This window comes from Fodinibius salinus (assembly GCF_008124865.1).
GTDB lineage: Bacteria > Bacteroidota > Rhodothermia > Balneolales > Balneolaceae > Fodinibius > Fodinibius salinus.
This window is the reverse complement of sequence record NZ_VNHY01000002.1, coordinates 519,043-576,713: the sequence shown is the minus strand read 5'-3', so window position 1 is coordinate 576,713 and position 57,671 is coordinate 519,043. Positions and strand designations below refer to the sequence as shown.

Here is a 57,671-nt window from a genome sequence, read left to right as displayed (position 1 = left end):
GCATCCGTTAACTGGCAGCAAAAAACGGATAGGCCGTTAAAAGACCGGGATTACCACTCCTATCGCTGGTTATTTGAAGCATATCTGGAAGTTGAGGACTTTAAAAAAGCCTGCAATATCATCAAAAACATGCAACACATTAAAAAACAAGCGAAAGAAAACGGAGAAGAGCTAGGAAGAATACCGGGGGCATTAAAGGACTTTCAAAACCAATATAATGATAAGGGAAAAGCCCCTACTTGTTCTTCCAGCTAATGATTTAAGAGCTGGGCCGGTCCACAATTTCATTTTTCTCGTTAATAAAACCTTCATAACGGGCCAATTGTATGAGCGTGGTAGAAATAAGTTGATCTAAATTCATAGAAGATGAACGCAACCACTTATGCGTAGCTTTGTCTTCGGGGTATTTTTCAATGCATTGCTCAGAGTACTCAGTAAAATCACGAACCTTTTCAAGTATCTCCATAAGCCGTGCAGGACATTCACATTCGATCATATCAGCGTGCTTCTTCAACTCCTCTATAGCCTCTTCACTAATTTGACTGCCATCCTCTACGGTAATCTGCATAACAACTGTTTGAAATTAAAAAGTACAATTAATCATCTAGATCATTCATAGGAAGCAACCAATACGTTGCAATTTCGTTTTCCTTTCCCTGAATTCGTTGTGGCGCCATTTCCTTAAACTGAAAATCTTTTTCTACTCGTTTATAACTTTCGTAAGAAAGTAGAATATCCACCGAAAAATATTTAGTCAATCGTTCAATACGGGCAGTAGTATTAACAACATCTCCCAGTACCGTCGTTTGCTTAATCTGTTTCGTCGATATTTCACCATGTGCTACGGTACCGGTATGTATCCCAATGCCTGCCGATACAACCTGCTGCACATCTAAATAACGGGCAGTGTTAATATGTTGAAGCGTACTACGCATTTTTAATGCAGTTTTACAAGCATCTTCCACATGGTTAGTACTACCATTTATAATACCAAAATGAGCCATAAATCCATCCCCGGTAAACCGATCTACTTTCCCACCCTTCTTTTCTACCTCTTCTCCCAACTCTGCCAACACGGAGTTAGCAAATTGTACCGCTTCCAGGGGATCCTCCTCATCAAACAGCTTGGTAAAGTTTCGTATATCACAAAATAAGATGGTTGCCTCCCATTTTTCAGCTTGGAAATCGTTAGTCATAAGATATATGTTTTAAAAACCTCTTATCTTTACCAAGAACAGATTTTACCCCTCTACCATTATTGTAGAGAGCTCCTCACGCAATCTTTTGTCCACTTACATAAGAGGTCACGCAATTTGCTCCCTTATAATGATACATCCAAAAATTAGGATCGGGCGCATCAATAACTGCAAAATCTGCTGATTTACCCGGTTCAATAGAACCGATTTTATGATTGCGCTTTATTGCTTTGGCAGCATACACCGTTGCCCCCTTCAAAGCCTCTGCAGGTGTTAATCGCCCTTGATTACAAGTTAACATCATTGCCAGCGGCAAATCGTAGGTGGGAGCTGAACCCGGATTAAAATCAGTGGCTACCGCTACATCCACGCCACCATCAACTAGCTTACGACAGTTTAACGGTTCTTCCTGAGTATAAAGCGACGCCAAGGGCAAGGTTACACCCACGACACCGGCTTTGGCCATATCCTTAATTCCTTGTTCAGATACCTTTTCCAGGTGATCAGCACTGGCTGCTTCTACCTCGGCCGCCAGCTCTGCGCCCCCACAAGAGGTAAGCTGATCGGCATGAAGCTTAGGAATCAATCCCGCCACTTTAGCTGCCAGTAATATTTTGCGCGACTCTTCTATATTAAAGGCCGATTCTTCAGTAAAGATATCACAAAAGTCCGCCAACTCACTTTCGGCAACGGCCGGAATCATCTCATCTATTAATAACTCAATGTAGGCTTCACGATTTTCTTTGTACTCAGGTGGAATGGTATGCGCACCCAAAAAAGTAGGAGCGATATGCAACGGACTTTCTTCCTCAAGACGTTTATATACTCGTAAAGTCTTTAGCTCATGTTTTAGAGATAACCCATATCCACTTTTACACTCTACGGCAGTTACTCCCTGTTTGGCAATCTCCTCAAGAAAACCGGATGCTTTTTCAAAAAGTTCATTTTCTGTAGCCTCTCGCGTAGCTTTCACTGTGGATAAAATTCCACCACCGGCTTGGGCAATATCCAGATAACTTTCTCCCCGTACCCGCATCTCGAATTCATCCGGTCGCCAGCCGCCAAAAGCTAAATGGGTGTGACAATCAACTAAGCCGGGTATAACCATTTTACCATTGGCATCATATATTTTTCCCCGAACATACTGATCCGGTATGCTCGCTTCTTCCCCAACCCATTTAATGGTATCTCCTTCCCAAGCGATAGCGGCCTGGCCAATCGTATGGATATCATCCTGTTCGCCTTTATCCTTACACGTTGCCAGATAACCAATGTTCTTTAATACAGGCATTCAACTAGATTATTAACCTTAAAAACTTAACGTTACGCTCTGATACTATATCAAATCTACCAGCTCTTTTTCAACTTCTCTAACCATGCTCCGATTCTGCAATAATTCTACTGCTGTATTAATGTCATCTTTAAAATAGTGATCTTTCTTAGCATGTGGTATTGCGTCACGCACATAGTTATGGGCTATTTCAACGCCGCGCCCTGGACGTAATGGCTTTCTAAAATCCAATGCCTGAGCAGCGGTAAACAACTCAATAGCCAGTACATGCTCCACATTTTGATACACTTCCAGTAGTTTTAATGCGCTGATGCTTCCCATACTAACGTGATCTTCCTGTCCCAAGCTAGTAGGAATAGAATCCACCGACGAAGGATGACATAACACTTTATTTTCAGATACAAGTGAGGCCGAGGTGTATTGTGGAATCATAAATCCAGAATTAATGCCTGTCTCTTCCATCAGCAATTCGGGCAGTCCATCATGTCCCTCCAACAACAAATAGGTTCGCCGCTCAGAGATACTGGCAAACTCAGCCAGCGCAATTTTAGCGTGATCCAGTGCCAGCGCCAGCGGCTGACCGTGAAAATTACCGCCGCTAATAATATCTCCATTCCCAAATACCAATGGGTTATCAGTTACCGAGTTCAATTCGGTTTCAATTGTTTCGCAGCTATACCGCAGTCCATCACGGCTGGCCCCGTGTACTTGTGGAACACATCGCAGGCAATACGGATCCTGCACTTTCCCACAATTTCGGTGCGATTCCAGTATTTCACTTTTTACTAACAGTTCACGCACATTTGTAGCCACTTTTTGCTGTCCCTTATGGGGACGAATTTCGTGGATGCGCTCATCAAACGGCTTGATGCTCCCCTGCAAAGCTTCCAGGCTCATGGCGGCAATCAGGTCAGCTGCTTTCATCAGGCTGAGTGATTTTTCGAGCACATAAGCACCGTAGGCACTCATCAGCTGCGTGCCGTTAATGAGGGAAAGCCCATCTTTGGGTTGCAGGTCAATGGGATCGAGGTCATGATCGTTGAGTACCTTTTCGGCGGGGATAGTATCAGTACCTTCCTCATTCCAAAACAATCCGTAGCCCAGCAACGGCAGCGACATATGTGCCAGTGGAGCTAAATCACCCGAGGCACCTACGCTTCCCTTTTCGGGCATGGCAGGGATCAAATCATGATCAGAAAAATAGATAAGCCGATTAAAAGTTTCTTCAGATATTCCAGAATTACCCAACCCCAACGAATGGATTTTGATCTGCAGCATCAGTCGTGAAATCTCTTTGGGAATAAGATCGCCAACCCCAACCGAATGGGAAAGAATTAGATTTCGCTGCAACTGCTTGAGCTCCTCTTGACCCACGCGCTTATTAGCCAGCGCGCCAAAACCGGTATTTATCCCGTACATCGGCTCGTCACGATCAAGGGCTTCTTCTACGACTTGACGAGACTGCTGTACCGTAGAGGGGTCATCTTTCAGGCTTTCAATACTATCTGCAAGGTCGGAATACAACTGTTCTAATCTAATCATTGTACGTATAAACAATTTTTTCTTTTTCTGAAGATAGGACAATAGCAACAGTTGCCCAACTCGTTATTAACTCGCTAAATGAACATTTTGATGTTCCCTCTCTAGAGTGTGCAAATCTACTTGGCAGGTAAATAAATTAATTTCCCACTAATTGAAAAAGGGATCAGCGAGTTTACCGCTAATCCCCCTCAGTATAATTACTCAAATATTACTATTTAAGCTGGCTCAACATTTTTTTGGCAACTAATTCTGATGATGCTGGATTCTGCCCTGTAATTAAATTTCCATCTTCCAAGGCATAACTCTCCCAAGAATCAGCTTTACTATATATACCGCCATTTTCGGTGAGCATATCTTCCACTTTAAAGGGGACAACCTCGGTAAGGCCGACAGCTTCTTCCTCTTCGTTTGAAAAGCCGGTAACCTTTCTCCCTTTCACCAGGGGCTCCTCATCCGTTCCGTTAACCTTCTTTAAAGCTGCGGGGGCGTGGCAAACAAAACCAACCGGTTTATTTGCTTTGTTGAACGATTCAATCAGGTTGATGGAATCATCATCTTCTGCCAAATCCCAAAGTGGTCCGTGCCCACCGGGATAAAATACCGCATCAAAATCCGCCTCATTGACGTTCGACAGCTTTTGGGTCTCCGCCAGCTTTTGCTGGAGTTCTTTATCATTTTTAAACCGCTTTGTTGCTTCTGTTTGAGCATCTGCGGTATCACTGCTGGGATCTATAGGCGGCTGACCTCCTTGTGGAGATGCAAGTGTAATATCCGCTCCTTCATCCTCAAAAACATAATAGGGACTGGCAAATTCTTCGATCCAGAAACCCGTTTTCTTTCCTGTATTTCCCAATTCGTCGTGCGATGTTAATACAAATAAGATCTTCATAATGATACTCTTAATTAGCAATTTGAATTATGTATATCTACAACTGATTTTAAACTTTGACGATCATCTTTCCTTTGTTCTTCCCTTCAAATAAATCCAAAAAGGCCTGGGGTATATTTTCAAATCCTTCTACGACCGTCTCTGAGTATTCTAATTGTCCCTCTCCGAGCCATTTCCCTAACTGTTTTACAGCTTCCGTAAACTTATCTTGGTGATCGCCAACAATGAAGCCCTGCATGGAAACACGCTTTTTAATAAGCATCGGTTCTACTCGGGGACCGGTGGGCATTTCGGTTGCATTGTACAGCGCGATAGCTCCACAATTAACGATCCGACCAAAATCAGCCATATTTTGATACACCCCATCTGAGATTCGGCCAGCCACATTATCAAAATAAACATCCACCCCATCAGGAGATGCTTGAGCAATAGCTTCGCCCATGGCTTCTGTTTTTTTATAGTTAATCCCTTCATCAAATCCGAATTTAGATTTCAAGAGCTCTATCTTCTCATCGGAGCCTGCAATACCTACTACATGACAACCCTTAATCTTACCAATCTGCCCAACAACACTTCCCACGGCACCAGCAGCACCAGAAACAACTAATGTTTCGCCTTCTTTCAGCTGTCCTATTTCTGTCAGGCCGATGTAGGCAGTTATTCCGGTCATCCCCAAAATTCCAAGATTTGCAGAAAGCGGGGCTGCATTGGGATCTATCTTTCTTACATTTTTACCATCCGATAGCTGATATTCTTTCCAATCTAGTTCAGCTGTTATATAATCACCTTCATCAAACCTCTTATTCTTGCTTGATACTACCTTTGCTACTATAGCTGAGCTGATCGGCTTGTCCAATTCGAATGGTTCTACATAAGAATCAGCATCACTCATTCGTCCTCGCAGATACGGATCCACTGAAACATATTCGGTCTTCAGTAGAATCTCACCATCTGAGGCGGTTGGTTTTTCAGTTTCTTCAAAGTTAAAGTCTGAGAGGGTAGGCTCACCTACCGGTCTGCTTCTAAGTTCTATTACCTTATTCATCTGTTATTTTTTTAAAGTTTAAATATTTGTTCAATTACGTTGATGAAATGGCACTCCAAACCATCTCAAAGGAGTGTTCTTGCATTTCTTGGGTTAAATGAAATTCATCGCGTTTTTCAACTGCCACAAAAAAGGACAGAGGATAAACGGCATATGCATATAACAAGTAGGGAGAAACGTCCCTGATATACCCTTCTTCTTGACCGCGCTTCCAAAGCTCTAGCAATGGTTGTAAATGTTGTAGTCCCCTTTCGCGCACTCCCTCTGATATAATCTGAGAGTTCTCACACTGTGACAAAAAATTTGCCTGCTTTTGATTCGACATTTTATATTCAATCATATTAAACCAAATAATCTGCATCCCTTCTTTAACAGCCATTTTTTGATCGTAATCCCGAAATGCTGCACTGGTAAACTGTTCTTTAACGTACAGATAAAGACTATCAACAAGATCCTGCTTATTACTGAAGTAATTGTAGATAGTCCCGGCCGATACATCAGCGATTTGGGCAATTTTAGCCATCGGGGCATTATGAAATCCACGATTACTTACAAGGTTCAAAGTAGCTAATAACAAATCAGTGCGTTTGTCGGTATTTTTATCTGTCATTGTTCTATTTTTTGCTTGATTTCAATTGGTACAACAAAAATGAATGAACGTTCATTCATTTAAATACAAATAAATTGGCAGCAGGTAGAACGTCAAGTTCAGCTTCCTAAATTTTATAGCAAGAAAGAAGCTGTAATTTGTATCTTTCACAAAAAGCATCGATTCAACTTAACAATATGTCCGTAACGATCTGCACCTTATGTGGCAATACTGATGTTCATCTTTTTTATCGAGATACTACTGAACACTATAACAGTGATTACTACCAGTGCCAGAACTGCAGATTAATCTTTGCCCCGCCTAAAGATCAACCTTCTGCGCAAGAGGAACTTGCCCGGTATGAAACCCATGAAAATGATCCCGAGGATGAAGATTATCGCAATTTTCTGAGCCAACTTTTTGATCCGCTAAACAACTTGCTTGAACCGAAGAGCAAAGGACTCGACTTCGGCTCAGGCCCGGGACCAACACTTAATATTATATTTGAAGAGCACGGACATGAGGTTAATATCTACGATCCCTTTTATGCAGATGATGAATCGGTATTCAATACGAGATATGATTTTATAACTGCTACTGAAGTAGTTGAACATCTCTTTTATCCAGGTAAAGAATTCAAAAGACTTTGGGATTGCTTAAGGCCCGGGGGGTATTTAGGAATCATGACAAAAATTGCTAAAGATGATAAATCTTTCTTTGCAGATTGGCACTACCGGATGGATGAAACGCATGTCACCTTTTATACCAAACAAACATTCCAGTGGATAGCTGATAAATGGGGAGCTTCAGTAACATGTCCGGGAGATCGGGTTATCATTTTCCAAAAACAAGAGTAGCTATTGCCCCCATGAAAAGCTCTTACAAATTCATAAAAAAGTAGTATCCCATCATTCCGCTTGCTATAAGTTTCAATACGGTACTGACCATAAATCCTAAAAATGACCCTACTGCCGAACGCATGGCTTGGTACGAAGTTTTTCCACCAATGAGTTCACCGGAAAACGCACCAACTAAGGGACCCACAACTAATCCTATAGGTGAAAAGAAAATACCAATAACCATTCCTATTACACATCCCCAGATACCATAGGCCGAACCGCCAAACTTTTTAGTGCCATAAGCAGGAATCACATTATCCAAAATCATTAACGTAGCGACAATGAGGCCCCAAATAATAAAAAATTGCAAACTGAACGGATGAGCAGACGTTAACTGTAAAACAAGTAATCCCAAATAGCTTATAGGCGGACCTGGCACAACGGGTAACAAAGCTCCTATAAATCCTGCAACAATGAGCAGTGCGGCTAAAATGATAAGAATAGTTTCCATCTGAATCGGTTTTATTCATCAGTTTATCTATAGTGCACGATTAAGTCACCGCTTTAGTTTCATCCCTTTTCCCAGACACTCCGTATTGCATAATCGAAATTGCTCCCAATAACGGCCCTATTGCCATAACCAAAAATACAAAAGGACTCTGCCAACTGATCCACATCAAGTTTACCAACTGGATGCTCACGATTGTAATAGCAAAGCCAATACTATTGACGATAGTCAAGCCTGTTGCTACATAATCACGATCGGCTGACTGGGCTACAAGCGTTGAAAATTGGGGAGAATCCGAAACGACAAAAAGCCCCCAACCCAGTAAGAATCCCATAAAAAGATAGAACGGAAGCTCGAACATCACAGGCACCAACAAGCAGCAAAACCCCGAGCCAATCAATGAAGCTAATGCTACTTTCTTACTACTCGATCTGATCGCCCAGTATCCACCTATTGCACAACTTATACCTCCTATCCCAATAATGACAAAGGACCAGAGGGGGATACTCCCAAAAAATTCGGTGTTTATTTCCTTATAAAATCCCACCATTATCGGTACAAAGGCCCAAAAGGTGTACAGTTCCCACATATGTCCAAAGTAACCAAATGCCGCAGACCTGAAGTTAGGATTTTTAAATAACTGAAATATCACCGTCGGTCTAAACTCTCCCTTTTTACCTTGATGCGGGCCATCCGGTACAGCTACATAAAGCAAGATACCCCCAAAACCAGAAAATGCTGATGTCGCAAATAAAATAATCTTCCACGGCAAATCAGCACTAAAATATTTTATCAAGTGAGGAAAAGCTGTTCCTAAAACAAGTGCGCCCACCAGATAGCCCAATGCTTTTCCAAGTCCCTCTTTGTGCCAGTCCGAGGCGATCTTCATGCCCACCGGGTAAATACCGGCTAAAAAGAATCCCGTCCCAAATCGACTGACCATTAATAACAAAAAAGTATCACTATAAACGGTGGCTACATTGCAGGCGGCGCCTGTAATCGCACATCCCAGGAAAACTTTACTTGGAGAAATACGATCGGCCACACTTAAAAATGCAAAAAGCAAGGTGCCGGCAATAAATCCAACTTGTACCGCTGAGGTGATATAACCTATGGCCATGTCGGTAAGTTGAAGCTCTTGTACCAGATCCGGTATTACTGCATTACCAGCAAACCAGAGCGAAGTTCCGGCAAACTGGGCCAACACAATAACAGGGAGAATACGTTTGGGGATAGAATTAGACATAGATTACCGGATTTTTGCTTATCTAACAAAGTGATTACGAAACTCTACTCCACCATAGGTAGATCCACGCCGCGCTCTTTGGCGGTTTTAATGGCTTCGTCGTATCCGGCATCCGCATGACGCATAACGCCACTACCCGGATCATTGGTCAACACACGCTCCAATCGTTCGTCGGCCATTTCTGTTCCGTCAGCCACACACACCATCCCAGCATGAATGGAGTAGCCAATTCCCACGCCACCACCGTGATGCAACGATACCCAACTGGCTCCACTAGCAGTATTGAGCATGGCATTAAGCAGCGGCCAGTCGGCAATTGCATCGGAACCATCTTTCATACCTTCGGTTTCTCTGTTAGGAGAAGCGACTGATCCGGTATCCAGATGATCACGGCCGATTACCAACGGAGCATCTACTTTTCCTTTCTTCACCAACCAGTTGAATTTTACACCCATCTCCGCACGTTCACCATACTCCAGCCAGCAAATACGAGATGGCAGTCCTTGGAACTGCACTTGGTCTTGGGCTTTGTGGATCCAACGGTTGAGTGATTCCTTTTCTGGAAAAGCTTCCAATACCGCTTGATCTGTTGTATAGATGTCTTCAGGATTGCCGGATAGCGCAGCCCAACGGAACGGGCCTGATCCGCGGCAGAACAGCGGACGGATAAAGGCCGGTACAAAGCCAGGAAAGTTAAAAGCTTCTTCCATTCCCCGATGATCAGCGACCTGTCCGCGAAGATTGTTGCCGTAATCAAAAGTAATTGCCCCTTCATCCTGCATTTTTAACATTGTTGATACATGGGTCTCCATCGAATCCAGTACATCGGATTGATAACCTTCGGGATCGGATTCTCTTTTCTCTTCTGCCTCATCCAGCGTATAGCCAACCGGTATATATCCCAGTTTTAAGTCATGCGCCGAAGTTTGATCAGTTAACACGTCGGGAATCACACCTTTATCCACCATTTTTGGCAACACTTCAGCCACATTACCCAATAAACCAATAGAGAGTGCTTCGCCTTTTTCCTTGGCATCCAGTGCTTTCTCAATGGCTTCATCCAGATTGGTACATTTGATGTCACAGTAGCCCGTTTCCACACGGCGATCGATGCGATGTTCATCCACCTCAATACCAATAAAAGCGGCCCCGTTCATCGTAGCGGCAAGGGGCTGCGCGCCGCCCATACCGCCAAGTCCGGCTGTTACTACCAGCTGTCCCTGCAATGTGCCATCAAATTTCTGTCGGGCGCACTCAGCAAAAGTCTCGTAGGTGCCCTGCAAAATGCCCTGTGTGCCAATATAGATCCATGATCCGGCAGTCATTTGTCCATACATGGTAAGCCCCATCTTGTCGAGGCGGCGAAACTCATCCCAGTTGGCCCAGTTAGGTACTAAATGAGCGTTGGCAATAAGCACACGTGGTGCTTCTTCGTGGGTTTGAAAAACGCCTACCGGCTTACCACTCTGCACCAGCATAGTCTCATCATCTTCAAGGCGCTTCAGGGTCTCAGTAATTTTGTGATATGATTCCCAATTTCGTGCAGCTTTTCCGCCCCCGCCATACACAATCAGGTCATCGGGCTTTTCGGCCACCTCAGGGTCAAGGTTATTCATTAGCATACGTAAGGCAGCTTCCTGGTGCCATCCCTTACACTGCAAATCGGTTCCGGTTGGTGCTTTAATATTTTTAACGACGCCTGAATTAGTACTCATTGCCACTATTTATTTACTTTCGATTTGGTAGAAATGTAACAAATATAAAAGGCATTGCGTACCTGAAGCTTATATCTAACATTAAACATCCGTTAAAACACCCATTATAAAATACGAAACACTAAAAAGTTGCTTCACTATGGCGGTTTAATTATCATGCACGGCTTAATTATGAGTATTGTATAAATTGTATATTGAACTAAAGTAAAAAAGTATCAATGGCAAATGAGGAAGCAGACACGGTAAACCCCAGTAAAAAGAATGACTTTTTCGGCCATCCTCGAGGGTTATCTACATTATTTTTTACAGAATTTTGGGAACGCTTCAGTTACTATGGGATGCGTGCCTTACTCGTTCTTTTTATGGCAGCGGCTGTAACAGGAGACAATCCCGGTCTCGGATTTAGTGATGGGAGAGCTACTGCTATATACGGACTTTATACCTTCTTTGTGTACGTGCTGGCTTTACCCGGGGGCTGGGTAGCCGATAAGTTATGGGGGCAAAAGAAAAGTGTTTTTGTTGGTGGCTGCATCATTGCCTTAGGTCACTTTACGATGGCTGGTCCATTGATAGGGCTTCCTGGTGAGCCTTCCTTTTACCTGGGACTTATTTTCATTGTAGTTGGAACAGGACTTTTGAAACCAAATGTAAGCTCCATGGTTGGAGAGCTCTATCCGGAAGGAGGTGCCCGACGGGATGCCGGCTTCTCCATCTTTTATATGGGAATTAACTTCGGTGCTATTTTAGGTCCCACACTTTGCGGTATTCTCGGTGAAGGCTACAACTGGCACTGGGGATTTTCATTAGCAGGTTTCGGAATGTTGCTCGGACTCATCTCCTATAAAATTGGAGAGAAAAATCTGGGAGAAGCTGGAACACTCAAGGTGGATGACAGCCAGGAAACACTCTCCCGGCGGAGCCGCAATTTTTGGATAACTACTGGTGTCTGTACAGCACTTATTGTTTTATTTAGCATCTTGATGAATACAGGTGTAATTGGAATATCCCTGCAGCAACTGGCTCAAACACTCGGTACTAGCGTGGCCCTTATCGCCGTCGTATTCTTTGCTTATTTAATAAATGATGCAAAATCTATTGGGGCTGTATTACTTGTAGCTGCCGCAGGATTCTATGTGGCATCATTTTATTGGGGATATACATTATTTTCGTACCAAATCGGTATTGGCATAACTGTTATAGGGTTTCTCATTTTCAATACGGTTCGGATGTTTATGCCAAATCTTGATGTATCCCTCGAAAACAAACGGTTATTCGTCATATTTTGGCTTTTTATTCTGGCAGCTCTTTTCTGGAGTGGTTTTGAGCAGGCTGGGTCTTCCCTTAACCTATTTGCAGAAAGAGAAACAAATCGCACTTTTGGACCATATGGCTTAATTAGCCAAATTGGTGTATTTTTACCAGCACTTATCTTGGCACTACCTCTCGGATATATCAGCTGGCGGATATTCAAACGTACGAATCTTTGGTGGGTTGGCAAGGCAGGGGTATCCGGTCTCTCTTTACTCGCAGTTGGCTTTACCTATTATATTTCTACCCAACTTACCACCAGTTGGGAAATGCCGGCAAGTATGCTTCAAAATATCAACCCCCTCTTTATTGTAATACTTGCTCCTGTTTTTGGGTGGCTATGGACATGGCTGGCTAACCGTAACGCAAATCCTTCAATCCCTGTAAAGTTTGGATTAGGACTATTAGGCTTAGCTGCAGGCTTTTTCGTAATTTCATGGGGAGCTGCTAATGCTACAGGACCTAATTCAGTTGCTCCTGCATGGCTTATTGTCACTTACTTCCTTCATACTTGTGGCGAACTCTGCCTGTCTCCTGTCGGACTTTCTTCAATGACCAAACTTGCTCCTAAACGCCTTGTAAGTCAGATGATGGGTGTCTGGTTTGTAGCGGCCGCGCTCGGCAACTTATTTGCCGGACTCATGGCAGGTCAGCTTGAAACCTTAGAGCCAACCGGTCTGTTTTGGAGCGTTGCTCTACTTGTTGGCGGCGGTGGCATCATAGCACTGCTAGCAGCGCCTCCGGTTAAAAGACTCATGGGGGATGTTCAGTAAATACTAAACTTTTTAGTACTCATTTATAAACCTGGTAGGATCCTAAATCCTGCCAGGTTTTTTTAATTAATAGATACTATAGCAGGAAATGATATAAGGCTCAAAACCCTTATATTTGACCTATGTCCAAAAAAGAAGCTACCGCTGACCAAAAAGAAAAAGAAATTACCCAAAATCATCCCATTGCAGCCATTGCTACGCCTGTGGGTGAAGGTGGAATTTCCGTTATCCGTGTTTCAGGGGAAAATGCTATCGCAACAGTCAATCAATCGTTTGAAGGAACGGACCTCAGGGAGCAGGACTCTCACACTGTCCACTTTGGCAAGATTATAGATAGTGATGACAAGGTTGTAGATGAAGTGCTGGCTACACTTTTTCATTCCCCAAAATCTTATACCGGCGAAGAGATTATAGAAATATCTTGTCATGGTGGCGTATTGGTAACACAAGCTGTCTTAGAAGCCATGCTGGATTTAGATATTAAACCTGCTGAGCCTGGGGAATTTACCCAACGGGCATTTTTGAACGGGAAAATGGAGCTAAGTCAGGCTGAGGCCGTAGCCGATCTCATCCATGCCAAAAGCAAAAAAGCACTGGATTCTGCCCACCAACAACTTGAGGGACGCCTCGGTGAACATATTAGTGAGTTTCGACAGCAGATTATTGATGCCACTGCCATGGTGGAATTGGAACTCGATTTTGTGGAAGAAGATGTAGAGTTTGCCAACAAAGAAGAACTAAAAGAGCTTCTTGTAGAGCTTGACGACGAAATTGACAACCTACTGGCCACCTATGAAACCGGTCGGCTGGTAAAGCATGGAATTAAGACGGTGTTTGTGGGGCTGCCCAATGCGGGCAAATCAACCTTGTTGAATACATTAGTAGGTAAAGATCGTGCTATCGTCACTGATATAGCGGGCACTACACGCGACACCATTGATGTGGACTGGAGCTACGACGGACTCCGTTTTATACTTACAGATACAGCGGGACTCCGTGACACCGATGATGTTGTGGAAGCCGAAGGGGTAAAACGATCACAACAAGCATTTGAAAAGGCAGATCTGGCCGTCTATCTCAAGGATCTTTCTCGAAAACTTACTACCGAAGAACGTGAGGATATCGCTGAAATTCAGAAAAAAGCTGGCGATACCCCTTTTGTGCTGATTGGGACAAAGCATGATATTGCGCTCGACTTAGATGATGAACGCATGGATTATGACCTTAAAATATCGGCACTGGAGAACGAAAAAATCGATGAGCTAAAAAAACTCCTTAAGCAGCGTGCACTCGAAAATACGGAATACGACTCATCAAGCCTGCTGGTCACCTCCAGCCGACACCGTGATGCCCTGCAAAATGCACAGGAAAATGTACAAAGTGCTATCCAAGCGCTTGACCAAGGTATGACGGGCGATTTCCTCTCCATTGACTTGCGGTCGGCTCTTAAAGACCTGGGAACCATTACCGGTGAAATTACAACTGAAGATATCCTCGACAGTATCTTTTCGCGGTTTTGTATCGGTAAGTAAATGGACCAAAGTACTAAAAAAGTAATTGAGTACATTTATAGGATGCATCTATCTCTCCTATTTGAGTAATTTATTTTCCTTTGGGTGAAAAAATAGTCACTCTATTCATTCCATATTATTAACCCTATAACCTTTTACAACATGAAAATTCTACTTATTGGTGGAACCGGAACTATCGGTTCAAAAGTGGCCGAACGATTAAAGTCAGAAAATGACATCATAACTGCGGGATCCTCTTCGGGAGATGTGCAAGCTGATATTACAGACCCAAACTCTATTAAAACATTGTTTAAAAAGATCGGGAGTATAGATGCTGTTATTGTTACGGCAGGATCAGCCCCTGTAAAACCACTCCCTGAAAGTACTAACCAAAATTTTCTGCAGGGCATAAAAAGTAAAATGATGGGACAAATTAATGTTGCGCTTACTGCCATGGATTATTTAAATGACGGGGGCAGCGTTACACTTACCTCCGGAATATTAGCAGAAGATCCTATCCCGCAGGGCACCATTTTGAGCACGATTAACGGTGCCATCAATGGATTTGTGATCGGGGCAAATGGTGATTTCTTACAGCAGGGATTTCGCATTAATGCTGTAAGTCCGGCCTTGGTTGAAGATTCAGCTGATGAACTTAGTGACTTTTTTCCCGGTCACACACCTGCCAAGATGGAGCATGTGGTAAACGGGTACGAAAAAAGCCTAAAAACATTCCTTACCGGAGAAATCATCAAAATTTCATAACTATATTCAAGACTTTTAATCATTTCTATGGGTTCTGACCTTTTACAAGACATCAAATATTCGGTTTTAGATCTGGCGGTTATTACCGAGGGACAATCACCCGCCGATGCCATCCATAACAGTCGTGACTTAGCTAAACAAGTCGAAAAAATGGGCTATACTCGTTTCTGGATGGCCGAACATCACAACATGGAAAACATCGCCAGTTCGGCTACTTCTGTTTTGCTTGGATATGTTGCCGAAGCCACTGACTCTATTCGTATCGGCTCCGGCGGCGTAATGCTACCCAATCATTCGCCGTTAATTATTGCCGAGCAATTTGGCACACTCGCAACTCTATATCCAAATCGTATTGATTTAGGGTTGGGACGTGCTCCAGGCACTGATAAAGCTACTGCCCAAGCCATTCGTCCTGACCGGATGCAACAAGTACGGCAATTCCCCAACAATGTAAGACAGCTACAGCAGTATTTTTCTGAACATCATAACGAAAATACCATTCGTGCTGTCCCGGGAGAAGGAACAAACATACCTTTGTGGATTTTAGGATCTAGTACTGATAGCGCCCGGTTGGCGGCAGCTATGGGCTTACCTTATGTTTTTGCCAGCCATTTTTCTCCCCAGCAATTAGATTCCGCATTAAGAATTTATCGGAAAGAGTTTCAGCCTTCCGAACAGCTGGATGAGCCGTATGTTATTCCTTGTGTAAATGTGATAGCAGCCGATACTGATAAGCAAGCCGAATGGCTGGCTACTTCTTTTAAACAAATGTTTATGGGAGTAGTTACCGGCGAACGTAAACCTATGCCTCCACCGGTTGACGATATGAATACCGTTTGGAATCTGCAGCAAAAGATGGCAGTAAAACAAATGCTCACCTATTCTTTTATCGGCAGTAAGGAAACGATTAAAAAAGAATTGTCTGATTTTGTGGAAGAAACTGAAGCCGATGAGATTATGATTGCTTCTTATATTTATGACCATCAACAACGCATAAAATCACATCGGCTATTTGCCGAATTAATGCAGGGTAAAGATGGGGACTAGCCATTTATCATTGGATTCCATTCAAATCAATAACTTTGGATTTCCTTTTAAAGAAATTATCCCCAACATTGAACACAAAAAAGCCCGGCTACTAAAAACCGGGCTTTTCTAATTTCAATAACTTGTAAGTAAACTAGTTCGGTATCTTAACTACCGCCGTCAGAACCGGAGCCATTGCCTCCTCCGCTACCACTATTGTTACCGCCGCTTTGATTCTGCGGCAATTCGGGCACTGCCGAAGGCGTTTCAGAAGGATTGTTTACTCCATTACTCTGCTGCGTGGTTTGACCGGTATTATTTTGTTGTACTGCACTTTCGGTAGCCCCACCTCGATCAATAGCAAAATTAGCCAGTACACTTAATACCAAAAGTGCCGTACCCAATACGGTTGTCGATTTTGACAGCAAGTCAGCAGTACGTCGCGCGCCTAACCCCTGCCCTCCAGCATTACCACCTGCTATGCCACCGGACATACCTTGATCTTGGCCCGGCTGTAAAAGCACAACAATGGTTAATAATACACAAATAATCGTTATTACAGTTAAAATAATTGTATAAAGCATAATAAAATCTATATGACTGTTATTTCAGACCCGTAAAGTTATCCAAAATTCCCTTTCTTTACAATGATATTAATTCAATTATCAAGGAATAGATATTTGTATATTCAACAACAGCATAAACTGTTTATTGTACGTTAATCCAAATATCCAATGGAAAATTTTACCAGTAGTATTCAAGAGTTTTTCTTAAGCTCTCCGGAACTTACTAAACAGATTTTGCTTTCTCTGGTCGTTATCATCTCTCTATGGATTATGCGGCATATTACAATCCGCATAGTCAACCGCAATATTTCGGAGACAAAAATTCAGTACAAATGGCGAAAAAACTTAACTTATCTCTTCGTATTTATTGGAGTTTTAATCGTCGGCCGTATCTGGTTCGAAGGCCTACAGTCGCTCGCTACCTTCTTTGGATTGCTTACAGCCGGTTTAGCCATTGCCCTAAAAGATCCGATTAGTGATATTGCCGGATGGATTTTTATCCTTTGGCGCCAACCATTCGAGGTAGGTGATCGCATTGAGGTGGACGGTATTAAGGGCGATGTCATTGACACCCGGCTTTTTAAATTTAGTCTTCTCGAAATTGGTAACTGGGTAGGTGCCGACCAAAGTACCGGTCGTATCATGCACGTTCCCAACCACAAAGTTTTTTCTGATTCCCTGGCCAATTACACCAGCGATTTTAAATTTGTATGGAATGAACTGCAAGTCCTTCTCACTTTTGAAAGTGATTGGAAAAAAGCGAAGGCACTATTCCAAGAAATTGCTGAAAACCATGTACAAGATTTCCCAGCCCAAGCCGAACAGCAAGTAGGAGAAGCCCAAATGTCGTATCTCATTTATTACCAACATTTAACTCCTATTGTCTATACTGACGTTCAAGACAGCGGTGTTTGCCTCACCATCCGCCATCCGCTTAACCCTCGAAAACGACGGGGAATATCAGAAGCTATTTGGGAAGACCTACTTCAAAAAATTGAGCAACACGATGATATTGAACTGGCCTATCCTACTATGCGTATTTATCAACAACCGAATCGCTGATGTATCACTAATAGTGGATTCAACAAATATTCTTTATAGCAATTCCATTTGATCGATTGCCAAAGTGTTAGATTGATCTACAAGTCTGCAGTTTTATTTGGGAATAGGCTGTATCAGATCGGCACTGTTATTTGAGGGATCATTAACATCTTCCGAAACACGATTTACCGCCAGCTCAGTAATTCCATATCCTTTAAGATCACTAACACTTTCCTTATTAAAACTATCATCCGCCAGCCATAGCCCATAATCATCAGGATGCAACAATAACGGCATACGATCTCCCACCGGCTGCACAAGTGCATTTGCTTCGGTAGTAAGCATAGCGCAGGAATATACGTCTCGACCGGAATCAGATTCCCACACCGAAAATATACCCCCAAAAGCAGTCAGCTCGTTGGATAGCAAACGGATATAAAAAGGCGTATTCTGCTTTTCACTGGTTTTCCACTTATAAAACCCATTGGCAGGAATCAGGCAACGGCGCTGAGTCAAGCATCTACCATACCAACTATCATCTTCAATGTCTTCAAGCGCAACTTCAAAATTCTCTCGTCCATCGGTTTCTGCCTCAGCATCTTCAGGAATTAATCCCCACACAAAATTATAAATCTTTCGCTCTCCCTCGTTCTCATACACTACGGGAATAAGCGATCCAGGTGATATATTAAACTCCGGCGTGAAAAAATCATCCCGTTCTGTGGATACTTTAAAAAGCTGCTCCACATTTTGCTTAGTAGTATCTAATACAAATCGATCACTCATAAATTCAGATTTTTTTCGTCTTTTCACTTACCTTTAACTACATATTTAACGTACCGAAACTACGAATGTTTCCACATTTATATGAATATCATTTTAAATAATAATGAAAATCGCGCCCGCGCCGGCTGGCGGCTTTTACTGCAAATAATTTGTATGGTTTTATTGGTCGGTATTGTAACACTGGCTATGCCATTTACTCAAAATGACACGCTCAAGGTCATTTCTATTTTACCACAATTTCTGGGTGTAATCGCCAGTCTTTGGATTGCCGCCAGATTCTTTGACAAGCGTCGTTGGCAAGAATATGGTCTGTCATTCAACGCCCAATGGTTTCTGGATGCATTTGCAGGGGCTGTCATTGCTGCCGCAGCAGTAGCAGTTATTTTTCTTGTTGAATGGTATTTAGGATGGATTATTATAACCGATTACGGCTGGAATACGACTTCAGAAATCTCCTTTACCACTGGTATGATCAGTTCGTTGGGTGCCATGTTAATGGTCAGTTTTTATGAAGAATTGTTTTCGCGGGGTTATCAAATTCTTAATCTCACTGAAGGACTGCAATATCCCCAATTAGGTGAGCGTGGGGGCGTTGCTATTGCCGTACTGTTATCATCATCACTGTTTGGTATCCTACATTTCTTTAATCCCAGCGCTTCGGCTACTTCAACCGGTAATATTATTCTGGCCGGTATTGTTCTTGCTTTGCCTTACATTTTAACCGGCAGCTTGGCACTATCTGTCGGACTCCATTTTGGCTGGAATTTTACACTTGGCGCTATTGCAGGATTCCCCGTCAGCGGCTTCCACTTCGAAGCATCAGTCATCACCATAAAACAACTTGGATCTTCCCTGTGGACCGGCGGTCGTTTTGGACCGGAAGCCGGGCTGATTGTACTTCTTGGTTTAGGTGTTATGGCAGGGGGAGCTATCATTTATATCCAGCAGCAAAGGCGCGAACTTACCATCCATCATTGTTTTACAAAGAAGTACCAGTCACCCCATAAAGCAGATGAGCTAAAACGATAATTTTTGTATATTTGGGCACCTTATGAGCATTGCTTGGTTTTGAAGCAGTGCATGGTAAAACAAATGCTAATTAAAGAAAGGTTAGAACGTTGAAAAAAGAAGATATGACGCTAAGCCCTGAAATTGTGGACGGGCTCGAAGATGTTAATATAACTGAGTTTACTGAACTGCAAGAACAAGTGTTTTCGACGGTTCGCGAAGGTAAGAACGCTCTTGTTAAAACAACGCCGGAATCCGACTTCACCTCTTTTGCTGTTCCGGCCGTTGAGCTTATTCAAAGCCGCAAAGAAGAACAAGATGGAGTATCTGTGCTGGTGCTCACCCCTAATCCCGAAGAGTCTCAGGAAATTGACGAGCTTATACGAGCAACCGGATATCATGCACAAATTTCTTGTGCTTCCATAGATATGGATGCCGATCCTGAAGAGCAAGAAGAAGCGCTCGGCAGCGATGTGCAAGCAATAGTTGGTAATCCCGGCCCCCTTGCGGATACCATTGAAACGATGCGTTATGTGTTTCGTAATGTCGATTTAGTTGTGATTGACGCTGCCGATAAAATGGTTTCTCTTAACCTGCAATCGAAAATAAAAAATATTTTGCGGCGGGTATTGGGTGAATACCAAACACTTATCTATATGGATGAGTATAATGATGATGTCAAAGAGCTAGCCCAAAATTATGTTGAAAAACCGGTCATTATTGGATTTGACGAGCCGGACAGTGCTGGAATGTTCTCAAATCCACCGGAAGTAGATAGCAGTATTCGCCATGGATATATTTATGTTCCCGATCGAATGGCTATTTCTACACTTACCTCCTACATCAAAGAAAATAATGTGGAGTCCGGAGTAATATTTACAGCCTCAAAACGGGGAACTGATCGCCTTTATCGCACTTTGCGTAAACAAGACCTCAAGGCTACAAGTCTACACGGTAAGCTTTCGGATGAAAAACGATCACAGCGATTCGCTAATTTTACCAATGGCGATGTTCAGTTTTTGCTTGTTGCCGACATTTCAGCTGCCGAGCTGGGCCTTACCGACATTACTCAAGTCATTAATTATGATGTTCCGAGTAATCCTGATGAATATCGGTACCGCACCAAAATGCTGAGTTCCAACAGCCACTCGGAACTTATCTCACTGGTTTCAAAGCAAGATCGCAGTGACATTAATAAACTCGAAAGCACACTGTCCAACGCTCCCAAAGAGCAACCATTACCAAAAGAAGTTAAGAGGCAGCTTAAAGAACGTAAGAAGAAAAAGAAAGGTGGCACGAAAAGTCGCAAAAACGGCCATAAGAAAAAGAAGAACAATGAAATGGAACTGCCCAAACCAACTTTTGATAAGTTAAGCGGTGGCCGAAAGGGTAAGAAACAGAATGACAAGAAATCGGGTGTAATTGGAATGATTAAGCAATTATTTTCTTAACCATTTCAACCTTCCATCTTTTCATCTGGAGTTCAGCTAAGAATTGGGTGGCCCCAAAAATTTCCTGTTGTCACCTGTAATTATATCAAAAAACAAAAAGCCCCAATAGTTGGGGCTTTTTTGTTTTTAAATTTTGCTGAATATCAGGCCGTCATTTTTTCATGCTTTTTTGCCTCTTCAAAGACAACCTCTTTAATAGCATCAAAACCTTCCAGTGTTTGCTCGATATGCTGTTCGTTGTGAGCAGCAGTTGGGATCAGGCGAATTAATACCGTACCCTTAGGCACTACCGGATAAGCTACACCACTTACAAACACGCCATGCTCTTCACGCAGCTTGCGCATAATAAGCTGGCAAAGATCAGTACTGCCTTTTGTAAGAACGGGCGTCACCGGGCATTCTGCGGGGAGTACATTATATCCCATATCTCGTAGGCCACTGCGTAACATATTAGTGTTTTCCCAAAGCTTTTCTCTCCACTGGGGATTATCCTGAATCATCTTCAGCCGCTTACGCACTGACTTTACAATCGGCATAGGTACCGACTTAGCAAAAACCTGGCTGCGTACATTCGCTTTCAAAAATTCGACTACACGTTCATCATCTGTTGCAACAAATGCTCCGATAATTGCAAACGCTTTAGCAAACGTTCCGAAATGAAGATCAATACCATCCTGGCATCCTAAATGTGTTCCAGTTCCTGAACCGTCTTCACCCATGGTTCCTACACCGTGCGCATCATCAACAAGCAGACGGAATGGATATTCTTCTTTGAGTGCGATCATTTCATCAAGAATGCCGAGGTCACCGGTCATTCCAAAAGCACCTTCAGTAACAACTAAGACAGCACCATTATCTTTTTTCTTTCGGTGAGCACGCTTCAACTGCTTTTTGAAACTTTCAATGTCATTATGTTGAAACACATACTTTTCGGACATTGCTAGCTGTTTACCATCCACAATACAAGCATGACTCAACTCATCATAAATAAGAACATCATTACGATCTACCAGTGCATGGATGACACTCATAATTCCCTGATAACCGTAATTGAGAAGGAAAGCATCATCTTTATGTACAAAGTCTGCTAATTCTTCTTCCAGCTTCTCATGCTCTGATGTATTTCCCGTCATCAGCCGAGCTCCCATTGGACTACTAAGGCTATAGTCTTGGGCGATCTCCGCATCATATTCTTTGACCTCTTCATTGCTTCCAACCCCGAGATAGTCATTAATACTCCAAACGACCACATCATCACCATTAAATTTCATGACGGGGCCTAAGGGGCCTTCGAGTTTGGGATATGTATAATAGCCATACCCCTCAGAGGTGAACTCTCCCAGCGGGCTGGGACGACCCTCTAGCTTGTCAAATAAATCCATAAACTGCTGAATTTTGTTCTGTAATTATTGTTCTATGATTGTTTTACGTAAAGCCAAAATAGACTATAAAAGATTGTAAAAAAATACGGAAAATTAGTCTGTTATCAAAAGAGATACCCTGTTAAACAGCCCTTATCTAGCCAATTTAATAATCAAGAACGTAACTTCCTTATTGCCAACCAATTGCATGCCCACGACCATTCAAAATTTGTAGACTTTACTTTTGGCTATGGGGCGGGACGTTGATTTTCAACCTCATCACTATCGGGGTGGTAGCTCACCATCAGCGCAGAACATATCGATCCCAAAAGTACTAAACCCGATGACAAATACATCACAACCTGATAACTATGCAAGAATGATTGTTTAATAGATACTTTAAGCCCTTCTTTTACCTGGCCAGAAGCTTGACCCGGTATTTTTGCTTTTGCCAGGCTGGCTTTTTCGCTGAGCATCTGCTGCTGGATTTCAGCCGATACGTTATTTTGCTGCATCCATTCAAGTATATCATTTCCAAAAATGTGTATTGCCAAAGCACCTAACAGTGCTACCGCCAACATACCCGATAACCGAGAGATAGCTTTATTAACTCCGGAGGCCGTGCCCGCAACGGATTGCTCCACGGAGCTCATTACGGTGGTTTGCAGGGGAGCAAAACTGATAGCTATCCCGAGCCCCATGAACGTAAATCCCGGTAGAAAATTCGTCCAATATGAACTTTCTACTCCATAATAACCTAATAGCAAAAACCCAATACTGGTTAATGCAGGACCAACAATAAGTAATGGCCGTGCACCATAACGTACAATAAGTCCGCCTGACCAACGGGAAAGCCCGCCAACCAACAGTGGAAAAGGAATAAATGCTGCCCCCGCTGCAGTAGCAGAATATCCTTGCGCATGAATAAGGTTAAATGGCATTAAAAAAAAGACCCCTCCCAACGCAAAGTAAAGAAATAGCGTTACCAGATTGGCACCGGTAAACGTTGTTGAACTAAAAAGTGATAGCGGCACCATAGGGTTTTTTACCCTCTTTTCATTCCAAATAAATCCCCCCATTACCATTAACCCGCCAAGTATATTTATAAGCACAACTATATCTGTAATGCCACGTTCTGATCCATTAATCAACCCATAACAAATCATGCCTATTCCCACCGTTGCAAGCAGGGCACCGCTAAAATCGGGCGTATCAGATTTTTGCGTAGTATCCCCTTTCGGGATCCGCCAATACAGAATAGCCAATGCAGATAAAGCCATGGGAACGCTAATAAAAAAGATAAATCGCCAAGACAAGTAATCCACAAGCAAGCCCCCCAGCAATGGCCCGGCTGCCGTTGACAACGCTGTTGCCGCCGACCAAGTGCCTATAGCCTTACCTCGCTGCCCTTCTTCATAGATATCAGTAATAATAGCTAAACTACCCGGAATCATGAACGCCCCACCTACGGCCTGTCCGCCACGACCAAAAATCAATTGCTGTACATTTGGAGCCAACCCACACCAAACGGTAGAAAACAGAAAGATAACTATACCAAGCCCAAACATTCGTTTTCGGCCATAATAATCACCCGCTGAACCACCAGTTAAAATAAGGGTCCCCAAAATAAAGGCATACGCACTAATCACCCACTGCATATCCGCCACCGTAGCATCAAGAGCAACTTGAATAGCCGGCAAAGCAACATTTACAACTGAGCCATTCACAAAACCCATACTTGAAGCGATAATGGTAGCTGCCAACGCCCACTTTTTCTGAGAATTACTCAAGTTTGTCATACTAAGGCCTTATAAATATGTATTCATCAGAATGATTTTACGCACGAAGATTAATAACATGAATTCACTTTTGAAGTGCAACCCGGTAAAGATACTTTTTATGATCTAACACAAAATGCGGGAATAAGCTTTTAGTAAAAAACGGAGCTGGTTAAACGAATTGGGAGATAAACAGTTAAACCAGATAGATACATTTTTGCCTATGTAATCTTAATGAAAATGATTACAACAATATCAGATTGGCTGTGTTAATAAGCTTGTAACTTATGAGTTGGATATACAATAAAGAGACCCTATTTTAATAGGAAATGCGAATATGTGGCTGTATGCTGGTTATCTAATAATATTAAGATGATAACACGTTTATAGTTCCCTTCAATCAATAATCGATTAGGCATTAATTTTTAAGAATGAGCAAAATAATTAGTGGCATTCAACAAATTGGGATAGGCACACCCAATGAAAAACAGGCCTTTGACTGGTACAGAGAACATTTGGGGATGGATATCTGCGTATTCCAGGACGCTGCCGAAGCCGATTTAATGACTGGCTATACTGGCGATGAAGTACACAGTCGTTCGGCCACTCTTGCAATCAATCTGCAGGGCGGCGGCGGGCTTGAGGTTTGGCAATATACCAGCAAAGATACTGAACCCCCCTCTTTTGATGTGACTCTGGGTGATCTGGGAATTTTCTGCACGCGTGTAAAATGCAAAGACATTCAGGCAACCTATGATTTTTTACAATCAAGCGAAGCTAATGTCTTAACTGATATCGTAACTGATCCCAATGGGGAACCTACTTTTTTTATTAAAGATCCTCATGGATTAGTGTTTCAAATGGTTACCGGCAATTCTTGGTTTTCGAATGGCAAACACCATTCAGGTGGCATTGCCGGATGTATGATTGGCGTTTCAGACATAGAACGATCGCTCGAACTCTACAAAGATATTCTTGAATATGATCATATTGAGTATGATGAACGGGGTGTCTTTAACGACCTGCAAGCTTTTGACGGCGGTAACCAAGAAATGCGACGTGTTTTATTGAGCCACAGCCAACCGCGCAAAGGTTCCTTTAGTCAGCTTCTAGGTCCTACTAAAATTGAGCTGGTACAAACTTATGACCGAGAACCACGGCAGATTTTTGGAGACCGGTACTGGGGTGATCTCGGCTTTATTCACCTTTGCTTTGATGTTACAGGTATGGATCAACTTAAAAAAGAATGCAAAGATCGGGGTTTCGAGTTTACCGTTGACAGCAAGGAATCATTTGACATGGGCGATACTGCCGGCCGGTTCAGCTATATCGAAGATCCCGACGGTACGCTCATCGAGTTTGTCGAAACACACAAACTGCCCATCTGGGAAACGATAGGTTGGTACATGGACCTTAAAAACAAACCGCCAGAGAAACCTATCCCAAAATGGATGCTACAATTTTTACGGCTTAGCCGCGTGCGTTAACATCAGTCGAGCTTAAGCAGTGATCGAAGCTTATTGAGCATAGTGTTGAGCTTTTCCTTTTTTTGGTCTTCCAGCAGCATAAGTCGCACTTTTTGCCTCCATCGTTTGGCCCGTTCCCAAAAGTTCAGGCTTAACCAACTCACCAATGGCAGGCCAATAAGGCAAAGAAGGGTCCACTCCCAGCTTTCGGACAGCCACCATACGAACACAGCTTCCAGCAAATAGTTGGCAGGAAACAATAATAATCCCGATACCATACGTGCCGAGCTTTTAAACTGTTCCTCATCGATAGCACTGGCTATTTTCTGCATTCCCATCCAGGGTAAGAGCCCGGCGACTTCTCCAACTATTGCCAATGGAAACAGCAAAAACAGACTAAACCCTTCAAGAACGAGCCTCCCCACCGACTGATCAACCACTAGTGGCAAACCGAAAGACAACTTATATTTATCCAACAACTCAGAAAGTGAGCGCCAATAGTTTTTTAACTCCGTAATGGTATTAGGATTATCATCAGTAAAATGGGCAATAGCCTTATTTTGTACTACCTCCTCTTTGGAATAATGGCTTCGGCCGGCAAAATCCACATGGGCAGACCTGGCAACAGTCATAATATGATTCAGAAACTCATAGTGCTGCCGGTCTTGGATATTTACCGTTAACTGTTCTACCCCTTTTTGTATATCCCCAGTAAGCTGTGAAAGAGCTGAGGGACGATGCTCGTTATACTGCTTTTGATAATTCGCTACTGACAGTGGTTCGCCAAACTGAACATGAATACCCTTTCGCGGCTCGGTGATATCACGATAGTTGATACCTGTCGGTATAATATCCAGGTTAAGATTAAAATCGTACTGTTGTTCAGCTCCAAGTGCAATACGTGCAATCCCTTTTTTAAATGGGCGCACTCGTTTTTCAGCTATACAATTCCCCTCGGGATGTATTAGCAAGTTCCGTTTTTGTGAAAGTACATCATAGCAGCCCTGAAACACTGCATCATTTTTTTCTTTGATATTTACCCGATCTCGAGGCCGATACACGGGCATCATATGAAAAGTTGTTAACACCCAGTCGAGGGCAGCGTTATTCCCGAAAGCATCAGCGCGAATGAGCGGGTAGATGAACCGGTTATTGGTGTAACTGGTGGGCAAAATAAGGCACAGCGCGTCCGAAAAGGCATTTTGATGATTCGGCGCAAAAATAATAGGATGATCCCAGTTGATGTGGTCTTGACCGGAATAAGAAACGGACTGGTGATACAGTCCGAACCACACTTTTACTACGGGACGAACCCACCAGTGGGTAAATGTCCATCCCCGGATATTGGTATCCATCAATCAGCGAAATTTAATGATAAAAATAACAGTGTTCTTTTTAAGCGGTTGGAAAAATGAGTACTTTCCATGGTCTAAACAAGTACTAAATAATTGCTGATAATCTTTTATGGATTCCAAGAAGCACCCCATCAGAAATTTAACTTCACAACTCAAAAAACACGGGGCTTTTTCGGTTAATAACATTCCCCGAATTACCGCTTTTTATGCAAAGTTGGCAATTCAGGAACCCTTTAGAATTATTGAAAAGGTAAATCATCACAACGACATTAAAGATTATACTCTGGAGCATGATCCCATCTTTATAATTGGACACTGGCGAAGCGGTACCAGCTTTCTACAGTACTTGCTGGGTCAAGATCCACAATTCGGATATCTCAATAAGTTTCAGGCTGTTTTTCCGGATGTATTTTTACAGTCCGAAGACTTCTTAAAATCGATGGTTGAACGCATCCCTGATACGCTCAACCTGGTACAGGATGCCCAAAATATGTCAATCAACTTGGAGATGGACAGTCCCAGTGAAATAGAAATTGCCTTAACCACAATGATATCACCCACTAGCCTGCACTGGGGACATATATTCCCACAAGATGCATGGGAATATTTTAATAAATACTTGTTTTTTGACACTGCTACAGACAATGAAATAAAAAAGTGGAAACGCGATTATGCCCATCTAATTAGCAAGGTTGCAATGAAAAACGACAAGAAGCAAATACTCATCAAAAGCCCGGGCAATGCCTGCCGTCTTCCCCAGCTTCTTGACATGTATCCCAATGCTAAGTTTATTTTTATCCATCGCAACCCCTATGATGTATTTTACTCGAGCCAAAAGCTTTGGAATACGCTCATTGACAATCTGGCGCTGCAACCATTTACCCAACAAGAGATTGAAACCGAAATTATGAAGGTCTATAAAAAACTGATGGGTATGTACATTGAACAACGATCAGAAATACCTGACGAACAACTAGCAGAAATACGATTCGAAAACTTCGTTTCTGATCCAGTTGCTGAGCTAGCATCAGTATATAAGAAACTGTCAATTCCAGCTTTTGAAAAGGCTAAACCTCATTTTGAGGCCTTTTTATCTCATAAAACGGAAGGGAAGTCCAGCAACTACGATTATGAACCGCATATTGTTAATAAACTTAATGAGCTGTGGGGTTTTGCCTTTGAGGAGTGGGAATATCCCGTAATAAGCAATAAAAATAAGACTTCGAAAGTTACATAGGGAGCTTTATCTTTTAGGTATATTAGACTTCCTTACAAAAGGATATTGAGAGTATTTACTTGCAGTATAAATAACGTATATTTGAAGCAGGTAAGTCTTAGCTTTAAATTGCATTTGCAAGCAAATAATTCAAGATTTTACCTGTACATTTTGCAACATTGTGATATAACCAAAGGTTTTAATTATGAAAGAAGAAATTAAAAACGAAGGTCAAGGCACGATATTTGAGAATTCTTTTCTTGAACCGCTAACCAAGGCACCGCCCTACGTTTCGGCTACTATTTATATTCTTGCAGTTCTAGCATTGCTATTTGTGGGGTATAGAATGGAAGTGGTTGCAAACGTTTGGTCGGGCGCAGCTATTTTTGTAGGAGCTGTATTCTTTTGGACGTTCTTTGAGTATTTTGCGCACCGCTATTTATTCCATATTGACGAATATTTTCCTGAATCCGAGCTTGCCCATAAAGCAGCATATACCTTTCACGGTATCCATCACGAATATCCTCGTGATACTGACCGCGTTATTATGCCTCCTGTTCCTGGGATGATAATTCTCGGTATTCTCTATGGTATATTTCTTCTTGTTTTGGGCAATTATACCTATGTATTTATGCCGGGCTTTGTAACAGGGTATCTTATTTACACACGTATCCATTACAAAACACATATTACACCGGTACCTTCCTACCTGAAATCAAATTACCGACACCACGCTCTACATCATTACAAGTATCCCGAAAAAGCATTTGGTATTTCTACCAAGCTGTGGGATCGCGTATTTGGTACTATGCCCCCTAAAGACAAACACGGCGTACGGTAAACTAGTTACTCTCCCTTAGTGCTAAATATTCCAGTGAATAAACTTTTAAAGAGGGAAAGTCGCACTAATTTGCATTCAAAACGCCTCGTAAAAGTAATTTCCCATTCCCAACGTAAACACTAGGCAACCGTAAATAGCGTGTTCTACTGTTACCCAGTACAGTGACTTTGTACGTTTGTACGTAAGACCAAATAATAATCCCCCGATAAAACTTAGTGCGACTGCCCACCAGTTGTCGTAGATTATATGTAGAAAGGAAAATGCTGCCGCACTGGCCAGGATTGTCCCGTACTTTACCTTTATCAAATGGGCATAGCGGTGGAAGAAAAAGCTCCTGAAAATGAATTCCTGCGGCAGGGCTGACAGCAACGGATACAGCAACATCACCACCATCCATACAAAAGGACGGTTGCTCGGAAATGCCAAAAACTGATCCGGCTGTGCCACAGCGGTAATAGCAACAAGGGTAATTGCCACCAATGGGAAGCGTATAAGAAAACTCTTGCTGATACTTTTGGGCTTTGTTTTTACCAGCATCCCAAAGCCAAAATCAGGGTCACGCCATAGCTGAAACCCACAATAAGCTGCCGCTAAAATCAGTACCAGTATTTTGGGCAGTGGGATCAGATCCCAATAAAACAGCATAGGAATCCCCATAAACAATATCAGTGCCTCCAGGAACAAGGGCCAAAATTTCTTTTTGGGTTTCATATAGTCAGCCAATGATTTATGAACACATAAACTGCGGTACCTCTTTATAATCAATGTTTTAGATGGATTAAAACCTAATTTTCTTCCAGAAAATTCGTACCTTTACCCGTTTATAGAAACGCAACTATTTTACTGAATGTCAGATACTAAAACAGCTACCAAAGAACAGCCTGCATCTACGAAAGATCGTCCTATTATTGTTAAGGGGGCGCGGGTGCACAATCTCAAAGATATTGACGTTGAAATTCCCCGTAATGAAATGACTGTTATTACAGGCGTTTCGGGATCGGGTAAGTCGAGCTTGGCTTTTGACACTATTTATGCCGAGGGACAACGCCGCTATGTGGAAAGCCTTTCTAGCTATGCGCGGCAGTTCCTGGATCGTATGGACAAGCCTGATGTTGATTATATGCAGGGCATTTCACCGGCTATGGCTATCCAGCAAAAAGCGGCCTCTTCGAATCCTCGTTCAACAGTAGGTACTACCACAGAAATTTATGACTACATGCGGCTGCTGTATGCTCGCATCGGTCATACCATTTCACCTAAATCAGGGCGACGTGTTAAGAAAGACAGTACCAAAACGGCCATTGAAGAACTGCATCGGCAACACGATGAGGGCACAAAGTTTTATGTGCTTTTTGACATTCCCGAACATGAAGAAAAGAAGCTGGATGATGAACTACGCGTACTAAAAGAAAAAGGTTATCCCCGACTATTACATATCGAAGATGAACAGGTTTTAGATTTAACGTCCGAAGATATTGATGCTGATGATATCAATGCCGAAGAATATCGCGTGTTGGTTGATCGACTTATTTTAGGGAAGGATGATGAAACACACACCCGCATTGCAGGATCGCTGGAAACCGCTTTCCAAGAAGGAAGTGGACGATGCTCGGTAAAAATTCGCGACGGGGAAGAGCTTAATTTCAGTGAGCGCTTCGAAATGGATGGCATCGAGTTTAGCGAACCCACGCCACAGATGTTTTCTTTTAATAACCCCTACGGAGCTTGCGACAAATGTGAAGGGTTTGGCAAGGTATCAGGCATTGACGAAGATTTGGTAATTCCCGAACCGGACAAAACCATTCGCGAAGGAGCTATTGCCGCCTTTTCTGGTGAGAAATTTAGTAAACACCTGCGCGACCTCATTAAAGTAGCCGCACGCTACAGTCTAAGCATAGACACGCCTTACCAAGAACTATCGGAAGAAACTAAAGAAATACTATGGAACGGCAAGGATGAATACACCGGCATTCGACCTTTTTTCGAGGACGTAAAAAGCCAGTCTTACAAGGTGCACATGCGGGTCTTCTATTCGCGATATCGCGGTTACAGTCGCTGCCCTGATTGCAAAGGCTTTCGCGTTCGACCGGATGCCCTACACGTCAAAATTAATGACAAGCATATTGGCGAAGTAGCAGAAATGACGATAGGCCATGCCCGGGAGTTTTTTGAAGATTTACAGCTTAGCGAATTCGAAAAAGAAGTAGCCGAACAGGTGTTATTTGAGATCCGCAAGCGGCTCAAGTACCTGGATGAAGTAGGGCTACAATATCTTACGCTCAACCGATTAGCTAAAACGCTGAGTGGCGGAGAATCACAACGCATTAGCCTGGCCAACTCGCTGGGCAGTTCGCTCATCGGCAGTTTATATGTGCTTGATGAACCTACCATAGGCCTACATCCTCGTGACAACGATCGGCTTATTAATATTCTCAAATCTTTAAGGAACATTGGGAATACGGTACTTGTCGTAGAACATGATCCCGAAATGATTAAGGCTGCCGACAATATCATTGATATTGGTCCCTTCGCAGGTGTTCACGGCGGTGAGGTAGTATATAGCGGGACCTATGATAATTTGCTGGAAGCCAACACGTTAACCGGCAAGTATGTAAGCGGTCGTAAGGAAATCCCTGTGCCTGATGAACGTCGTGAAGGCAATGGGAAATCCATTGTACTGGAAGGGGCTATGGAAAATAACCTCAAAGACCTTACGGTAGAATTTCCACTTGGTAAATTAATCTGTGTGACTGGTGTTAGCGGTTCGGGTAAATCCAGCATGGTACACGATACGCTGTACGGCGCAGTAGAGAATGAATTTGGGTCCTATAAAGATGAGATTGGCTATCACCGAAAAATAAACGGATTACATAACATCGACTCTGTGGAGATGGTTGATCAGTCTCCTATCGGTCGATCATCGCGATCAAATCCCGCAACTTATACCAAAGCATTTGACGGAATCCGCGATCTCTTTGCCAATACCCGGCAGTCAAAAATTATGGGTTACGAACCGGGTCATTTCTCTTTTAATGTTCCCGGCGGACGCTGTGAAAACTGCAAAGGTGAAGGCATTCAGACAATAGAAATGCAGTTTATGGCTGATATTGAACTGACCTGTGAAGAGTGCGGGGGCAAACGCTACCGCAAAGATGTTCTACAAGTGGAGTATCGCGGAAAAAATATTCACGATGTGTTGAATATGTCAGTATCCGAAGCTATCGATTTCTTTGTAGATGAAGAACGTATCACCAACAAACTGCAAACACTGGATGATGTGGGACTTGGTTACGTAAAATTGGGACAAAGCGCACCAACACTTTCCGGCGGTGAGGCTCAACGGGTAAAACTGGCCAAATTTCTAAGCAAATCCTCCGGCAACCACACGCTCTATTTCTTTGATGAACCAACCACCGGCCTCCATTACGAGGATATTAATAAACTACTCGACTCATTCAACGAACTCGTCAATAACGGTCATACAGTTATCATCATCGAACACAATTTGGATGTCATAAAAAGTGCCGACCATATCATCGATCTGGGGCCCGAAGGCGGCTTTGCGGGCGGAAAAATTGTAGCCACCGGTACGCCCGAAGAGTTAGTGGAAGTAGAAGAAAGCCACACCGGGCAGTATTTGAAGAAAGTCCTGAAATAAGCCCTTCTTTTACCCCGACAAAAACGAGAGGTTGAGAGATCATTTTAGGGAACAATTACTGAAAGGGTAAAGCCAATTTAAAAGGCTGAGCAAAACTTACTCATAATATATTTTACAAACAGTTTGGGATAAAGACTGGAGAACTTAAAAAAATCCAGCTAAACTCTTGCTGAATTATATTCGGCGTGGGACAAGCCAAGCACAGCAGCACATCATTTAAAATGACTAAAAAAATTATTGTCCAGCTGGTACAATTTGGCCGGTGGGGCTTATTTTTTGTCCTTTTGCAGGTTCGGTTTGCGGAAATTTATTGATAGGCACATCCGGGTCACGATCGTGAGGCACATAGTGTGAATGAGAACCATGTGAAACAGCGGTATATGACTTCTGGTTGAAATAACCCAAGGCATCGGCAAGTGCTAAACCCGCCAATATTATTACTACAGTGATAAATACGTACTTAAATATATTTTTTGAATTCATCCGCTCTTAATATCTGTTAAATAACAAACTCAATTTAAGCTGGTTTATCCTTTGATCTATACAGCTATACTAAAAGTACCCAGAAAATCTGAATAGATCATCCCTATCATTATTCTTTCTATCAAACTTATGAACTCTTTAAAAAATATTGCCTACCTGGATTTCGAAACACCCAAAGATCTGCAGAAAGATGCCAGCCTGAGCAAAATTTTGAGAGTTGTGTCGAGATTAAAAAACCTAAAAGCGATGTGTGACAATGGCTATAATTCAATATTGCCAACCCAACAAGTTCCAATAATACAACTGCCATAACATCGTCACGGAAAATACAAAGAGCAAGGTATAACAAATTCGACTCCAGGTACCGCTTTCATTATTTTTCCACATAACATAAGTGTAATATCCCATCCCGGTCGTTAAGAGAATTGAAATTATTGGCAGAATAAGCGAGACTTTAATGCCGCTCGAGATACCGTAAACAATTGCTTCGCCATTACCACTGCTCATCAATATGGCCACCCATCCAAAAAATAGAAGTATAATTAGAGCATTAGTCCACGCCGCTAATTTCTTTGGAAAAGCTAATGGCTGTTTTGCTTCAACTGTAGGCCGATATTTTCTACGTATACCATACGCAAGCGGCCAATAGAATACGGTTATCAAAAAAGCAGCTCCAGCTAATCCAAACAGGGTAAAATGAAGATTTTGGGATGAGAAAAAGGATACACGTTCCAAAGCAATAATGGGAGCATTGCTAAGAAAGGCATGTGTAATATTGCCCGAACTGTTTTCTTCAAATGTAATTACGTTAGCGTTGTCCGTATTTCGAAACGTCAGGCTGTCCACGGGAAACCAATAGCTTGCTTCTCCATCGCTCATTGTTTTAAGCATCCCATCGTTAGTCAGTATAATATCCTGTGAATTAAACAAAGCCATCATATAAGTAAGCCGTTCATGCGGATAACGGTTCCCGCGATAACTGCCCTCAAATCGTTGAAGATATTCTTTATTAACATCCAACGTATCAGTCACTAACTCATCCTGTGGGAAATAGTGGTCTACAAAATCAGTTAGCACTTTTTGGGTTACACTACCCCCTTTGGCACTGTTAAAAGAGAGAAAAAGTCCTATATTCTGCTTTGGGAAAAGCGCCATTGTAGAATGAAACCAAAACGTATCCCCACCGTGGCCAATGACTTCCACTCCATTCTGACTTATATCAATAAATCCGTGCCGCATGGGATTAACTGTAGCATGATGGCGAAAAGCAGGCTGTTGCATTTGCCGGGCTGTGACAGAATCCAAAATCGAAGCTTCTCCAAACTGTCCATACCGGAGATGAGCCTGCATAAAGTTAAGCATATCAGCCGCCGTTGCACTGCCCGCCCCTACAGGTCCCAGTGGCACATATTCAAATCCCTTTTCTTTGAAATCACCACTCCTAAATACATAGCCTTTAGACAAGTATGGCTGTAGGGTATCCGGCAATGGTTGACGAAATGTACTCATGGTCATTTGCAATGGGTTAAGAATATGTTGAGCAACATATTCTTCGAACTGCATTCCGGAGACTTGCTCAACTATATAAGCAGCAATGCCTGTACCGTGGTTTGAATAAGAAGCATACGTTGCCGGTGGACGAACTCGGGCCGGCATCTCATCCGATAGAATTTCTCCCAATGGTCGTAACTTAGTCGAGTCACGAGCAAATACGCCAATCAGATACTCCTCAAAACCTGCTGTATGTGTCATTAAATCTTTCATTGTGATTGGCTCGTCAAATGTTGCAGGAATTTCAAAATCTTCAATGTACTGCGTGATATCAGTATCCAGCTCCAGTTGGTCGTTTTCGACAAGCTGCATCACCGCCGTCCAAACAAACATTTTGGAAATAGATCCAATGCGAAACAAGGTACTGTCGGGTCTTACTTTTTTCTTCGCTGATACATCAGCATAGCCATACCCTTTTAGCAATATAGGTTCCCCGTCTTTGATAATCCCCAATGTAGCTCCGGCAATATCATTTTCTTCCATATACGTGTTTACCAGTCCATCCATATATGAATCTAGCGCCGTCGAGTCGGGCCACGGTGTTTGGGCAAATCCAGAAGAGCTAAATAGAAGCAGTATTAAAGCTACAAACAGTACTTTTTTCATTTTGTGATCCATTAGTTTCATATATTATTCTTTATTATATCACGGATAAGGACTCCAATTGTTTCAACTGACTTCTTTTTTCTTATTACAGATATTTCATAACTAATGATTTTCAATCCCCATATGATTATACTGATAAGGTAATCACAAATAAAGGGGCCTAATTATGGATTCCACAACCCTCACTAACCAAGTTAAAGATCCCAAACACCAAGTCGGATATTTTGAACGTCTTGCCACACATGTCCAAGACTTGCGTAATACCGCGCCTGACCTCTTTGAAGATGCCAGCTATATCGACTGGAGCTCCCTTTCCTGGGATGACGTCAACCGCCCTTACAAAGTGGACAGATGGGCCGAAGGCAAAAAACTCTGGGAACAAGAGCACGGCGAACGGATGCCTGTCAAAGAAGGCTGGAAACACTTCAATCGCTCCTTTCACCAGCTCTTTCAGAAAGATATACCTAAAGAAAAACAAGAAAGCCGCGCTGATATCTGGCAATCTCTGCTCTCGATGGATATCCACGGTGCCGGCGAAGCCATTGAAGAACTAGTCCAACTGCTGGTGTGGAATAAGGTACACCGCGTTGAAGATGCCATTTGGGATCCCCGTGGCAAACGAGCACTTTTTGAAGATTTGGATGTGGAAAAACCGGAAGTGCTGTTTCTGGGTGCCGCCGACGGCTACGAAGCCATGCAACTGATGGCCCAATATCCTGGTGGTCATGCGGTGCTCGTGGATTATGATAAATTCTGCAAGACTGACCGTTTTGGGAAGTTTCCGGCTCAGTACCCGTTTTTAGGCAACGACCCAGCCACCGGAAATCACAAAGTATATTACCGCGAAGATATGAATATCGACTTTGTGGTGGATGATATCCGTAATCTAAAGTACGGCAAGGAATTCGATATTGTAGTCAGTATCGGGCTTATCGAGCATTTCCCCGACGAGTACAAACACGAAGCTTTTGAAATGCATCGGCGTTTCCTGAAGCCGGGCGGTTATGCTATTCTTACCACCCCCCGCAATCAACTAAAAAGCAAGGCATTTTACACTGTTATGAGTGATTACATGAACTATGGATACCGAGAGCTGATGGATATTCGTCAAATGGGATTGTATGCCTGGGAAAACGGTTTCGATATTCTTCGCGCCGGTTATATTAAAGCCCATAACGGACTTATTTGTAAGGTGAGATGAAATTTACTTACACCCTTTATCCCAATGCCGCAAAGCCCGGCCCGACTTTATAACATTTACCACTTTATCACGGGCATCAGCTAACAGAATGGGCCCAAAACCGGAAACCAATTGACTAACTTGGTGAATAAGAATCTCTCGCGCTACATTATGCTCTCCTTGTAAAGCCGCTGTTCCCGTTTCCAACACATACTCAGCTAACGATGACTGCTGATCCCATTCATCTTGTGAGTACTCAATAGGAACTGCATCAACATCTTGCTCCACGCGATTTCCATCACGTACTAAAACCGGTTTCGAATCTTTTCGGAAATCAATCTGAGTAGAACCTTCCATCCCCTTGACCACAAATACCTTATCCAGCGACTTTTGAGGCTCTAATAAATTGGCCAATTCCTGCCGATAATGACTATGCACATATCCTGCAACCATATAGTTGGCTCCCTCAGAGGTGCGCAGCGGATGCAACAATTTTTCTAAGGTAGCCAAAAAAGTTCGTTTTATAATCTTATCTCGTAGCCCTAATTGTTTATGCAAATCGGAAAAATAGATCGACTGATCTATATAACCCCATCTTATCGACTTATTTTCAATATCATTCACTACCGATGTACTATCTTTATAAGGGTCTTTACCGGCTAATTTCAATACTTTATGAATGGTGTCTCCATGCTTGGGAGCCACCTCTGTTAGTCCATGGCAATAGGTCGGAAATCCAATAGAAGCCAGAGTTGCTGCAATAAAAGGGGTATAGATAGGATATCGTCGGAACCCATCATAGGGATCAGCCAGGTCAATCAGTAAGGGAACCTCTACTTCTTCAACATCAATAGCCTCTCGAAATGCCTGGAGAAAGGTTTTATTCTCTACAAATGTTTCACGCTTCAGGCGCTGTCCTATGAGCAACACTCCCTTTTGGTAGCCCGGCACCTCATCATCCAACAAATAGGTAATAGCTGATGATGCTTCTTTGGCACTAAGATCTTTGCGGTGCAATATCTTGTGTAAAATAGTTGAAAATCCAGTATCGGGATCAGTAAAAAAGAAGTTTGACAGCGTAGCAGGCACGGTATCCTTCCAATCATGCCATGCTTCTAGCAGGTCTTTTTCCAAGTTGTTCTTTTGCTGAATAATAACCGACGCAATAAATACAGCCTTGGTTGTCAATGGCACTTCCTCTGATTGTAAAGCAGGGATAATAATATCCAGATCTTCTTTTATAAGATTTCGACTTCCTTTTGGCCCTACCGCTTTACGGCGGATTATGTTAGCGAATGCTTTTTGGTAATTTTTTACTGCTACTTCCATGATAGTATAATTTACTGTCTTGTTATTTTGCATAATCATACTGATAGGGCGGCCTCTCAACCGCCCACCAGTATGAGGGGGCATACGCCAGTGACAGCGTTAGCCCCACTCCTCCTGCAAAAGCTCTTCCTTATCCTCTTTTTCCGCCCATTCATCTGCATCGGGCAGTGGTTCGGAGGTATCATTAATATGATGGTCAATCCATTGTTCTGAGAGCTGATCATTAAGATCGATATAATGCTCCCACTCCAGCGGAACTTCATCATCCGGATATATTGCCTCTACCGGGCACTCCGGCACACAGGCATCACAATCGATACATTCAAAGGGGTCAATCACCAAAAAGTTAGGGCCTTCACGGAATGCATCTACCGGACAAACCGAGGCGCAGTGTGTATATTTACAATTTATGCATGGTTCTGTAACTACATATGCCATTTCAAGAAATAATTAATAAGTGATTATTATTGTTATGCTTAGGGGTTAAATACTGCGAATAAACTAATTCAGGTCAATCCTCCTGTCCTCCTTCTCCCACCGAATGCTCGGACAGGCAAGCAGGAACTCTTTTCTACTTTCTGAGGTATTCAAATCATGTCTCCCTTAGAGGAGAAGGATTTAGGGAAATTGAACAATCCATCCAGAAAACTTAGCCCACTTCTTTAACTTTTTTACGCATTACTATTAATTTTTTTGTTCAATTATTGAGCAACCTTTTCGATATCTAGAGCTTCTTCCACAAGTTCTTCACCTATAATTTCGGCGGTTCTATCGTAGGCCTTTTCGAGATTACCATTCCGAAAATGGGTCAATACTTCAGAATCGATAACTTCGTACCATAATTCTCGTCGGGTCTCAAAGCTATCATGGTGGCGCGACATCGGCTCACGAAGTTTCTGCATAAACTCCAAAAAAGCGCCATATTCAGGACCAAATTCTTTTTCGAACCGCTGGCGAAGCCGCACCGACAGTGCCGGGGCCGCCCCACTAGTGGAAATAGAAATTGTTAACGGTCCCTGTTTTACAATGGATCCGAAAGCAAAATTAGCATGAGGGATGTCATCCATTACGTTCACTAAAATGTTTCGCTCTCGCGCTTCTTGATACACTTTTTTATTAACATCACCGTTATAATCTGCAACAATCGCCATAAATGCATCTTCAAGATCACCCTGTCGATATGTTCGGCGAATCCATTGAAAGCGATTTTGGATAGCCCACCAGAGCATCTTTTTTGTTAACCGCGGATTAATGACCGTAAGCTTTGCATTACGGTCTAAAAGCTGTTTTGCTTTTTGTTCGGCTTCGTCATTGCCACCTATTAATACTGTTTTCCGTTCTTCTAAACGACGTAAATAAATTGGAAAAGTTTCCATTGTATTATTTAACCTTCACTATATATTTCGTAATTCTATTTATTGCTGTGTGGAAAGATGTATCCCACATTCAGTCTTTTCGCTGCCATTCCAACGGCCGGCCCTTTCATCCCCGGCCGTTTCTTCCACTGCATCGGTACAAGGTATACACCCAATACTCGGATACCCTTCGTCATGAAGCGGGTTATAGGGTAAGTTTTTGCTATGAATATAATTCCATACCTGCTTCGTCGTATAGTTAGCTAAGGGATTCAGCTTGACTACCTCATTTTCCGGATCCCATTCCACATATTGCGTACTTTTTCGCGTTTCGGACTGGCTGCGACGGACACCGGTAATCCATGCTTTTTTATCCGACAGATAATTCCGCAACGGCAACACCTTTCTGAGATGACAGCACTTGTTAGGATCTTTTTGCCAGAGTTTCTCCCCATGCTTCTGTGCCTGTTTATCCAGTGATAAGTCACTCGAAACCCTTGTTATCTGAATATTAAAACGTTCTTCGACCCGATCTCTTAAGGCATAGGTTTCATCAAAGAGCAAGTGTGTATCCAGATAAAAAATTGGGATTTCTACCCCTAGCTCCCAGAGACGATAAATGAGAAACATCCCAGATGGTCCAAAGCCCGTGCCCAAAACCATCTCAGCACCAAAAGTATCGTAACCCCAAAGTAATACCTCATCGGGGCCCGCCATCTCGAACTGGGTATTAAGGCCACTAAGCAACTCATCAGATAATTCCTCATTAGGTACGAGCTCGTTTTTTATTGAATCCATTATTTATCCCACAACTTGTGTCCTTCTATTACTATTTGTTACTGATGTATCAATTTCACTATTCGGAGTAAACCAGGCAAGCTGCTTACTTTTCGCTGCCAATTCACCTATTACAATCGTACCAGGCGGTGATAACTCCTTCGCCTCATCAGCAATATTACCGAGTGTGGCTGTTTTTACCCTTTGCGACTGATAGGTAGCTTTTTCTATTACTGCAACGGGCGTATCAGCACTGCGGCCGTGCCCAATTAGTTGCTCGGCTATTTGGGGGAGCCGGCCCATTCCCATCAGAATGACCAGAGTATCAGCGTGTACATAATAGTTCCACCCTGCGAAAGTGTCGGTATTATGAATAGTATGGCCGGTTACAACTGTAAAAGAACGTGCTACTTTACGTTGCGTCAGCGGAATGCCTGCAAAAGCAGGGGCCGCTAGCGCACTACTTATGCCCGGTATTACTTCGAAAGGGATATGTTCGGCACGAAGTGCTTCGCACTCCTCTCCCCCACGACCAAAAACAAAGGAATCACCGCCCTTAAGTCGGGCAACAATCTTACCCTCCTTTGCTTTAGTAGTCAGAATTTGATTTATCTGCTCTTGTGATACCGAAGGTTTATCTGGGCGTTTACCGACATAAATATGTTCTGACTTCTCCGATGTTTTGGATAGTAACGCAGGGTTTGCCAATCGGTCATAGACGATAACATCGGCCTTTTGTAACACCTCAGATCCTTTTACTGTTATTAAATCGGGATCTCCCGGACCGGCTCCTACGAGATATACTTTCCCGTAGGAGGTTAACGATTGAATACTCATAGTGAATTGTAATGAGAGTTAAACTGTAATTTGTTCAGCTTCGGATAGACCAACACGATTCCAAAAATCACTGAATGATTCACCATTCGATCGGTTTTCAGCGTAGTGCTCCAAAAGCGGACGCACTTCATCGACGAGGTCTTCACGTTCTACCAAATCTTTATACTTGGTATTAAGTCGTGTTCCTGATGGGTCTCCACCAATAAAAATGGAATACTTATCCAGTGAACGACCTACAAAACCGATATCAGCGACATAAGGACGTGAGCAACCGTTTGGACAGCCTGTCATTCGCACGGAAAGCTTCTCATCTTCCAGCCCAAGATCATTCACTACCTCATCCAGATCTCGGATCACATCAGGCAGTGCCCGCTCCGATTCGGTAATAGCCAAACCACAGGTGGGGAGTGCCGGGCAAGCCATTGAGTACTTAATGAGATTTGAAATCTCATCGTCCAGTAAGACGCCATGATCATGAAGCAGATCGGTAATCGCCTCTTTATCTTCCTCGGCAACATTCGTCAGCAGCACATTGTGATTGGGTGTTAGCCGTACACCTGTTTGGAACTCATCGGCAACTTTGCGCAGAGCCGTCTTCAGCTGAAGATCACCCTCATCCTTAATTCGTCCATTTTCTATGGATACTCCCAAAAACCAGTTGCCGTCTGACTGCTGATTCCATCCCAGGTACAGATCCAAATCGAAGTCGGGCAACTCACGGAACGGTTCGAGTTCAAAACCGATACGATCGACTAGCTCTTTTTCAAACTTCTCGAGTCCCCACTTGTGGATCAAGTATTTCATCCGGGCTTGCTTACGATTCTTACGATCGCCATGATCCCGTTGGATACTAATAATACCTTTTACGACCTCCACAATCTTTTCTTTGGGTACATATCCCAAATTATCACCAAGTCGCGGGAAGGTGTTTTCCTTCCGGTGATTCATTCCCATTCCACCGCCTACGATTACGTTAAAACCTTCAATTTCCTTTTGGTCATCGAAGAGAGCTACTAGTCCAATATCCTGCGTATGCGCATCGATACTGTTATCTTTAGGCAGTGTTATGCCAATCTTAAATTTTCGTGGCAGATAGCTGTGACCATATAACGGTTCACTGTCGGTTACCTCTTCCTTCCCGGAATATACCTTATCACCGTTGAGCCACACTTCGTGATAGGCCTTGGTAGCCGGTAATAAGATATCCGAAAGTTCATCAGCAAATGTTTGTACTTGAGCCTGCCGACCATCAATATCAGGTGCCGGTGTAGCCATTACATTACGTACGATGTCGCCGCAAGCACCCAGGGTGGTGATTAACGAATCGTTAATCGCCTGCAATGTATCTTTGAGCTCTTTTTTAATAACACCGTGAAGCTGAAAAGATTGGCGTGTTGTAACACGCAGCGTACCATCAGCATATTCATCGGCAATATCATCTAGAGCCGAATATTGATCAGCTGTCATTTTACCCCCCGGCAACCGACCGCGAATCATGAAGATATAATGACGATCACGTCCTTCTCTGAGATCACGATCATCTTGCTGATAGGTACCATGAAATTTAAGCACCTGTATAGCCTCCTTGCCGAAGTGGGAGGAGTCAGTCCCCACTTCGTTGGCAAGAGGCGCGCGCAAGTAATCGCTGCTCTCTTTTATTTTTTCTATTTTACTTTTTGTCCTCTTCTTTCTTTTTCTACCCATAACGACTAAGGTCAGATATTCAAATAGTTACCGTTCAATAGGAGCGTTAATAAGATTACCCCATTCAGTCCAGGACCCATCGTAGTTCTTAACATTTGGATACTCCAACAACTCGTTAAGGACAAGCCACGTGTGGGCCGACCGTTCACCTATTCGGCAGTAAGCCACAATATCTTTATCTGGGGTAATACCCTCTTGCTCGTAGATCTCTTGCAGTTCTTCTTTGGATTTGAATGTACCATCCTCATTTACAGCTGTTGACCACGGAATATTAGAAGCTCCGGGAATATGTCCGGCACGTAGCGAAAGTTCTTTAACTCCTTTGGGAGCAATAATTTCGCCGTTAAACTCTTCGGGAGAACGCACATCAACCAAACCGAAATCATCAGACTCCAACTTCTCTTTCACATCATCGCGGAAGGCACGATACTCGCTTTCTACTTCGTCGATGGTATAATCGCTGGTTTCATAATCCGGGGTCTCAGTTGTGAGTTCGCGATCTTCGGCAATCCATTTCTTACGACCACCATCGAGAACTTTTGCCTTTTCGTGGCCATAATACTTTAGCAGCCAGTACGCCCAGGCAGCAAACCAGTTGTTATTATCGCCATACACCACTACCGTGGTATCTTCATCAATACCGGATTCCTGTAGGAGCTTTTCAAAATCTTCCTTAGAAGCAATAGTACGCTTTAGCTGATCCTGAAGCTGTGTTTTCCAGTTCCATCCTATGGCTCCCGGAATGTGACCAGAATCATAAGATTGCGTGTCTACATCTATTTCTACAAAGCGGACATCCTCATCATTGAGATGTTCGGAGGCCCATTCTAAGTTTACAAGTGTTTGTTCGTTTGTTAGTACATCAGGCATAATTAGTTACCTTTTTGTGTTTATGTGTTGGGTTTATGATTGAGTTTGTTTCACAAGCCCAGACCTGATGCAGGAGGAGAGGTGTATTTTCTATATCAAAATAGAAAAGCCCACCACCTGCAGCAGGTAGTGGGCTTTTTGAAGTAATTTAGTACAAAATTATGTAGGAAAATTACATCCACTACCTTCTGCGGTACACATACAGCACATACAACACATACACATGGGCATGGACATGTTTGCAAAAAGGTTGGAGATGTAATTCAAAAAATTCATAAAATTTCGAAAACGTTGGTCTTTTGTTTCAACGCGTTTAGGATAGCCACAGTTTTTATTGATGTCAAGAATTATTTAAAAAAATAATATTTCCCCGTTTCTGGTACGGAATGATTATTTTTTAAGCAGTTATTGCAATAACAAAAAGATTTCGTAACTTTACGCAAGACAACGCATATTTCAAATATTTCTATTTTGAAAAACACACAAGACATATTTTTCCTTTCCGCTAAGCACCATGGCTGTGCTATGTTTTGTTGTTGTTACTGTTGTTGTAGCTAATTACCGATCAATATAAAGCACTCTTTCCCTTTTCGGTAATCACCTCTAATCACCAAGGCTAATCTTGGTTCTGCAATTACCTTTTCCCTAATAACAATAATAGCACCAAGGATGAACTCCCTAGAAACTGTTACAGATTCGCTCTTACAAAAAGCTATTCAACTACGACCATTTGTTGGTCATACGCCCTTGTATCCCATAAAAAACATAGGCGATCACGATAATGTGAACATTTATGCTAAGATGGAATGGCAACAATTCGGAGAAAGTGTCAAAGCTCGTCCGGCCTATCGTATTATTCGTGATGCTATACAATCCGGCAAGCTTACTTCCGACAAATCATTACTGGATGCCAGCAGTGGAAATACCGGTATTGCTTATGCTCATATTGGTGCCCGGCTGGGTATTCCCGTTACGCTGTGTTTACCTGAAAATGCTTCGGAAGAACGCAAGCAAATTCTAAAAGCATTGGGGGTAAAACTTAAATTAACTCCTCGGGGAGGTGGTACGGATGAGGCCCAAAAAGTAGCCCGAAAGATGTATGAAAAACATCCTGAAAAATATTTTTATGCCGACCAATATAGCAATCCTAGCAATTGGGAAGCACACTATGATACCACCGGAATTGAGATTCTTGAGCAAACCAATTACGAAATCTCTCACTTTATAGCTGGTCTAGGTACCACCGGAACTTTTACCGGAACTGGCAAGCGCCTTAAAGAATTTGACAGCGATATTTCTCTTATTGGCCTCCAACCCGATATTGCAATGCATGGGCTCGAAGGTTGGAAACATCTGCCCACGGCCCAAACTCCCGCTATCTATGATGAAAACATGGCGGATGCGACACGGGCTGTCAGTACTGAAGATGCTTATGAACTTATTAAAGAAACAGCCCGTAAAGAGGGACTGTTATTAAGCCCGTCCTCAGCAGCCAATTTGTTGGGAGCATTAGAATTAGCAGACCATATTGAAGAGGGCACTATCGTAACTATTTTCCCCGATGACGGAAATAAATATGGAGAAGTTTTTAACCAATTATTCTAGTTTACAATTATGAAGTTAATACTCAATGAATCATCACTTAAGACGATGCATGACCATGCCCAAGCCGACTATCCAAACGAATGTTGCGGCTTCTTTTATGGAGATACAGGAGATCGGCGCAAAGTACAAGAAGTTCAGCCTGTAAAAAATGCTAAAGAAGGTGACCAACGGCAGCGCTTTCATATTGATCCCAAAGATTATCAAAAGGCTGAAAAATATGCTTTGGACCATGACCTCGACTTGTTGGGTGTGTATCATTCACATCCCAACCACCCGGCCGAACCCTCTGAGCATGATCGGAAAGTAGCAATGCCATGGTTCTCCTATATCATCATTTCGGTACGAGATGGGAAAGGCGAGATAACACGATCCTGGCGACTTAATGAACAGCGCCAGTTTGAAGAAGAAATTATTGAACAAACAGAAGTACACAGAACCTAAAAATAACGAGTTACGCTATGGCAAAATTAATTATACCTACACCACTGAGAAAATACACAAACCAAAATCGAACTTTTAATACCCAGGCAGATAATCTTTCGAATGCACTCCATGCTTTTGTGGAAGAATATCCCGATGTAGAAGAAAATCTGCTGGATGAGGAAGGCAATGTCCGTTCTTATATCAAATTGTACATTGGGGACGATGAGGTTGACCCCCAAAATAACGGTGGAATTACATTAGACGAAGATACTGAGGTAAGTATTGTACCGGCAATAGCAGGCGGTATCTAAAAATCATAAAGGATTAAGAGCTAACAAACTGTTATGAGTAATTTAGAAAAAATTGAATTTTCGAGTAAAGAGCTGGGGCACTATAGTCGGCACCTGTCGATTCCCGAGTTTGGAATGGAAGGCCAAAAGAAGCTGAAAGCAGCAAAAGTGCTGGCAGTAGGAACTGGTGGACTTGGCGCGCCGATGTTGCAATACCTAGCCGCTGCAGGAGTAGGTACCATCGGCATTGTAGATTTCGATACCGTAGAGGCAAGCAATTTACATCGGCAAGTGTTATTTGGAGCCTCCGATGTGGGACGTCCCAAGGTAGAAGTTGCCAAAGAACGACTCTTGGCAAATAATCCGTATATCAATATTGAAATCCACGATGTGCGACTTACCAGCGAAAACGCCCTGGATATCATCAAAGATTATGACGTTGTAGCCGACGGCACCGACAACTTCCCCACACGCTATCTTATTAATGATGCCTGCGTAATGCTGGATAAGCCCAACGTTCATGGGTCCATCTTCCAATTTGAGGGGCAACTTTCTGTGTTTAACTATGAGGATGAGGAAGGCGTGCGTGGCCCTAATTATCGTGATTTGTTTCCCGAGCCCCCACCGCCAGGAATGGTTCCCAGTTGTGCCGAAGCAGGCGTATTAGGCGTACTTCCCGGTATTATAGGCAGCCTGCAAGCCAGTGAGGTTATCAAAATTATTACCGGTATTGGCGACCCACTTTCGGAACAGCTATTTCTTTTTGATGCCCAGGATTTTAGCACACGTAAAGTAAAAGTTACCAAAAATACCGACAACCCATTACGGGGCGAAAATCCTGAGATCACTGAACTTATTGACTACCAGGCATTCTGTGGTATTCCATCTGCTGACGACGAGGATGAAAAAAGCGAAGTCCCCGAAGTGAGCGTAAACAAGTATAAATCATGGATTGAATCGGATGAAGAAGTTCAACTTATTGATGTTCGCGAGCCCCACGAGGTAGAAATTGCAGAAATCGGAGGCGAACTTATTCCACTGGATCAAATACTTGACCACTCTGATAAGATAAGTCGGGATAAGAAGGTAGTAGTACACTGCCGCAGCGGAAAACGCAGCTCCGATGCCATCAAGAAATTACAAGAAAAGTACGATTTTGATAATCTTTATAACCTGAAAGGAGGAATATTAGCTTGGTCGGAAGAAATTGATGGCAGCATTCCCCAGTACTAACGGCGAATAGCCCAAAAATAAGCCCCGATAACAGACTTTGATCTCAGCATCGGGGGCTTACATTTTGCTGCAAAACCAACTACTTATTATCAATAATCTTTACTGATGTAGCAATAACACTATACTCTTTTTGTGGCCCTTCTACTTCTTTGCTATCAGAACCTGCATCTTTTGCGTAGTGTTTAGCTTGTGCCTCAGATAATGCCTTCACTTCAAGTTTGCCCACTAGCTTTGCTTGTTTACCCATACTATTTGTTGGAATAAAAAAACTATAATCTTTGAATGTTATTCGAACATCACCATTTGGAGCAGCCAACAGAAAAAAGCATCCTTTCTTCTGGCATACCTGCTTTATTTTTCCCTGAGTAGTAATCTGCTGTCCCTTATATTTTTCACTCTCAGCGATTAGCTGTTCCAGGTCGGTGACTTTGGCATCTTTGGGAAATTCATTCCCAAAAACTTCATAATCATCTCCCTGTTTAACAGGTTCTGACAAACGAATTACCTCTTCTTGAGCATTTGCAATATTAGCAATGAAAAAGAATCCTAATAGGGCAAAAAATATATATTTCATTGTTCTTCTTTTCTTGTTATTAAAATAATGGAGAAATCATATCGCACACTTCTTCCAGCATCTTCTGGTGTCCTTCAGTTAAAGAATCCTTTGTATGTGAATCAATATCTAACTCTGCTACAAACTCACCATCCTTTTTAACCGGAACCACAATCTCTGCTTTTACATGAATACTGCAAGCCAGGTAATTATCCTCTTCACTTACATCTTGTACAACAAAGGTCTCATTGGTTTCGGCTGCTTGTCCACAAACACCTTCCCCGAAAGATATTCGTGTATGGTCAGTTTCCTCTCCTACATAGGGTCCTAACACCAATTCGTCTTCTGCCTCAGGGTCAACCAGATAAAAACCGACCCAGTCAAAAACATCGATCTTATCTGCCAAATGCTGGCAAATTAACTGTAATTTTTGATCACGGTCTTTATCAACATCCTTTACAATTTTACGAATATGCTTTAATAGTTTGCTTCCGGCCTGTATCTCTGTCTTGCTCATCTATAAGTAGGTATTATGTTAATAATAGTAACGATATGGAGTAGAAAGTAAGACTTTATTATAGCCTAAAAAAATATTGCTCCTGATTAAAACGATACCTCCCAGAAACAAATATCTTGTTTAACTATATCAGAATGTTTCTTTTACGACAGTAAAGTACGTACCAAACACCTCCTCTGCTACAAAAAGGGCTACTGTCGATTCATAATCGTTTGCAATCCATCCAGTGTCAACATAGGATCAATGACATCAAAAATATCAGTATAGGGACCAATCTTTTCTGCTAGTCCACCGGTGGCTATCACTTTTATTGAGTTCGCCTCAAGCTCCTTTTCCATGCGACCAACCAACCCTTCAACCATACAAAGATGTCCTACAACCAGACCGGACTGCATGGCTTCCATGGTATTTTGACCAATAACTTGAGGGGGTGGTTCCAAGGGTATCTGCGAAAGTTGCGCTGCCTTACCAACAAGTGCATCAATAGTCACTTTTAGTCCCGCACAAATAGCTACGCCTGTCAACTTGCCGGGCTGCTCAACAGCCATAACCGTGGTGGCCGTTCCAAAGTCAACGACGATACAATCACTTTCGACCAAGGCATATCCTCCAACGGCATCCGCTATGAGATCGGCACCAACTGTATCGGGACTATCAGTATCCAAAATAATGCCAGTTTCTACATCACCATTCAACACCAACGGTGTAGTATCCGCATAGTTGATAAGAACCTCATTAATGGTCTGCGTTAATTGAGGAACCACACTGCTAATAATAATTTGATCCAAGTCTGAAAATGACAAGTTGGATTCTGTAAATAGGTTACTAAAAAGTACATAATACTCATCGGCCGTTTTATCGGCATCTGTTTGTATTCTCCACCTGTGAACCCAATCCCCATTATGTGATATCCCCATCACAATATTCGTATTACCAATGTCGAGCGCTAAAAGCATAGATTAAACTTGCGGTATTTATTGCTGTTTTAATGTTTAAAATACTCTGCCTGTACTCTACTTCAAAATTTGTATAATTAGGGGTATTATAGACCTTCATTAAACGGCATCCTAAATTAATGAACATGAATTCGAAAGAGCGTCTGCTCCGGCTATTTAATTACGATATGTGGGGCAATGAACAAATTTTGCTCTGCTTGCAGCAACATCTGGAGTTTAATGACAGCAAACAGTCTATCCAATATTTTGCTCACATTGCGGGCGCACAAGAGCTTTGGTATCGACGGATAAAACAAAAACCACTTGATGATCTTGCCGTATGGCCCGAATACGGTTTGGCTGCTGCGCTTCAAAAGCTTAAAACTCTTTCTGCTCAGTGGAAGCAACTTCTCAATTCTGAGTCTCTCGAATTGGATGGGAAAATCTCGTACAGCAATTCCAAAGGTATGCCTTACGAGACTATGATGTCAGATATCTTACATCATGTGATTATTCACGGACAGCACCACAGGGCCCAAATTGCCAAGTTACTTAGGAAGGCTGATATAAAGCCCCCTGCCACAGATTTCATCTATTTTTGTCGCGCCGAATGATATTTTCAAAATAATATGAGGTTCTTTTGAAACAAGTTGAACAATTTTTAAGTGCGTTTTCTAATTTTATGTGGGGTATGCCGCTGGTATATTTGCTCGTTGGCGGTGGACTCTTCTTTTTAATTTATTCCGGTTTTGCACCCTTTAAATACCTTAAGCATGCACTAAATATCCTTCGGGGCAAATATGATGACCCTAATGATCCCGGTGATATCAACCACTTTGAGGCATTGTCCAGTGCGCTGGCTGCTACAGTAGGAATGGGCAACATCAGCGGCGTGGCCGTAGCTATTTTTATGGGTGGACCCGGCGCCCTCCTTTGGATGTGGGTAAGTGCTTTTGTGGGAATGGCCACCAAGTTTTTTACCTGTACACTTGCCATTTTATATCGGGGTAAGGATTCAGCCGGCAAGATACAGGGTGGGCCGATGTATGTGATACGGGAAGGACTAACTAAACCCTGGGGAGAATCATGGTCATACCTCTTTAAGCCTCTGGGTGTTCTTTTTGCCATTGCCGGCCTATTTGGTCCGCTGCCTATTTTCCAGGCTAACCAGCTCACACAAATTCTGCGCGATACTATTTATATCCCCCAAGGATGGGTAACTGCCAATGCGCACATGGGTGGTGACCTCGTTACCGGACTCATACTGGTAATTATAGTTTCGATTGTAATTTTCGGCGGTATTACCCGCATCGGCAAAGTAACAGCTCGTGTAGTTCCTACAATGGTCGTCATTTATGTAGGTTGCGTAATTGCAATTTTGGCTATCCACATTGAACAAATTCCCTACTATTTAAAACTTATTGTTACTGATGCTTTTAACGGTGCACATGTGAGGCCCAGCGCCGTAAATGGTGATGCCATGTTTGGCGGTATTGTCGGATCTCTAATTGTGATTGGTATTCAACGCGGGGTGTTTTCTAACGAAGCGGGCTTAGGTACCGAAGCACTGGCTCACGGCGCGGCAAAAACCAAAGAACCTGTCCGTGAAGGATTAGTAGCTATGCTTGGTCCTGCCATCGATACTATAATCACCTGTACCATGACCGCCCTGGCCATTTTGGTTACCGGCGTCTGGAAATCCAGCGAAGCCAACGGCGTAACGCTCACCCTAAATGCTTTTAACGAAGCCCTGCCAACTGTTGGAACTTACCTGCTCGTCATTTGCGTAATCTTTTTCTCTATTAGTTCTATGCTCACCTATTCTTACTACGGCACCAAGTGTCTTGGCTTCTTGATTGGTGCAAAGTATAAACACTGGTACAATTACTTTTATGTAGGATCCATCATCTTTGGGTCTGTAGCTTCTATCGGCGCTGTCATTGATCTTATCGATGGTATGTTTGCCCTGATGGCAATCCCTACGATGATCTCCGCAATTCTACTTGCTCCAAAAGCAAAAGAGGCCGCCCAAAATTATTTTTCACGGATCGATTCATTTGAGAGAAACGACTAATAAAAACGATCAATTGCTCTTAGTTACAATGCCTCATTGACGTGACTAGCACAATAAAAAGCAATCTTCATTAATTCTTCATAAACCCTTGGACCTTACTGTCTAAACTAATCTGTACTACACTTATATTAGGCGAATTTTTTTAAAAACACATGCCCTGGGTTATTACTTTTTTAGGGGTTTTGGATTTTCCCATTTATCCTTTCTGTTTTTATACAAGCTCACTCTCTACTGCAACTTTTCTTGCTCTAAGTCCGTATCTTTGGATGCATTCAAGACAGCCTAATACCTGCCTGAACGCTACTTAACATTTACTCTCAAATTCTTAGAAAATTATGAAAACACTAAAGGGATTACTATTGGTATTCAGTATCTCGATACTGGCTGTAACAGCTCCCAAGGCTAATTCTGACATCCCAAAAATTGCCGATAATATTTTTACGGCTATCCGCACCATTGACTATACAAGCATCAACATTCTGCTTGCCGAAGATATGGATATTGATACGGTTGACCATAATGGCAATACGCCCTTAATGGTTGCTGCGGGAATTGGTAATCCACGGATATTAAAAATTATTCTTTCCCATAATCCAAATATTAACAAGCAAAATAAAAATGGCATGACGGCGTTAATGATAGCAGCCAAGTCAGGTCAATTTTATATAGTTAGGAAGCTTATTGAGCGCGGTGGGGATGACTCTATCCAAGACAGCGACGGTAACACAGCCTTAACACTGGCATCAAAGTTTGCTCACAATCAGATTGTACATTATTTGATGACTACGAAACGTAGTAACACACGTACCTACACAAAGTAGGCTTCTAAGCATAGATACCCTTGAACCCCGGAGACTGATGATTCTTCGGGGTTTTTTACTTTAAGGATGTAATGGAGCGGGGAATGCATTATATTTTAAGAAAGTTACATTAGCTATCTTATATATGTCTGATATCATCTTGGGCATTGATCCGGGTTCTAGGTCCACCGGCTATGCTGTACTTACAAAAGAAAAAGGGCAGCTTAAAGCATTGCGCTGCGATACGCTGACCATGGCAAATATGGATGACCACGCAGATCGCCTACAGTATATCTTCGAAAAAATATCAAAAATAGTTGCTTCTAATAACCCTACCTCCTGCGCTGTTGAAACACCGGTATATGGGGTAGATCCGCTAGCTATGCTTAAATTAGGGCGTGCCCAGGCAGCTGCCATGCTCGCCATTACCGACAACGAGCTGCCTGTTACCGAATATTATCCCAAGCAGGTCAAAAAATCGATTACCGGAAATGGAAATGCCAGCAAAGAACAGGTAGCCTTTATGCTAAAAAAGACTGTTTCACTGCCGGATGAAAAACTATCAAATGATGCCACAGACGCCTTGGCCATAGCCTGGTGTCATATCATGAAAAAAGATGGTATCCAAAGCCAGAATACATCCGGAAATAAACGACACCAAAATAACAGCAATGGAAGTTGGGAAAATTTTGTTGCCAATAATCCTGATCGAATTAAATAAAATAGGGCTACTAATTACAACATCCTGAACCTGTGCTGGAAAGATTTGGCGCAGTAGTACTTATTTCAAAATACTTTTTTTAAACTTCTTGTGAATTTAAGCGATAAGACATGATTGCATATCTTAATGGAACGATCCATGCTAAATCAACTGAACAAATTATTGTTGATGTTCGTGATGTGGGATATCAGCTGGAAATTTCTTCTCAAACATTAGAAAAGATACCCGCTGAAGGTGAGGAAGTGGAACTGCTCGTCTATCATCATATTACCGACAACGACCAGCGGCTGTTCGGCTTTATGGATCAAAATGAAAAAGATCTTTTTGAGTTATTAATAACAGTCAAAGGGGTGGGGCCAAAACTCGGACTTACCATTCTCTCCGGACTGCCGGCCCAGGAAATTACAGGTGCTATTGTCCAAGAGGATAAATCTGCCCTGTCGAAAATTAAGGGGATTGGCAAAAAAACCGCCCAACGTATGATTTTAGAACTCAAGGATAAAATGTCTGAAATGGTTGATGCTACCTATCAGCCAAGCAGTAGCTCCAGTATATCAGACAATACCAAAGAAGAAGCCGTTTCGGCGCTTCAGTCGCTTGGCTTTAAAAAGCGAGATGCTGAAGAGTCTGTTGAATTAGCAGCCCAGGGAGAATCTGTTGATGGAGATGTACAGAAATTAGTTAAAAAAGTCCTATCTCAAATGGACACCTAACTGAAAATACAGAGGGTACTCCTCTGTATTTAGTCATACAAATCACTTCTACTAATTCCGCCAATATTGGGGAATAAATATTACAAAAAGGGTAAACAGTTCGAGGCGTCCAGCCCACATCAAAAATACCATTACCGTTTTTGAAAGCGGCGAAAAGGCTAGGTAATTATTCATTGGTCCTACAATTCCAAATCCCGGTCCAATATTTCCTATACAAGCTGCGGATGCACTCATTATTTCCAGCGTTTCGAGATCAAGACCAATGCGGTACGATTCTATCTCTATAATCAATGCTCCTATCAAAAAGGTAACTATATATAGCAGAATCATTATTGTAACACGCCGGGCCGTTTTATTTTTAATAATATTTTCACCAACCCTGATAGATTGAACGGCGCGTGGATAAATAGTTGTAAAGAGCTGCTTAAAGAACATTTTTATGGTGACAATCCAGCGGAAAACTTTAATGCCACCCCCAGTACTCCCGGCACAGCCTCCGATAAACATCATCATAAACAAGAGTGTTTTTGCCATCGAGTTCCATGTATTAAAATCATGACTTGCATATCCGGCTGTCGTTACAATCGTCAATACTTGAAATAAACTATGGCGGATGGCATCCTGTGTTTTCTCAAAAGTGTTCCCCGAAACCATCACAAATATTATCGCTGTTGTAAAAACGAGAATAAGGCTATAGAAGATAAATTCAGTATCTCGATACAGCTTCCTGGGACTACCGGTAAATGCTCTCCACATTAAGGCATAGTTGGTTCCCGCCATAAACATGAATGGAATAATTATCCATTGCACTGTTGATGAAAAGGCAGCGATACTTTTAGCTTCTGGTGAAAATCCACCGGTAGGCATAGTCGTTAACGCATGGGCTACCGCGTTATAAAAGTCCATTTGGGGAGATAAACCAACTAAATGAGATCCATAAAGTAAAATCCCAAGTATTATTGTAAGGATAACATAGAGTAACCATAAAATCCTTGCTGTTTCAACAATACGTGGTGTAATTCGATCAAATTGCGTACCCGGAGCTTCAGCCTCAATTAATTCTGATCCCCCTACAGATAACCGGGGAAGAATAGCTATCCCAAGAACGATTATTCCCATGCCGCCAAGCCACTGTGTAATTTGACGCCAGAACATAAGTTCAGGACTATGTGTACCAAATGAAATAGAGGCCATTACCGTAGCACCTGTAGTAGTAAAGCCACTCATGCTTTCAAACAAAGCATTAACAGGATTAGCTACTGTTCCTGCTCCAGCCAACACATAAGGCAGTCCCCCAACCAAAGCAACTCCTAACCAACTTAATGATACTAGCAAAAAGGTTTCCCGCAAACCCAGTTGGGGATTGCTATCAAGTCGCTCCAGTAAAAGACCAGCTATCAATGATACCGCTATTGGTATCAAAAAGACCAACGGATTTTCACGACCAAATATCGAATAGATAAATGGCACGCTAAGTGGAACCGAAAGCCACTTTAATATCGCCCCAAACAGGCTTAAGACACAAAATAGATCAACCTGTTTTCTCATAGTTTCTCCACCATATCTTCAGCTTTCCCAGTTGTCAGAATAACAAACTGGTCCCCCAATTTTATGGAGGTATCCAACTTGGGAATAATGGTATGGTTTTGTCGGACCATTGCTCCAACAACGAAAGGTTGGGCAATGCTTTTTTTCACGTCTTCAATAGTTTGATTCAAAACCTGGCTCTCCGCATCAATTTTTATCTCAAAGATCTCTGCAGTTTCATGTTCCAACTCGGTTAAGTTTCTTGTATAACTATCTTGTATATAATTGGTTATGCTAGAAGCAACAACTTCTCTGGGGTGAACCACCCGCGTTATATCCAATGATTCAAACAGTGATAAATACTGATATCCTTGAACAAGGCTTACCAAACGCGGGGTTTCGTATTCTTGGCCTATCAAGGTCACCAATGCATTTATGGCATCATCACCTGTGGAAACCAGTAGAATATCAGATTGAGGTATATTTTCTTCCTCCCAAACCGAACGCTCGGTGATATCTGCCTGTAGTACCATCGCTTGGGAAAGATGTTCAGAAAGAAACTGGGCTCGTTCGGGATCTTTTTCGAAGATACGAATACTCAATGGAGTGTCCTCTAATAAAAGGGCCGTTTGATAACCAATATCACCGCCACCTAGAATATCAAATGTATCTTGCACTGGTTTCATCTCCGCCGATGCTATCGATATACCAAATGCATCCACTTCTTGAGGAGATCCAAATGCCGTAATACGGTCCCCTTCCTCAAAAGAAGTATCGTTTGATGCTATCTTAAAATCACCATCTCGAAAAACTCCAACAATATTAATTTTGGGATATTTATCACATTGCTGAACTGTTTTATCAATCAGTTCACTGTCACTTTCCAATCTGAATTCTGACATTTTAACCTTCTCCTGGCAATATAATTCTTCATTAATTGACTCTTGTCGGGTGGACTGGAACCAGATAAGATCTGTAATTTGCTTTGCTGTTAAGTTTGACCGGTCAATCATCGCATCAATTCCAAATGCTCCTTCTCTCGTATCCCAGATATTTGCAAACGATGGATCAGATACACGGGCGATCGTAAAACAATCCGTTAGAAGTTTAGCCATACTACCAATAAGAACATTGGTATGATCTTCAGAGGTCGTTGAGAGCACAATTTCAGCCTCTTTTATTCCGGCAGAATTTAATACCTCTTCCTCAAGCCCATTTCCAGCAGTCACATCAACTTCAAACGGTATACGATCGAGGTTACTGGCATCTTTATCAATCACGGAGATCTCATGGTTATCACCGAGATCTTCCATCACACTTATTCCCACCTGTCCTGCGCCAACGATTATTATTTTCATAACAATTTAATTTACCACTAATAGACTTATAGAACTGATAGTCAATAGCTCCATCAGACTTAAATAACGAGAATTATATGCCATAAATTAATTAACCCAAAATCATAAAAAACGTTGTCATCCCAAAAGAAATAACAATTATTTAACGGGTCTTCGGTTTGATTTTTGGAGGGGGCTTCGTAGTATATGTCACATAAAGCTTCAGTAACATTTTCCTTATCTTAAATTAAACATTGCAATAAATTAACAGCCTGTGCCTGACCAACAAACCATCTTAGTAGTTGATGACGAACAAGATCTTCTGGACCTAATTGAATATAATCTTAATAAAGAAGGATTTGATGTCCTCAAAGCCGAAGACGGCAAAGAGGGTATTGAGATGGCCCGGAAACATAACCCCAATCTTATGTTGTTGGATATCATGATGCCCAAAATGGACGGGATGGAAGTTGTAGAACGTATGCGTGATGATGCCCAGCTTAAGCATACACCCATCATCTTTCTTACGGCCCGAGGTGATGAAAAAACGGAAATCGAAGGACTCGATAAAGGCGGCGATGATTATATTACCAAACCTATCAGTACTACCAAACTTATCTCACGCATCAAAGCGGTACTGCGTCGGTTTGAAGAAACTGAAGAAATGACAAATAAGATTGACGTACATGATATTATCATCGACAAAGACCGCTATATTGTTACGCAAGGCGAAGAAGAATACCAGCTGCCCCGCAAAGAATTTGAGCTGCTTTACTTTTTAGCCAGCCGCAAAGGCAAAGTGATGGATCGACAAACCCTGCTCAACCACGTTTGGGGCGACAATGTTTACGTGGTTGACCGTACCGTAGATGTACACGTCCGTAAAATCCGCGAAAAGCTGGGCAAAGAATATATTGAAACTGTTAAAGGGGTTGGATATCGATTTAAGGAATGAAAAAACAGCCATTTAAAAAATCATCTCGATTAGCCTTCAGGAGTGCCCTCTTCTCTGCACTGCTGGTTGGACTCCTTGCGGCACTTCTGGATTTTTTCTTCTTCAACAGTACGTTACAAAATTCTCTACTCGTCAATGTGCTATTGATCGTAGGTAGCTTTGGCATTATTTATGGTATCATCTACAAACTTCAGTTCTCGCGGCTCGAAAAGCTTAACCAAATTAATCGAAATATTGCCCGTAAGCGTTTCCAGGATTATGATAATATTCAATCTGATGGACGTGATGAACTGGACTTTCTTATTAAGCAATCTATCAGGGCCAGCAAAACGGTAGAGCGAGAAATACAGCGGCTCAACCGCATCGAAAACTACCGGAAAGAATTTATAGGAGATATTTCACACGAGCTAAAGACCCCCATTTTTGCTATTCAGGGATTTATTGAAACATTGCTTAACGGCGCGATTGACGATGACGGGGTCAACCGCAAGTTCCTGAAAAAGGCTATGCGCAACGTCAATCGGCT

Annotated in this window: 55 protein-coding genes (2 of these 55 only partly in view); 25 read left to right on the top strand and 30 right to left on the bottom strand. The window is 42.5% G+C overall.

The window, feature by feature from the left end:
* Positions 1–255: the 3' end of a hypothetical protein gene (locus tag LX73_RS07455; RefSeq protein WP_148898858.1), read on the top strand. It extends 810 nt beyond the left edge of the window; the window shows 255 of its 1,065 coding nt (coding positions 811–1,065); its start codon lies beyond the left edge, outside the window; it ends in the stop codon at positions 253–255.
* A gap of 4 nt (positions 256–259) precedes the next feature.
* Here LX73_RS07455 and LX73_RS07450 read toward each other — a convergent pair whose 3' ends face one another.
* The 7 genes from LX73_RS07450 to LX73_RS07420 all read right to left on the bottom strand — a co-directional run bounded on the left by LX73_RS07450 (position 260) and on the right by LX73_RS07420 (position 6,573).
* Positions 260–568: a hypothetical protein gene (locus LX73_RS07450; protein ID WP_148898857.1), complete on the bottom strand. Its 309-nt coding sequence runs from the start codon at positions 566–568 to the stop codon at positions 260–262.
* Between the two features lie 28 nt (positions 569–596).
* On the bottom strand, positions 597–1,196 hold the full coding sequence (locus LX73_RS07445) for an adenylate/guanylate cyclase domain-containing protein (RefSeq protein ID WP_148898856.1): 600 nt from the start codon (positions 1,194–1,196) through the stop codon (positions 597–599).
* A gap of 76 nt (positions 1,197–1,272) precedes the next feature.
* Positions 1,273–2,487 (bottom strand): imidazolonepropionase, encoded by a 1,215-nt coding sequence (hutI, locus tag LX73_RS07440; protein WP_148898855.1) that lies wholly within the window; start codon positions 2,485–2,487, stop codon positions 1,273–1,275.
* A gap of 45 nt (positions 2,488–2,532) precedes the next feature.
* Positions 2,533–4,029 (bottom strand): histidine ammonia-lyase, encoded by a 1,497-nt coding sequence (gene hutH / locus LX73_RS07435; RefSeq protein WP_148898854.1) that lies wholly within the window; start codon positions 4,027–4,029, stop codon positions 2,533–2,535.
* Between the two features lie 211 nt (positions 4,030–4,240).
* Complete coding sequence (locus LX73_RS07430; RefSeq protein ID WP_148898853.1) at positions 4,241–4,918, bottom strand: type 1 glutamine amidotransferase domain-containing protein; 678 nt, start codon at positions 4,916–4,918, stop codon at positions 4,241–4,243.
* A gap of 49 nt (positions 4,919–4,967) precedes the next feature.
* On the bottom strand, positions 4,968–5,963 hold the full coding sequence (locus tag LX73_RS07425; RefSeq protein WP_148898852.1) for an NADP-dependent oxidoreductase: 996 nt from the start codon (positions 5,961–5,963) through the stop codon (positions 4,968–4,970).
* A gap of 34 nt (positions 5,964–5,997) precedes the next feature.
* Entirely contained in the window at positions 5,998–6,573 is a 576-nt protein-coding gene (locus LX73_RS07420) for a TetR/AcrR family transcriptional regulator (RefSeq protein ID WP_148898851.1), read from the bottom strand.
* 176 nt (positions 6,574–6,749) lie between these two features.
* Between LX73_RS07420 and LX73_RS07415 the strand changes: the two genes are divergently transcribed.
* The gene (locus LX73_RS07415) at positions 6,750–7,409 is read left to right on the top strand and encodes a class I SAM-dependent methyltransferase (protein WP_148898850.1); all 660 of its coding nucleotides are present in this window, start codon (positions 6,750–6,752) and stop codon (positions 7,407–7,409) included.
* Between the two features lie 22 nt (positions 7,410–7,431).
* On the opposite strand, the gene LX73_RS07410 is transcribed toward LX73_RS07415, so the two are convergent.
* The 3 genes from LX73_RS07410 to hutU are packed head-to-tail and all read right to left on the bottom strand — an operon-like array spanning position 7,432 to position 10,860.
* Positions 7,432–7,902 carry a DUF456 domain-containing protein gene (locus LX73_RS07410; protein ID WP_148898849.1) on the bottom strand — a complete coding sequence of 157 codons (471 nt, stop codon included), beginning with the start codon at positions 7,900–7,902 and terminating at the stop codon, positions 7,432–7,434.
* Positions 7,903–7,942: 40 nt separating this feature from the next.
* Positions 7,943–9,145 (bottom strand): MFS transporter, encoded by a 1,203-nt coding sequence (locus LX73_RS07405; RefSeq protein WP_148898848.1) that lies wholly within the window; start codon positions 9,143–9,145, stop codon positions 7,943–7,945.
* Between the two features lie 44 nt (positions 9,146–9,189).
* On the bottom strand, positions 9,190–10,860 hold the full coding sequence (hutU, locus tag LX73_RS07400) for a urocanate hydratase (protein ID WP_148898847.1): 1,671 nt from the start codon (positions 10,858–10,860) through the stop codon (positions 9,190–9,192).
* A 218-nt stretch (positions 10,861–11,078) separates the two neighbouring features.
* On the opposite strand from hutU, the gene LX73_RS13120 reads away from it, so the two are divergent.
* The 4 genes from LX73_RS13120 (at position 11,079) to LX73_RS07380 (ending at position 16,264) form a co-directional block, all read left to right on the top strand.
* Positions 11,079–12,941, top strand: coding sequence for a peptide MFS transporter (locus tag LX73_RS13120; protein WP_148898846.1), 1,863 nt, complete (start codon positions 11,079–11,081; stop codon positions 12,939–12,941).
* Positions 12,942–13,063: 122 nt separating this feature from the next.
* Complete coding sequence (mnmE, locus tag LX73_RS07390) at positions 13,064–14,473, top strand: tRNA uridine-5-carboxymethylaminomethyl(34) synthesis GTPase MnmE (RefSeq protein WP_148898845.1); 1,410 nt, start codon at positions 13,064–13,066, stop codon at positions 14,471–14,473.
* A gap of 141 nt (positions 14,474–14,614) precedes the next feature.
* Positions 14,615–15,217, top strand: a complete 603-nt coding sequence (locus LX73_RS07385; RefSeq protein WP_148898844.1) for a short chain dehydrogenase — start codon at positions 14,615–14,617, stop codon at positions 15,215–15,217.
* A gap of 27 nt (positions 15,218–15,244) precedes the next feature.
* Complete coding sequence (locus LX73_RS07380) at positions 15,245–16,264, top strand: LLM class flavin-dependent oxidoreductase (RefSeq protein WP_148898843.1); 1,020 nt, start codon at positions 15,245–15,247, stop codon at positions 16,262–16,264.
* 146 nt (positions 16,265–16,410) lie between these two features.
* Here LX73_RS07380 and secG read toward each other — a convergent pair whose 3' ends face one another.
* Positions 16,411–16,827 carry a preprotein translocase subunit SecG gene (secG, locus tag LX73_RS07375; protein WP_170245619.1) on the bottom strand — a complete coding sequence of 139 codons (417 nt, stop codon included), beginning with the start codon at positions 16,825–16,827 and terminating at the stop codon, positions 16,411–16,413.
* Between the two features lie 150 nt (positions 16,828–16,977).
* Here secG and LX73_RS07370 point away from each other — a divergent pair, with 150 nt between their 5' ends.
* Positions 16,978–17,871, top strand: a complete 894-nt coding sequence (locus tag LX73_RS07370; RefSeq protein ID WP_148898841.1) for a mechanosensitive ion channel family protein — start codon at positions 16,978–16,980, stop codon at positions 17,869–17,871.
* Positions 17,872–17,964: 93 nt separating this feature from the next.
* On the opposite strand, the gene LX73_RS07365 is transcribed toward LX73_RS07370, so the two are convergent.
* Entirely contained in the window at positions 17,965–18,636 is a 672-nt protein-coding gene (locus LX73_RS07365; RefSeq protein ID WP_148898840.1) for an SOS response-associated peptidase, read from the bottom strand.
* An 81-nt stretch (positions 18,637–18,717) separates the two neighbouring features.
* Here LX73_RS07365 and LX73_RS07360 point away from each other — a divergent pair, with 81 nt between their 5' ends.
* Together LX73_RS07360 and LX73_RS07355 are read left to right on the top strand one after the other, a co-directional pair.
* Positions 18,718–19,665 (top strand): CPBP family intramembrane glutamic endopeptidase, encoded by a 948-nt coding sequence (locus LX73_RS07360; RefSeq protein ID WP_148898839.1) that lies wholly within the window; start codon positions 18,718–18,720, stop codon positions 19,663–19,665.
* Positions 19,666–19,769: 104 nt separating this feature from the next.
* Positions 19,770–21,095: a helicase-related protein gene (locus LX73_RS07355; protein ID WP_148898838.1), complete on the top strand. Its 1,326-nt coding sequence runs from the start codon at positions 19,770–19,772 to the stop codon at positions 21,093–21,095.
* Between the two features lie 143 nt (positions 21,096–21,238).
* Here LX73_RS07355 and LX73_RS07350 read toward each other — a convergent pair whose 3' ends face one another.
* Together LX73_RS07350 and LX73_RS07345 are read right to left on the bottom strand one after the other, a co-directional pair.
* Complete coding sequence (locus LX73_RS07350) at positions 21,239–22,477, bottom strand: aminotransferase class I/II-fold pyridoxal phosphate-dependent enzyme (RefSeq protein ID WP_148898837.1); 1,239 nt, start codon at positions 22,475–22,477, stop codon at positions 21,239–21,241.
* Between the two features lie 227 nt (positions 22,478–22,704).
* Positions 22,705–24,246, bottom strand: coding sequence for an MFS transporter (locus tag LX73_RS07345; RefSeq protein WP_211359383.1), 1,542 nt, complete (start codon positions 24,244–24,246; stop codon positions 22,705–22,707).
* 419 nt (positions 24,247–24,665) lie between these two features.
* Between LX73_RS07345 and LX73_RS07340 the strand changes: the two genes are divergently transcribed.
* On the top strand, positions 24,666–25,721 hold the full coding sequence (locus tag LX73_RS07340) for a VOC family protein (RefSeq protein WP_148898835.1): 1,056 nt from the start codon (positions 24,666–24,668) through the stop codon (positions 25,719–25,721).
* Between the two features lie 2 nt (positions 25,722–25,723).
* Here LX73_RS07340 and LX73_RS07335 read toward each other — a convergent pair whose 3' ends face one another.
* Complete coding sequence (locus LX73_RS07335) at positions 25,724–27,055, bottom strand: 1-acyl-sn-glycerol-3-phosphate acyltransferase (RefSeq protein ID WP_148898834.1); 1,332 nt, start codon at positions 27,053–27,055, stop codon at positions 25,724–25,726.
* A gap of 109 nt (positions 27,056–27,164) precedes the next feature.
* On the opposite strand from LX73_RS07335, the gene LX73_RS07330 reads away from it, so the two are divergent.
* Positions 27,165–28,292 (top strand): sulfotransferase family protein, encoded by a 1,128-nt coding sequence (locus LX73_RS07330; RefSeq protein WP_148898833.1) that lies wholly within the window; start codon positions 27,165–27,167, stop codon positions 28,290–28,292.
* A 184-nt stretch (positions 28,293–28,476) separates the two neighbouring features.
* Positions 28,477–29,112 (top strand): sterol desaturase family protein, encoded by a 636-nt coding sequence (locus LX73_RS07325; protein WP_211359382.1) that lies wholly within the window; start codon positions 28,477–28,479, stop codon positions 29,110–29,112.
* Positions 29,113–29,187: 75 nt separating this feature from the next.
* Here LX73_RS07325 and LX73_RS07320 read toward each other — a convergent pair whose 3' ends face one another.
* Complete coding sequence (locus LX73_RS07320) at positions 29,188–29,823, bottom strand: CPBP family intramembrane glutamic endopeptidase (protein ID WP_148898831.1); 636 nt, start codon at positions 29,821–29,823, stop codon at positions 29,188–29,190.
* A 136-nt stretch (positions 29,824–29,959) separates the two neighbouring features.
* On the opposite strand from LX73_RS07320, the gene uvrA reads away from it, so the two are divergent.
* The gene (gene uvrA, locus LX73_RS07315; protein ID WP_148898830.1) at positions 29,960–32,770 is read left to right on the top strand and encodes an excinuclease ABC subunit UvrA; all 2,811 of its coding nucleotides are present in this window, start codon (positions 29,960–29,962) and stop codon (positions 32,768–32,770) included.
* A 234-nt stretch (positions 32,771–33,004) separates the two neighbouring features.
* Here the strand turns inward: uvrA and LX73_RS07310 are convergent, their stop codons facing one another.
* Positions 33,005–33,253 (bottom strand): hypothetical protein, encoded by a 249-nt coding sequence (locus LX73_RS07310; RefSeq protein ID WP_148898829.1) that lies wholly within the window; start codon positions 33,251–33,253, stop codon positions 33,005–33,007.
* 267 nt (positions 33,254–33,520) lie between these two features.
* Complete coding sequence (locus tag LX73_RS07305) at positions 33,521–35,410, bottom strand: serine hydrolase domain-containing protein (RefSeq protein ID WP_170245618.1); 1,890 nt, start codon at positions 35,408–35,410, stop codon at positions 33,521–33,523.
* Between the two features lie 166 nt (positions 35,411–35,576).
* Between LX73_RS07305 and LX73_RS07300 the strand changes: the two genes are divergently transcribed.
* Positions 35,577–36,611, top strand: coding sequence for a class I SAM-dependent methyltransferase (locus LX73_RS07300; RefSeq protein WP_148898827.1), 1,035 nt, complete (start codon positions 35,577–35,579; stop codon positions 36,609–36,611).
* 3 nt (positions 36,612–36,614) lie between these two features.
* Here LX73_RS07300 and LX73_RS07295 read toward each other — a convergent pair whose 3' ends face one another.
* The 7 genes from LX73_RS07295 to LX73_RS07265 all read right to left on the bottom strand — a co-directional run bounded on the left by LX73_RS07295 (position 36,615) and on the right by LX73_RS07265 (position 43,462).
* Positions 36,615–37,952 carry a hypothetical protein gene (locus tag LX73_RS07295; RefSeq protein WP_170245617.1) on the bottom strand — a complete coding sequence of 446 codons (1,338 nt, stop codon included), beginning with the start codon at positions 37,950–37,952 and terminating at the stop codon, positions 36,615–36,617.
* A gap of 66 nt (positions 37,953–38,018) precedes the next feature.
* On the bottom strand, positions 38,019–38,357 hold the full coding sequence (gene fdxA / locus LX73_RS07290) for a ferredoxin FdxA (protein ID WP_148898825.1): 339 nt from the start codon (positions 38,355–38,357) through the stop codon (positions 38,019–38,021).
* Between the two features lie 263 nt (positions 38,358–38,620).
* Positions 38,621–39,295 (bottom strand): precorrin-2 dehydrogenase/sirohydrochlorin ferrochelatase family protein, encoded by a 675-nt coding sequence (locus tag LX73_RS07285; protein WP_148898824.1) that lies wholly within the window; start codon positions 39,293–39,295, stop codon positions 38,621–38,623.
* Positions 39,296–39,334: 39 nt separating this feature from the next.
* Entirely contained in the window at positions 39,335–40,072 is a 738-nt protein-coding gene (locus tag LX73_RS07280; protein ID WP_148898823.1) for a phosphoadenylyl-sulfate reductase, read from the bottom strand.
* A gap of 3 nt (positions 40,073–40,075) precedes the next feature.
* Complete coding sequence (cobA, locus tag LX73_RS07275; protein WP_148898822.1) at positions 40,076–40,888, bottom strand: uroporphyrinogen-III C-methyltransferase; 813 nt, start codon at positions 40,886–40,888, stop codon at positions 40,076–40,078.
* 18 nt (positions 40,889–40,906) lie between these two features.
* Entirely contained in the window at positions 40,907–42,592 is a 1,686-nt protein-coding gene (locus tag LX73_RS07270; protein ID WP_148898821.1) for an NADPH-dependent assimilatory sulfite reductase hemoprotein subunit, read from the bottom strand.
* Between the two features lie 27 nt (positions 42,593–42,619).
* Entirely contained in the window at positions 42,620–43,462 is an 843-nt protein-coding gene (locus LX73_RS07265; RefSeq protein WP_148898820.1) for a sulfurtransferase, read from the bottom strand.
* Between the two features lie 669 nt (positions 43,463–44,131).
* Here LX73_RS07265 and LX73_RS07260 point away from each other — a divergent pair.
* From LX73_RS07260 to moeB, 4 genes are read left to right on the top strand one after another with little or no spacing between them, the layout of a single operon-like run.
* Entirely contained in the window at positions 44,132–45,067 is a 936-nt protein-coding gene (locus LX73_RS07260) for a PLP-dependent cysteine synthase family protein (protein WP_148898819.1), read from the top strand.
* A gap of 9 nt (positions 45,068–45,076) precedes the next feature.
* Positions 45,077–45,508, top strand: coding sequence for a M67 family metallopeptidase (locus LX73_RS07255; protein WP_148898818.1), 432 nt, complete (start codon positions 45,077–45,079; stop codon positions 45,506–45,508).
* Between the two features lie 17 nt (positions 45,509–45,525).
* Positions 45,526–45,801, top strand: a complete 276-nt coding sequence (locus LX73_RS07250; protein WP_148898817.1) for a ubiquitin family protein — start codon at positions 45,526–45,528, stop codon at positions 45,799–45,801.
* 33 nt (positions 45,802–45,834) lie between these two features.
* Entirely contained in the window at positions 45,835–47,013 is a 1,179-nt protein-coding gene (gene moeB / locus LX73_RS07245) for a molybdopterin-synthase adenylyltransferase MoeB (RefSeq protein WP_148898816.1), read from the top strand.
* A gap of 79 nt (positions 47,014–47,092) precedes the next feature.
* Here moeB and LX73_RS07240 read toward each other — a convergent pair whose 3' ends face one another.
* From LX73_RS07240 to LX73_RS07230, 3 genes are all read right to left on the bottom strand, one after another.
* Positions 47,093–47,587 (bottom strand): DUF4920 domain-containing protein, encoded by a 495-nt coding sequence (locus LX73_RS07240; RefSeq protein WP_148898815.1) that lies wholly within the window; start codon positions 47,585–47,587, stop codon positions 47,093–47,095.
* 19 nt (positions 47,588–47,606) lie between these two features.
* Entirely contained in the window at positions 47,607–48,083 is a 477-nt protein-coding gene (locus tag LX73_RS07235; protein ID WP_148898814.1) for a GAF domain-containing protein, read from the bottom strand.
* Between the two features lie 191 nt (positions 48,084–48,274).
* On the bottom strand, positions 48,275–49,039 hold the full coding sequence (locus LX73_RS07230; RefSeq protein WP_148898813.1) for a type III pantothenate kinase: 765 nt from the start codon (positions 49,037–49,039) through the stop codon (positions 48,275–48,277).
* 125 nt (positions 49,040–49,164) lie between these two features.
* Here LX73_RS07230 and LX73_RS07225 point away from each other — a divergent pair, with 125 nt between their 5' ends.
* The 5 genes from LX73_RS07225 to ruvA all read left to right on the top strand — a co-directional run bounded on the left by LX73_RS07225 (position 49,165) and on the right by ruvA (position 53,326).
* On the top strand, positions 49,165–49,632 hold the full coding sequence (locus LX73_RS07225) for a DinB family protein (protein WP_170245616.1): 468 nt from the start codon (positions 49,165–49,167) through the stop codon (positions 49,630–49,632).
* 26 nt (positions 49,633–49,658) lie between these two features.
* A complete protein-coding gene (locus tag LX73_RS07220; RefSeq protein ID WP_246138188.1) occupies positions 49,659–51,092 on the top strand; it encodes an alanine/glycine:cation symporter family protein in 1,434 nt (477 codons plus the stop codon).
* Positions 51,093–51,427: 335 nt separating this feature from the next.
* A complete protein-coding gene (locus tag LX73_RS07215) occupies positions 51,428–51,913 on the top strand; it encodes an ankyrin repeat domain-containing protein (RefSeq protein WP_148898811.1) in 486 nt (161 codons plus the stop codon).
* Between the two features lie 124 nt (positions 51,914–52,037).
* Positions 52,038–52,613 (top strand): crossover junction endodeoxyribonuclease RuvC, encoded by a 576-nt coding sequence (ruvC, locus tag LX73_RS07210; RefSeq protein WP_148898810.1) that lies wholly within the window; start codon positions 52,038–52,040, stop codon positions 52,611–52,613.
* A 110-nt stretch (positions 52,614–52,723) separates the two neighbouring features.
* Positions 52,724–53,326, top strand: a complete 603-nt coding sequence (gene ruvA, locus LX73_RS07205; RefSeq protein WP_148898809.1) for a Holliday junction branch migration protein RuvA — start codon at positions 52,724–52,726, stop codon at positions 53,324–53,326.
* Positions 53,327–53,377: 51 nt separating this feature from the next.
* Here ruvA and LX73_RS07200 read toward each other — a convergent pair whose 3' ends face one another.
* Together LX73_RS07200 and trkA are read right to left on the bottom strand one after the other, a co-directional pair.
* A complete protein-coding gene (locus LX73_RS07200; protein WP_148898808.1) occupies positions 53,378–54,874 on the bottom strand; it encodes a TrkH family potassium uptake protein in 1,497 nt (498 codons plus the stop codon).
* Positions 54,871–56,211 carry a Trk system potassium transporter TrkA gene (trkA, locus tag LX73_RS07195; RefSeq protein WP_148898807.1) on the bottom strand — a complete coding sequence of 447 codons (1,341 nt, stop codon included), beginning with the start codon at positions 56,209–56,211 and terminating at the stop codon, positions 54,871–54,873. The genes LX73_RS07200 and trkA overlap by 4 nt, the downstream gene beginning before the upstream one ends.
* 253 nt (positions 56,212–56,464) lie before the next feature.
* Between trkA and LX73_RS07190 the strand changes: the two genes are divergently transcribed.
* Entirely contained in the window at positions 56,465–57,145 is a 681-nt protein-coding gene (locus LX73_RS07190; protein WP_148898806.1) for a response regulator transcription factor, read from the top strand.
* Positions 57,142–57,671, top strand: partial view of a sensor histidine kinase gene (locus tag LX73_RS07185; RefSeq protein ID WP_148898805.1) — the 5' portion only. The gene runs 565 nt beyond the window's last position; only the first 530 of its 1,095 coding nucleotides appear in the window; the start codon lies at positions 57,142–57,144; its stop codon lies beyond the right edge, outside the window. The genes LX73_RS07190 and LX73_RS07185 overlap by 4 nt, the downstream gene beginning before the upstream one ends.

Coding starts and splice junctions, on each gene's coding strand:
- LX73_RS07450 (WP_148898857.1), bottom strand. CDS start 568: ATGCAGATTACCGTAGAGGATGGCAGTCAAATTAGTGAAGAGGCTATA.
- LX73_RS07445 (WP_148898856.1), bottom strand. CDS start 1,196: ATGACTAACGATTTCCAAGCTGAAAAATGGGAGGCAACCATCTTATTT.
- hutI (WP_148898855.1), bottom strand. CDS start 2,487: ATGCCTGTATTAAAGAACATTGGTTATCTGGCAACGTGTAAGGATAAA.
- hutH (WP_148898854.1), bottom strand. CDS start 4,029: ATGATTAGATTAGAACAGTTGTATTCCGACCTTGCAGATAGTATTGAA.
- LX73_RS07430 (WP_148898853.1), bottom strand. CDS start 4,918: ATGAAGATCTTATTTGTATTAACATCGCACGACGAATTGGGAAATACA.
- LX73_RS07425 (WP_148898852.1), bottom strand. CDS start 5,963: ATGAATAAGGTAATAGAACTTAGAAGCAGACCGGTAGGTGAGCCTACC.
- LX73_RS07420 (WP_148898851.1), bottom strand. CDS start 6,573: ATGACAGATAAAAATACCGACAAACGCACTGATTTGTTATTAGCTACT.
- LX73_RS07415 (WP_148898850.1), top strand. CDS start 6,750: ATGTCCGTAACGATCTGCACCTTATGTGGCAATACTGATGTTCATCTT.
- LX73_RS07410 (WP_148898849.1), bottom strand. CDS start 7,902: ATGGAAACTATTCTTATCATTTTAGCCGCACTGCTCATTGTTGCAGGA.
- LX73_RS07405 (WP_148898848.1), bottom strand. CDS start 9,145: ATGTCTAATTCTATCCCCAAACGTATTCTCCCTGTTATTGTGTTGGCC.
- hutU (WP_148898847.1), bottom strand. CDS start 10,860: ATGAGTACTAATTCAGGCGTCGTTAAAAATATTAAAGCACCAACCGGA.
- LX73_RS13120 (WP_148898846.1), top strand. CDS start 11,079: ATGGCAAATGAGGAAGCAGACACGGTAAACCCCAGTAAAAAGAATGAC.
- mnmE (WP_148898845.1), top strand. CDS start 13,064: ATGTCCAAAAAAGAAGCTACCGCTGACCAAAAAGAAAAAGAAATTACC.
- LX73_RS07385 (WP_148898844.1), top strand. CDS start 14,615: ATGAAAATTCTACTTATTGGTGGAACCGGAACTATCGGTTCAAAAGTG.
- LX73_RS07380 (WP_148898843.1), top strand. CDS start 15,245: ATGGGTTCTGACCTTTTACAAGACATCAAATATTCGGTTTTAGATCTG.
- secG (WP_170245619.1), bottom strand. CDS start 16,827: ATGCTTTATACAATTATTTTAACTGTAATAACGATTATTTGTGTATTA.
- LX73_RS07370 (WP_148898841.1), top strand. CDS start 16,978: ATGGAAAATTTTACCAGTAGTATTCAAGAGTTTTTCTTAAGCTCTCCG.
- LX73_RS07365 (WP_148898840.1), bottom strand. CDS start 18,636: ATGAGTGATCGATTTGTATTAGATACTACTAAGCAAAATGTGGAGCAG.
- LX73_RS07360 (WP_148898839.1), top strand. CDS start 18,718: ATGAATATCATTTTAAATAATAATGAAAATCGCGCCCGCGCCGGCTGG.
- LX73_RS07355 (WP_148898838.1), top strand. CDS start 19,770: ATGACGCTAAGCCCTGAAATTGTGGACGGGCTCGAAGATGTTAATATA.
- LX73_RS07350 (WP_148898837.1), bottom strand. CDS start 22,477: ATGGATTTATTTGACAAGCTAGAGGGTCGTCCCAGCCCGCTGGGAGAG.
- LX73_RS07340 (WP_148898835.1), top strand. CDS start 24,666: ATGAGCAAAATAATTAGTGGCATTCAACAAATTGGGATAGGCACACCC.
- LX73_RS07335 (WP_148898834.1), bottom strand. CDS start 27,055: ATGGATACCAATATCCGGGGATGGACATTTACCCACTGGTGGGTTCGT.
- LX73_RS07330 (WP_148898833.1), top strand. CDS start 27,165: ATGGATTCCAAGAAGCACCCCATCAGAAATTTAACTTCACAACTCAAA.
- LX73_RS07325 (WP_211359382.1), top strand. CDS start 28,477: ATGAAAGAAGAAATTAAAAACGAAGGTCAAGGCACGATATTTGAGAAT.
- LX73_RS07320 (WP_148898831.1), bottom strand. CDS start 29,823: ATGAAACCCAAAAAGAAATTTTGGCCCTTGTTCCTGGAGGCACTGATA.
- uvrA (WP_148898830.1), top strand. CDS start 29,960: ATGTCAGATACTAAAACAGCTACCAAAGAACAGCCTGCATCTACGAAA.
- LX73_RS07310 (WP_148898829.1), bottom strand. CDS start 33,253: ATGAATTCAAAAAATATATTTAAGTACGTATTTATCACTGTAGTAATA.
- LX73_RS07305 (WP_170245618.1), bottom strand. CDS start 35,410: ATGAAAAAAGTACTGTTTGTAGCTTTAATACTGCTTCTATTTAGCTCT.
- LX73_RS07300 (WP_148898827.1), top strand. CDS start 35,577: ATGGATTCCACAACCCTCACTAACCAAGTTAAAGATCCCAAACACCAA.
- LX73_RS07295 (WP_170245617.1), bottom strand. CDS start 37,952: ATGCAAAATAACAAGACAGTAAATTATACTATCATGGAAGTAGCAGTA.
- fdxA (WP_148898825.1), bottom strand. CDS start 38,357: ATGGCATATGTAGTTACAGAACCATGCATAAATTGTAAATATACACAC.
- LX73_RS07285 (WP_148898824.1), bottom strand. CDS start 39,295: ATGGAAACTTTTCCAATTTATTTACGTCGTTTAGAAGAACGGAAAACA.
- LX73_RS07280 (WP_148898823.1), bottom strand. CDS start 40,072: ATGGATTCAATAAAAAACGAGCTCGTACCTAATGAGGAATTATCTGAT.
- cobA (WP_148898822.1), bottom strand. CDS start 40,888: ATGAGTATTCAATCGTTAACCTCCTACGGGAAAGTATATCTCGTAGGA.
- LX73_RS07270 (WP_148898821.1), bottom strand. CDS start 42,592: ATGGGTAGAAAAAGAAAGAAGAGGACAAAAAGTAAAATAGAAAAAATA.
- LX73_RS07265 (WP_148898820.1), bottom strand. CDS start 43,462: ATGCCTGATGTACTAACAAACGAACAAACACTTGTAAACTTAGAATGG.
- LX73_RS07260 (WP_148898819.1), top strand. CDS start 44,132: ATGAACTCCCTAGAAACTGTTACAGATTCGCTCTTACAAAAAGCTATT.
- LX73_RS07255 (WP_148898818.1), top strand. CDS start 45,077: ATGAAGTTAATACTCAATGAATCATCACTTAAGACGATGCATGACCAT.
- LX73_RS07250 (WP_148898817.1), top strand. CDS start 45,526: ATGGCAAAATTAATTATACCTACACCACTGAGAAAATACACAAACCAA.
- moeB (WP_148898816.1), top strand. CDS start 45,835: ATGAGTAATTTAGAAAAAATTGAATTTTCGAGTAAAGAGCTGGGGCAC.
- LX73_RS07240 (WP_148898815.1), bottom strand. CDS start 47,587: ATGAAATATATATTTTTTGCCCTATTAGGATTCTTTTTCATTGCTAAT.
- LX73_RS07235 (WP_148898814.1), bottom strand. CDS start 48,083: ATGAGCAAGACAGAGATACAGGCCGGAAGCAAACTATTAAAGCATATT.
- LX73_RS07230 (WP_148898813.1), bottom strand. CDS start 49,039: ATGCTTTTAGCGCTCGACATTGGTAATACGAATATTGTGATGGGGATA.
- LX73_RS07225 (WP_170245616.1), top strand. CDS start 49,165: ATGAATTCGAAAGAGCGTCTGCTCCGGCTATTTAATTACGATATGTGG.
- LX73_RS07215 (WP_148898811.1), top strand. CDS start 51,428: ATGAAAACACTAAAGGGATTACTATTGGTATTCAGTATCTCGATACTG.
- ruvC (WP_148898810.1), top strand. CDS start 52,038: ATGTCTGATATCATCTTGGGCATTGATCCGGGTTCTAGGTCCACCGGC.
- ruvA (WP_148898809.1), top strand. CDS start 52,724: ATGATTGCATATCTTAATGGAACGATCCATGCTAAATCAACTGAACAA.
- LX73_RS07200 (WP_148898808.1), bottom strand. CDS start 54,874: ATGAGAAAACAGGTTGATCTATTTTGTGTCTTAAGCCTGTTTGGGGCG.
- trkA (WP_148898807.1), bottom strand. CDS start 56,211: ATGAAAATAATAATCGTTGGCGCAGGACAGGTGGGAATAAGTGTGATG.